At 73.6% G+C, this 57671-nt stretch carries 41 protein-coding genes (2 of these 41 running past the window's edge); 13 read left to right on the top strand and 28 right to left on the bottom strand.

Features of this window, described 5'->3' with window-relative positions:
* Together NAEX_RS36135 and NAEX_RS36130 are read right to left on the bottom strand one after the other, a co-directional pair.
* Window positions 1–257: the 5' end (the start) of an ADYC domain-containing protein gene (locus tag NAEX_RS36135; RefSeq protein WP_096332022.1), read on the bottom strand. 715 nt of this gene lie to the left of the window's left edge; the window shows 257 of its 972 coding nt (coding positions 1–257); its start codon is at window positions 255–257; its stop codon lies beyond the left edge, outside the window.
* A 62-nt stretch (window positions 258–319) separates the two neighbouring features.
* On the bottom strand, window positions 320–2671 hold the full coding sequence (locus NAEX_RS36130) for a tetratricopeptide repeat-containing protein kinase family protein (protein WP_143140734.1): 2352 nt from the start codon (window positions 2669–2671) through the stop codon (window positions 320–322).
* 184 nt (window positions 2672–2855) lie between these two features.
* Between NAEX_RS36130 and NAEX_RS36125 the strand changes: the two genes are divergently transcribed.
* Window positions 2856–3647 carry a hypothetical protein gene (locus tag NAEX_RS36125; protein ID WP_143140733.1) on the top strand — a complete coding sequence of 264 codons (792 nt, stop codon included), beginning with the start codon at window positions 2856–2858 and terminating at the stop codon, window positions 3645–3647.
* Window positions 3648–3911: 264 nt separating this feature from the next.
* Here NAEX_RS36125 and NAEX_RS36120 read toward each other — a convergent pair whose 3' ends face one another.
* A complete protein-coding gene (locus tag NAEX_RS36120) occupies window positions 3912–5447 on the bottom strand; it encodes an OmpA family protein (protein ID WP_096332019.1) in 1536 nt (511 codons plus the stop codon).
* A 237-nt stretch (window positions 5448–5684) separates the two neighbouring features.
* Here NAEX_RS36120 and NAEX_RS36115 point away from each other — a divergent pair, with 237 nt between their 5' ends.
* The gene (locus NAEX_RS36115; RefSeq protein ID WP_096332018.1) at window positions 5685–6725 is read left to right on the top strand and encodes an SAVED domain-containing protein; all 1041 of its coding nucleotides are present in this window, start codon (window positions 5685–5687) and stop codon (window positions 6723–6725) included.
* A 22-nt stretch (window positions 6726–6747) separates the two neighbouring features.
* Here the strand turns inward: NAEX_RS36115 and NAEX_RS36110 are convergent, their stop codons facing one another.
* From NAEX_RS36110 to NAEX_RS36075, 8 genes are all read right to left on the bottom strand, one after another.
* Window positions 6748–8526, bottom strand: a complete 1779-nt coding sequence (locus tag NAEX_RS36110; protein WP_096332017.1) for a ThiF family adenylyltransferase — start codon at window positions 8524–8526, stop codon at window positions 6748–6750.
* Window positions 8526–9515, bottom strand: a complete 990-nt coding sequence (locus NAEX_RS36105) for a cyclic GMP-AMP synthase DncV-like nucleotidyltransferase (protein WP_096332016.1) — start codon at window positions 9513–9515, stop codon at window positions 8526–8528. Before NAEX_RS36105 ends, NAEX_RS36110 begins: the two co-directional genes overlap by 1 nt.
* Before the next feature lie 46 nt (window positions 9516–9561).
* Window positions 9562–9957 carry a hypothetical protein gene (locus NAEX_RS36100; RefSeq protein WP_143825694.1) on the bottom strand — a complete coding sequence of 132 codons (396 nt, stop codon included), beginning with the start codon at window positions 9955–9957 and terminating at the stop codon, window positions 9562–9564.
* 336 nt (window positions 9958–10293) lie between these two features.
* A complete protein-coding gene (locus NAEX_RS36095; protein ID WP_096332014.1) occupies window positions 10294–13782 on the bottom strand; it encodes a WD40 repeat domain-containing serine/threonine-protein kinase in 3489 nt (1162 codons plus the stop codon).
* Between the two features lie 11 nt (window positions 13783–13793).
* Window positions 13794–15920, bottom strand: a complete 2127-nt coding sequence (locus tag NAEX_RS54060) for a TlpA disulfide reductase family protein (protein ID WP_096332013.1) — start codon at window positions 15918–15920, stop codon at window positions 13794–13796.
* A gap of 14 nt (window positions 15921–15934) precedes the next feature.
* Entirely contained in the window at window positions 15935–18361 is a 2427-nt protein-coding gene (locus NAEX_RS36085) for a TlpA disulfide reductase family protein (protein WP_096332012.1), read from the bottom strand.
* Window positions 18362–18396: 35 nt separating this feature from the next.
* The gene (locus NAEX_RS36080; protein WP_170136293.1) at window positions 18397–19038 is read right to left on the bottom strand and encodes an RNA polymerase sigma factor; all 642 of its coding nucleotides are present in this window, start codon (window positions 19036–19038) and stop codon (window positions 18397–18399) included.
* A 113-nt stretch (window positions 19039–19151) separates the two neighbouring features.
* Window positions 19152–20660, bottom strand: a complete 1509-nt coding sequence (locus NAEX_RS36075; protein ID WP_096332010.1) for a M20/M25/M40 family metallo-hydrolase — start codon at window positions 20658–20660, stop codon at window positions 19152–19154.
* A gap of 269 nt (window positions 20661–20929) precedes the next feature.
* Here NAEX_RS36075 and NAEX_RS36070 point away from each other — a divergent pair, with 269 nt between their 5' ends.
* From NAEX_RS36070 to NAEX_RS36060, 3 genes are read left to right on the top strand one after another with little or no spacing between them, the layout of a single operon-like run.
* Entirely contained in the window at window positions 20930–22573 is a 1644-nt protein-coding gene (locus NAEX_RS36070; RefSeq protein ID WP_096332009.1) for a sensor histidine kinase, read from the top strand.
* Window positions 22570–26523 carry a PAS domain S-box protein gene (locus tag NAEX_RS36065; protein ID WP_096332008.1) on the top strand — a complete coding sequence of 1318 codons (3954 nt, stop codon included), beginning with the start codon at window positions 22570–22572 and terminating at the stop codon, window positions 26521–26523. The genes NAEX_RS36070 and NAEX_RS36065 overlap by 4 nt, the downstream gene beginning before the upstream one ends.
* A gap of 20 nt (window positions 26524–26543) precedes the next feature.
* Complete coding sequence (locus NAEX_RS36060; RefSeq protein WP_170136292.1) at window positions 26544–26921, top strand: response regulator transcription factor; 378 nt, start codon at window positions 26544–26546, stop codon at window positions 26919–26921.
* A gap of 9 nt (window positions 26922–26930) precedes the next feature.
* Here the strand turns inward: NAEX_RS36060 and NAEX_RS36055 are convergent, their stop codons facing one another.
* Window positions 26931–27842, bottom strand: coding sequence for a DMT family transporter (locus tag NAEX_RS36055; RefSeq protein ID WP_170136291.1), 912 nt, complete (start codon window positions 27840–27842; stop codon window positions 26931–26933).
* Window positions 27843–27955: 113 nt separating this feature from the next.
* Between NAEX_RS36055 and NAEX_RS36050 the strand changes: the two genes are divergently transcribed.
* Both NAEX_RS36050 and NAEX_RS36045 read left to right on the top strand, forming a co-directional pair.
* Window positions 27956–29596: a GAF domain-containing sensor histidine kinase gene (locus tag NAEX_RS36050; protein WP_096332005.1), complete on the top strand. Its 1641-nt coding sequence runs from the start codon at window positions 27956–27958 to the stop codon at window positions 29594–29596.
* 241 nt (window positions 29597–29837) lie between these two features.
* Complete coding sequence (locus tag NAEX_RS36045) at window positions 29838–30314, top strand: DUF1579 domain-containing protein (RefSeq protein ID WP_096332004.1); 477 nt, start codon at window positions 29838–29840, stop codon at window positions 30312–30314.
* Between the two features lie 555 nt (window positions 30315–30869).
* Here NAEX_RS36045 and NAEX_RS36035 read toward each other — a convergent pair.
* The 3 genes from NAEX_RS36035 to NAEX_RS36025 form a co-directional block, all read right to left on the bottom strand.
* Entirely contained in the window at window positions 30870–31649 is a 780-nt protein-coding gene (locus NAEX_RS36035; RefSeq protein ID WP_096332002.1) for a hypothetical protein, read from the bottom strand.
* Window positions 31650–31945: 296 nt separating this feature from the next.
* Window positions 31946–33778, bottom strand: a complete 1833-nt coding sequence (locus NAEX_RS36030; RefSeq protein WP_096332001.1) for a glycoside hydrolase family 15 protein — start codon at window positions 33776–33778, stop codon at window positions 31946–31948.
* A gap of 4 nt (window positions 33779–33782) precedes the next feature.
* Window positions 33783–34547, bottom strand: coding sequence for a glucose 1-dehydrogenase (locus tag NAEX_RS36025; protein WP_096332000.1), 765 nt, complete (start codon window positions 34545–34547; stop codon window positions 33783–33785).
* A 258-nt stretch (window positions 34548–34805) separates the two neighbouring features.
* Here NAEX_RS36025 and NAEX_RS36020 point away from each other — a divergent pair, with 258 nt between their 5' ends.
* Window positions 34806–35303 carry a gluconokinase gene (locus NAEX_RS36020; RefSeq protein WP_256254064.1) on the top strand — a complete coding sequence of 166 codons (498 nt, stop codon included), beginning with the start codon at window positions 34806–34808 and terminating at the stop codon, window positions 35301–35303.
* A gap of 42 nt (window positions 35304–35345) precedes the next feature.
* Here NAEX_RS36020 and NAEX_RS36015 read toward each other — a convergent pair whose 3' ends face one another.
* The 9 genes from NAEX_RS36015 to NAEX_RS54055 all read right to left on the bottom strand — a co-directional run bounded on the left by NAEX_RS36015 (window position 35346) and on the right by NAEX_RS54055 (window position 46692).
* Window positions 35346–36488 carry a hypothetical protein gene (locus NAEX_RS36015; RefSeq protein WP_096331998.1) on the bottom strand — a complete coding sequence of 381 codons (1143 nt, stop codon included), beginning with the start codon at window positions 36486–36488 and terminating at the stop codon, window positions 35346–35348.
* Window positions 36485–39460 (bottom strand): VCBS repeat-containing protein, encoded by a 2976-nt coding sequence (locus tag NAEX_RS36010; protein ID WP_143140730.1) that lies wholly within the window; start codon window positions 39458–39460, stop codon window positions 36485–36487. Before NAEX_RS36010 ends, NAEX_RS36015 begins: the two co-directional genes overlap by 4 nt.
* A 334-nt stretch (window positions 39461–39794) precedes the next feature.
* Window positions 39795–40181 carry a transposase gene (locus NAEX_RS36005; protein WP_096331996.1) on the bottom strand — a complete coding sequence of 129 codons (387 nt, stop codon included), beginning with the start codon at window positions 40179–40181 and terminating at the stop codon, window positions 39795–39797.
* Window positions 40073–40714 carry a helix-turn-helix domain-containing protein gene (locus NAEX_RS54775; RefSeq protein WP_096331995.1) on the bottom strand — a complete coding sequence of 214 codons (642 nt, stop codon included), beginning with the start codon at window positions 40712–40714 and terminating at the stop codon, window positions 40073–40075. Before NAEX_RS54775 ends, NAEX_RS36005 begins: the two co-directional genes overlap by 109 nt.
* 370 nt (window positions 40715–41084) lie before the next feature.
* Window positions 41085–42602, bottom strand: a complete 1518-nt coding sequence (locus tag NAEX_RS35995; RefSeq protein WP_096331994.1) for a transglutaminase domain-containing protein — start codon at window positions 42600–42602, stop codon at window positions 41085–41087.
* A 152-nt stretch (window positions 42603–42754) separates the two neighbouring features.
* Entirely contained in the window at window positions 42755–43246 is a 492-nt protein-coding gene (locus tag NAEX_RS35990; RefSeq protein WP_143140729.1) for a hypothetical protein, read from the bottom strand.
* Window positions 43247–43361: 115 nt separating this feature from the next.
* Window positions 43362–45461, bottom strand: a complete 2100-nt coding sequence (locus NAEX_RS35985) for a peptidylprolyl isomerase (protein ID WP_096331992.1) — start codon at window positions 45459–45461, stop codon at window positions 43362–43364.
* Window positions 45462–45476: 15 nt separating this feature from the next.
* Window positions 45477–46109 carry a hypothetical protein gene (locus NAEX_RS51285; RefSeq protein WP_170135319.1) on the bottom strand — a complete coding sequence of 211 codons (633 nt, stop codon included), beginning with the start codon at window positions 46107–46109 and terminating at the stop codon, window positions 45477–45479.
* A gap of 121 nt (window positions 46110–46230) precedes the next feature.
* A complete protein-coding gene (locus tag NAEX_RS54055; RefSeq protein WP_096331990.1) occupies window positions 46231–46692 on the bottom strand; it encodes a DUF4404 family protein in 462 nt (153 codons plus the stop codon).
* Here NAEX_RS54055 and NAEX_RS35970 point away from each other — a divergent pair.
* Complete coding sequence (locus NAEX_RS35970) at window positions 46627–48075, top strand: flavin monoamine oxidase family protein (RefSeq protein ID WP_096331989.1); 1449 nt, start codon at window positions 46627–46629, stop codon at window positions 48073–48075. The genes NAEX_RS54055 and NAEX_RS35970 overlap by 66 nt on opposite strands.
* A 508-nt stretch (window positions 48076–48583) precedes the next feature.
* A complete protein-coding gene (locus NAEX_RS35965) occupies window positions 48584–49810 on the top strand; it encodes an MFS transporter (RefSeq protein WP_096331988.1) in 1227 nt (408 codons plus the stop codon).
* Between the two features lie 12 nt (window positions 49811–49822).
* On the opposite strand, the gene NAEX_RS35960 is transcribed toward NAEX_RS35965, so the two are convergent.
* Both NAEX_RS35960 and NAEX_RS35955 read right to left on the bottom strand, forming a co-directional pair.
* The gene (locus NAEX_RS35960) at window positions 49823–51166 is read right to left on the bottom strand and encodes a DUF1552 domain-containing protein (RefSeq protein ID WP_170136289.1); all 1344 of its coding nucleotides are present in this window, start codon (window positions 51164–51166) and stop codon (window positions 49823–49825) included.
* Window positions 51167–51176: 10 nt separating this feature from the next.
* Entirely contained in the window at window positions 51177–52808 is a 1632-nt protein-coding gene (locus NAEX_RS35955) for a DUF1592 domain-containing protein (RefSeq protein ID WP_170136288.1), read from the bottom strand.
* Window positions 52809–53502: 694 nt separating this feature from the next.
* Here NAEX_RS35955 and NAEX_RS35950 point away from each other — a divergent pair.
* Window positions 53503–54246, top strand: a complete 744-nt coding sequence (locus tag NAEX_RS35950; RefSeq protein WP_096331985.1) for a hypothetical protein — start codon at window positions 53503–53505, stop codon at window positions 54244–54246.
* Window positions 54247–54586: 340 nt separating this feature from the next.
* Here the strand turns inward: NAEX_RS35950 and NAEX_RS35945 are convergent, their stop codons facing one another.
* Window positions 54587–55795 carry an ankyrin repeat domain-containing protein gene (locus NAEX_RS35945; protein ID WP_096331984.1) on the bottom strand — a complete coding sequence of 403 codons (1209 nt, stop codon included), beginning with the start codon at window positions 55793–55795 and terminating at the stop codon, window positions 54587–54589.
* A gap of 308 nt (window positions 55796–56103) precedes the next feature.
* Between NAEX_RS35945 and NAEX_RS35940 the strand changes: the two genes are divergently transcribed.
* The gene (locus NAEX_RS35940; protein ID WP_211302533.1) at window positions 56104–56469 is read left to right on the top strand and encodes a YciI family protein; all 366 of its coding nucleotides are present in this window, start codon (window positions 56104–56106) and stop codon (window positions 56467–56469) included.
* Between the two features lie 64 nt (window positions 56470–56533).
* Complete coding sequence (locus NAEX_RS35935; protein WP_096331982.1) at window positions 56534–56926, top strand: DoxX family protein; 393 nt, start codon at window positions 56534–56536, stop codon at window positions 56924–56926.
* A 3-nt stretch (window positions 56927–56929) separates the two neighbouring features.
* Here NAEX_RS35935 and NAEX_RS35930 read toward each other — a convergent pair whose 3' ends face one another.
* A protein-coding gene (locus NAEX_RS35930) for a serine/threonine-protein kinase (protein WP_096331981.1) crosses the window boundary here: on the bottom strand, window positions 56930–57671 show its final stretch. The gene runs 965 nt beyond the window's last position; 742 of the gene's 1707 nt are visible here — the last part of the coding sequence; its start codon lies off the right edge, out of view; it ends in the stop codon at window positions 56930–56932.

Genomic DNA, 57671 nt, shown 5'->3' with positions numbered 1-57671 from the left:
TCGAAGAACTGCCCATTCAGGTCGATCGCGCTGTACGACCCCATCGTCAAGATCGAGCCGTTGCCGGGGCAGATGCAGCCGGGCTGACAGCTCCCTGGCAAGCAGGTGCGGAACTCGACGGCGTCGGCGCCATTTGCGGACACGAGGTCGTCGCGGTCGCACGCGACGGCGAGGCCAAGGCCGACCGCGAGCGCGGACAGCCGCGCGGTAAAATCGGTGAGGTGAGCAAGGGAAGAGGTTCGGTCGAAGGAAGGCATCGTCAGCGCCGGTAGTGCCGCTCGGGCCCCGGAGGTTCACGCGGATCGCCGGTGCGAACGCGTCACCGCGCGACGACTTCGTGTGCGCGTCGCCACGCCTCGACCTCCGCCAGTTCGGCCGCCGTGTAGGGCGCGTAGGCGCGGAAGCTCGACGCGGCGGTCGCCGCCAGCTCCAGGGCCCGCGAGCGCTCGGCAGGTCGGTCCCACAGCGCCCTGGCGAGCGCGAAGCGCAGGGCGGTCAACCGCAGATCGTCGTCGACCTGCAGCGCGCCCGGCCGCGCGACGATCCCGCGGAAGATCGCGTCGGCCACGTCGACGGCCCCGGCCGCGAGCTCGAGGTGCGCGCGCGCGACCTCCGTGCGGACCACGCCGATCGCGTCGCCGCGCCGCACGGCGAGCGACCGCGCCGCGTCGGCGTGCGCCCGTGCGGCGGCGAAGCGCCCCTGCTCCTGATGGAGGCGGGCGACGAGCAGCCGCGGCCACACCAGCTCGGCCCCGTCCGGGAAGGCGCTCGCCAGCGCCTCGTAGTAGGCCTCGACGTACGGCTCCGCCCCCGCCCAGTCGCCCGCCTGAATGTACGTCGCGGCGATGTTGTTGAGGCCGAGCGCGACCTGCGGGTGGTGCGGTCCGAAGGCCGCGCGCAGCAGCGCCGTCGCCCGTTCGAAGTGGGCTCGCGCCGCCTCGAGCCGGCCCTGGGCGAGGAGCACCGAGCCGAGGTTGTTCAGCGAGTGGGCGTACTGCGGGTGGTCCGCGCCGAACACCTCGGCCTTGATCGCCAGCGCCCGCTCGAAGGCCCGCTGGGCCAGCTCGGGCCGTCCCTCGGCGGTGTACAGCGTGCCGAGGTTGTTGCGCAGCTCGCCCTCGATCCACCGCCCGTGCGGCCCGAGCCGGGCCGTCAGCGCCTCGACGAGCGCGACGTCGGCGTGCAGCTCCGGTCGCCGGGCCGGCACCGCCCGCAGCGCGTAGATCCGCCGCGCCAGCGCCTCCGCGGCGATGTCGTCGAGCCGCGTCGGCAGGGCCGCCCAGACCGCGTCGGACAGCGCCTCCGCGGCCTCGTCGACGCGCCACGCGTCGATCAGCATCCGCCCCTTCTGCAGCTTCGCCTCTGCCACCAGCGGCTCGTATCCCAGCGGCTGGGCCGCGGCCAGCACCGACTCGACCCGCGCCAGCCCGGCCGCCGACTGGCCCGCGTCCGCGAGCGCTTGCCCCCGCGCGAGCTGCTCGCGCAGCCGCTCCACCGCCTCCGCCCGCGCCGGATCGTCGGGCGGCGGGGCCGCGGCTCGCAGGGCCGCGACATCGGTGCAGGCGGCCACCGAGGGCAAGGCCTCGGCCGCCGCGCTCGCCTTGAGGGCCGTCGCCGCGTCGGCCTGGCCGAGCACGTCGACCAGCGCCGCCAGCGAGGCGCGGCGGCGGCCCAGGCAGGCCATCGACCGGTCGACCAGGCGCTCGGCGTCGCCGCGCTCGCCCGCAGCGCAGACCTCGGCGTACGCCCGGCTCCACCCGGCCGCATAGGCGTCGAGGCGCGCGCGGACCCGCGGCCACACCGCTTCGGCCGCCCCCGCGCCGCTGCCGAGCAGCGCGCGCCGGACCTCCTCCCGGCGCGCGTCGTCCCAGATCCCCACCAACGCCGTCGTCGCGGCGTCGCAGCGGCCCGAGTCGCTCGTCAGGTTCCGCGTCAGCCCGATCGCGCCGCCGGCGATCGCGGCGCCCAGGGCCGCCACCACGAGTCTCCGCCGTCGCGCCCGCGCGGCCCGCAGCGCCGCGAGCAGCGCTGCCATCGACCCCCACGGCGGCGCCGGCTCCTGCCCGCGCGCGGCGATCCGCCGCAGCCACCCCGGCGCCCGCACGCCGCCCAGCGCCTCCGCCAGCGCCGCGCACAGCCCTCGCACGTCGTCCGCCGGCGTCGCCACCCTGTCCGCCTCGTCCTCCGCGTCCTCGCGCAGCGCCGCGGCGCAGGCGAGCACCCGGACGCGCCCGGACGCGTCGACGACCGCGCTGTCGAGGCCGAACGCGCCGTGAATCAGGCCCACGGCATGCGCCGCCGCGAGCCCCTCGCCGGCCGCGACGAAGTGCTCGAGCACCGCTCGCCAGCGCGGCCGCGCCTGCGACGCTCGCCATGCTCGCAGCGTGTCGCCGCGGATCCACTCCATCACGACGAGCATCCGCCCGTCGGTCCGGACCACCTCGAAGATCCGCGCGACCCCGGGGTGCGCGAGCCCGGCCTGCGCCTGTACTTCGCGGAGCTGCGCCGGGCCGGCGAGTCTCGGCTCGCGCAACGCGACCTGCCGCCCGAGGGTCCGATCGAACGCGACGTCGACCGGCCCGACGTCGCCGATGACCAGCGGCCGCGGCGCGACGAAGCGAGCCGACACTGCGTCCTCGACCGGGGGCCCGGGGATGACCGCGTTCGCCATCACCGTGGCCATCGTACCGCGCGAGCCGCCGGCCCGACACGGGCGCGCGGATCCGGCCCGCGACCGGGCCGACGATTCGCGTGAACCTCCCCGGCGCGGCGGTCACGACCCGCGGTGAGACAGCGTGATGCGCCCCGGAGCCCCCGAGTGCGCATCGACGCGTCGCCCACCAGGAGTCGCGATCGTGATGAATGTCCATACGTTGATTCTCCCCGCATTCGCCGTCCTCGCCGCCTCGATGGCCGGCTGTGATCCCGCCGCGCCCGAGAGCGCCGAGCGCACCGAATGGCTGCAGCCGCTCGCCGACGAGGACGACGACTTCGTCGAGGCCGACAATCCGGTGATCGCGGCGATCGACAGCGACGCCCCGGGAAAGATCGAGTTCCTCGACGAGTCGGAGATCACCGGCGAACCCACGATCGGGGTGGTGGCGATCGGGCCCGAGGGTCGCCGCGCCCTGGCCCTGTTCGACGCCGCCGACGCGTCGCCGCTCGAGGTCTTCCTCGCGCTGTCCCCGACAGGGGCCGCGCCGCGGGCGCTGGTCGAGGACCACGCCCGCCTGGCCGCCGACGGGCGGGTGCCGACGGCCCCCCGCGAGCTGCAGCTCTGGCGCGAGATCGACGATTCGTCGGAGATGTGCCAGCTGCCGACCGAGTTCGAGGACTTCTGGGACGACTGGTCCAGCGGCTTCGGCAGCACCAACCAGACCACCTCCGGCTACTTCAACGGCGTCACCATCGAGAGCGGCAGCTCGAAGCAGCGCGCCCTGATCGCGTGCCTGATCAGCGGGACCGCCGCGACGACGATGCGCCTGCGGATGCAGATCGCAGCCGGCGTCTGGGGCTCGCCGTTTTACACCCTCAGCAACATTCAAAACAACTTCGGCCTCGCGTATCGCTCGACGAGCACCGCGGACGCCAAGTACCGCGAGGAGGTCGTCGGCGGCAATTACTACCACCTCGGCGCGAGCTGGTGACGGCCCGGCGGCCCGGCGGCTCCACAGGGGCAAGCGAGCGCTGCCTCGGCGGAGCGCCGGGGCCCGCTGCCGCCGCTCGTGGCGGCGCGCGGACGAGCGGCGAGCAACTCGTGTAGGGCGCCGAGAACCGCCCTACGCGCGCGAACCGGCGGGACCTGGACCCACCTGTCCTCCTGGACAGGTGCTTCAAATCCGCCCGTCCGCGCCGAATCATCGCAGTCGGTGCCTCTCGCGCCCGGCTTGCGACGGACGCTGCACGAGCAATCACTGCACCAGGATCATGAACTCGATCCGGCGATTTTTGGCCCGGCCCGCCGCCGTGCGGTTGGTGTCGAGCGGCTCGTCGGGGCCGGCGCCGCGCGTCGTCATGCGATCGGCGTCGATGCCGTGCTCGACGAGGTAGCGGCGCACCGCCTCCGCGCGGCGGCGCGACAGGTCGCGGTTGTAGGCCAGCCCGCCGGTGCTGTCGGTGTGGCCGGAGATCTCGATCTTCAGGCTGGTGTGCTCTGCCAGCACCCGCACCGCCCGGTCGAGCACCGGCCGCGAGCGCGGCTTGATCGTGTCCTTGTCGAGGTCGAAGTAGATCCCGCGGATCACGCCGATGATGGGCCGCACCGGGTCGAGGTCGTCGGGGCAGCCGTCGTCGTCCTTGAGGCCGTTGCGGGTCTCGGGCTCGTGGACGCACGGATCGACGTCGTCGAGGATCCCGTCGCCGTCGCTGTCGGGGATCGGGCACCCGTCCGGCGCGACCCCGGGGACGTCGGGGCAGCGGTCCTGGCTGTCCAAAAAGCCATCTCCGTCGCGGTCGCGCTCGGGGCACCCGTCCGGCGCGATCCCGGGGACGTCGGGGCAGAGGTCGCCGCTGTCCAAAAAGCCATCTCCGTCGCGATCGCGCTCGGGGCACCCGTCCGGCGCGATCCCGGGCTCGAACGGGCAAGCGTCGGCGCGGTCGAGGAAGCCGTCGCCGTCGCTGTCCTTCTCCGGGCGCTTCGCCGGCGACTCGCGCCCGAGCAGCGCCGACACGCCGAGCTGGATCTCCGGGTAACTGACCGCGCCCGCGTCGACCCGGCGCCGCGCCGCCACCACGTCGCGGACATCGAGCCGCAGCAGCGCGCGGTGCGACAGGAACAGCTTGACCCCGCCGCCGAAGTGGACCGACTGATCGATGTCGTGCCCGAGCGCGCCGGTGGTCCCGAGGCCGCCGCCGCCGACCAGCGCGAACGGGGCGACGCGCCAGAACGGCAGCTGCGCGATCAGGTTGCCGCGGAAATTGAAGAGGATCGCGCGGTCGCGCGGCTCGCCGTCGACGACGATCCGCGTCGGCATGGCCGCCGCCTCGACCTCGCCGCCGAGGAACGCCAGCGGGTAGAAGCCGACGCGCCCGCCGAACTGCGGCGCCGCCGCGCGGTACGGCTCGAAGAACACGCTGTCGGGGTCGCCGTCCTGCAGCGACGCCAGCTGGCGGTGCGGGTCGAACAGCTCGTGCGCGCTGCCGCCGGTGAGAAAAACTCCCGCGAAGGCGCCGAGCTCGAAGGTGTTGCGCTCGGGCCGGCAGCGGCGGATCCACGCCACCTCGCGCGCGTCCTGGCAGCGGGCGGCGGTCGTCGCGGTCGAGCCCGTGCCCGGCGCCGCCGCGGTCGTGGACGCCACCGCAGGCGCCGGCGCGGGGCCTTCGGAGGTGACCTGTCCCGAAGGACCGGTGCGCGAGGGGGCCTGAGCGACGGCGCTCGCCGGCAGCGCGGCGAGCAGCGCGGCGGCGAACGGAGCGAGGGAGCGGCGCGGGACGAGGGCGGAGGTCATGGCGGCCGGTGAAGTACCGACCTCCGGCGAGTCGATCGGCCGCGTCGCGGCGATCGTTCGTCGGCGATGAATTCGCGCCCGGCAGCAGACCCTCCTGCACCGTGCCGCACGGGTCGTGGCCGTCGCTCCAGACCCCACGAGTGCGGCCACGGCCCGCGCTGCTGCCGGGCTGACGGGCGTTTACGGCCGCCCGCTCCGCGCGCTACCCTCGCCTCCCCCTTCACGAACCTCGACCTCATGGCGCTCATCGACCTCGTGAAGCTGCTGGAGAGCCTGTTCCAGCCCGACGGGCTGCAGCGATTCGTTCACCTCGAACTCGACGCCGCCCAGGTCGTGCATGAGGTCAATTTCGAGGCGGCGCCGGAGCGGGTCTTCTACAAGGTCGCCGTGGCCCTGCAGCAGGCCGGGTACATCGATGCGGACTTCTTCGCCCGGCTCCGGGCCGCGCGCCCGCGCCGGGCGAGCGACATCGACGCCGTCGCCGTCCTCTTCGCCGCTGCGGTCGGCCAGAGGACGCATGTCATCACCCTCGAGGCCGCGATCGCCGGCCCGATCTCGGCGATCGACGAGGAGCAGGTGCGCGCGGCGCTCGGCGCCGCGACTCCGCTCAGCCGGCTGAGGCTGGACCTCCACGACCTCGACCCCCGGGCCGGCGATCCATCGACCTGGTCGAAAGGCCATCTGCGGATCTGCCACGGAGTTCAGCAGCACCTCCGTGACGTCGTGCTCCCCTCGGGCGCTTGCCACCTGTCGCTGTTCGGCCTGGCCCCGATCCCGTGGCTGGTCGCGCTCGGGCACGCCGTGTCGGAGACGATCGACGCCCGCGTGTTTCAGCGCCTCCGCGCGCCCGCGGGCTGGAGCTGGCAGCCCGACGCGCCCGGGCTGGATCGCTGGTTCGTGGTCGCCGATCCCGCAGCTCCGCCGGCGCGCGACGTCGCCGTGCTCGTGTCGGCCAGCGCTCGCGTCCAGCGCGAGCGCGTCGACGCCGTGCTGCGGCCTGCCGGGCGCGCGACCTACGAGATCACGCTCGCCGAGCCGCGGCTCGACGCCGTGCGCAGCGAGGCCCAGCTCGAGGAGTTCGCCCGCCACTACCGCGCGGTGCTCGGGCAGATCGAGCAGCGCCACCCCGCGCTCGAGCGGCTCCACATCTTCGCGGCGGCGCCCGTGGCGGTGGCGATCGAGTGCGGCCGGCGGATCCTCCACAACGCGGCCCCGATGATCGTCACCTATGATTTCGCCGGCGGGCGATACAGCGAGGCGCTCGAGCTCCGGCCGTGATCGTTTCACAGTCAGTCCCTGCTCATCGGCCGCCGCACACCTTGCAACCCGCGGCCACGACGTCGGCCCCGCCTCGCTCGAGGGCGCTCGCCTCCATCTCGTAGCGAGGCGACGTGCGCAGCCCCGCCGCGTGAAACGCCGCGCCGTCGCCCTTCCACGAGCGCAGCAGCGTCTCGCGCAGGCGCCCGCCGAGCACCTCGACCGCGAGGCGCCCCGCGAGCTCCGCCGTCCGCAGCGCGTCGAGCGAGCTGTACGGCGTGAACGCGTTGCCGCAGCCTGCGAGCTCGCGGGTGAAGACCTGGCCGGCGGCCGCGAACGCGGCGCGGTTCGTCAACACGGGCGAGGCGTCGAGCGGGTGCGGCGTGAACAGACAGTCGAGGCAGCCCGGCGAGGATCGCTGGACCACCAGCGCGTGGCCGCCGATCCCCAGCGGCTCGAGCCACGTGAACAGCAGCGGCGGTCGGTGCTCCAGCCGGTGGAGCCGCTCGTTCAGCCCGCGATCGACGTTGGGATCGCCGGTCGCCGAGAGGACGAGGTCGTACCGGGTGACGTCGATCGCTCCCTGATCGAGCGCGTCCTCGATCGACGCCGCGAGCCCCGACACCTCGACGCCCCGATAGCGCTGCTGGATCTCCGCCGCGAGCTGCAGCGATTTGGCCGGCAATACGAACAGCGACGGCGCCCCGAGCACGTGCCGATACGCGTTCTCGGGGCGCAGGACGTCCGGATCGACCAGCGTCAGGTGCCCGACCCCGCAGCGCACCAGCTCGCCCGCGAGGTGCCCGCCGATGGCCCCGCAGCCGACGAGCAGCACCCGCTTGGCCCGCAGCGGGGGTTCACCGCCCCCGCGCGGGACCAGGTAGCCCGGATCGCGCCGCTCGACGCGAAATTGTGTCATCGTCGCGCTGCCGGTCGCTCGCGCCAGCGGATGGGCCCCGCGGATGTCGTCGTACCGGATACCGACGAGGTGGTCCCCGCCGCGCGGCCGGGGCACGCGCAGGATCACGAACGTCGACCTCGTCTTGAGGCCACGCGTGAGCTGCTCGAGGCGCCGCCTTTGCCCGTCCGACAGGTTGTGGCGGATGAGCTGCGCGACCTGGGCCCTCGTCCACGGCCCGAGCGGGAACGGGTCGGGCGGCCGCGGGACGTCTTCCAGCGGAATGTACAGACCTGGGGTCACCGTATCGTCGAACCATGCTTCGAGCGGCGCCATGACCTCCGGGACTCGCAAGGGCATCGGCGCGACGAGCAGCTCGCGCGCCTGCGCCCGATCGCGGACGAACGCGAACGTCCCGGCCCATGGCAGCACGAAGCGCAGGATCGGCTGGATCTGCGCGTCGGCGGCGAAGAAGCCGAGCCCTTCCGCAGCGCCGGGCCAGTAGAGCGCCAGCTCCTCGATGAAGTCGGCCCGATTCTCGCCGGTGAGCCCGCGACGGATCGTCTCGACCGCGCGAGCCAGCGCCTCGCGGGCGACCGCGACGGGCTGGTAGCGATCGAGCAGCACCCCCTCGTACTCCTGATAGCAGACGTGCCCGTGCTGAAACACGTGCGGGATCCGCCCGTGCAAGCGGGCGTCGAGGACGAACACCGTCGGCAGTCGACCCGGGAACCGCGGCGTGAGCCCGAGCCGCAGCGCGAGCGCGTGCCCGTCGACGTGCGCCACGCCCTCGATCGCCGCCACGACGCCGTGGAGCCGCGCCCACGGTTCGAGCAGCGCGTCCGCCGGGGTCACGCAGCCCTGTTCGAGCAGGCCTGCGGCACAGAGCAGCTCCGCCGTCGCGGTGAGGTCGTCGGCGTGCATCACCCGGCCGATCCCGACGACACGATCGCCCCGATCCGGCGCGCGGTCGGCGACGAGGTCACCGCGGGGAAGTCCTCGCCGAAGAATTCCCGCAGCGTGCGGCTCGCGGATCCCTCGTCGGCGTCGGCGAGCGCGCGCCGCAGCCCCTCGTCGAGCTCCCCGAGCTTGGCCACGAAGATGCTCATCTCCTGCTCGCTCATCCGCCGGAACAGATCGTCGTGGGGCGGCACCGGCAGCTTGACGACCAGCCGCGGGGTCGCGTGCGCCAGCATCGCCCACACCAGCCCGGACAGCGCCTTGAGATCGTCGTGGTGGACCCGATTGGCCACACCGTCGCGCTCCCTGGCCGGCGTGAACCACTGCAGCGCGGCCGCGGTCAGCCCGATCCCCTTCGGCGCCGCGTTGCCCTGCGCGGGGAAGTTCGAGTCTTTCCACCGCTTCAGGTAGCGGATCACCCGGCGACACTGCTCGCGATCGTCGGCCGCGAACGTCGTGTCCAGCGCGGCGCCGAGCGCCAGCGGATCGGTGAAGCGCCACTCTTTCAAGGGAGCGGCGTCGCCGACCTTCCCGACGGCGAGGTGGAGCATCCCCTCCGTCTCCGCCGGCACGTAGACGTTGAGGTCGACGTGGTAGAGCGGCTCGTTGCGGCGCTGGTAGTACACGGTCACGCACGGGCGCCGGAGCTCGACCTTGTACCCGGACAGCGCGTCGACCACCCGCTGCTTCAGCGCCACGGGATCGGGCCACTCGCTCCTCGTCGTATTGAAGCGCAGGCCGACGTCGATGTCGTAGTCGCCGTTCACCGGCTTGACGCCGGTCCGCAGCTCGTAGCTCCCCTGATTGAAGTGACTGAAGCTGGGGCCGCCCATGCGCTCGCGGATCCGGTCGATCACCGCGTCGCGCCGCTCCCTCAACCTGGCCTCCTCGTTGTCCCAGCCGAGCCGGATCGCGTCGTTGAACTTGTTGAACTCGGTCTGCAGGATCGTCATGACTTTCTCCCTGGTCCGTCGTGGTGCCCCGCGCGGCTCCCGACGATCACCGCGGCGGCCGCGACGAGCGCTTGTGTTGCGTCACGGCGAAGCGCCGCGCATCCGGAGAGCGCGGCGACGAGCGGCGGGCGAATGGAGCGAGCGAGGTCATGGGGTAGTGTCCTCCGACCCGCCGGCCGTTCGCGTCGGCGCGCCGCGACCCGTCCTCGCCGCGACCGCCACGGGCCCGCCTCGACTCCGCCGCTCCCGGACCGTGGGGCACGGCCCAGACGGCCACCACGGCGCCATCGATGCGGCGCCGGGGCCTCGCCGCGTGTTCGTCCGCCGCGTCCGCGCGCCGTCCGACCTCGACGCCGCGGTGCTCGCCCTGTTCCAGGCGAGGATCGCCGCGACCGGCACCCCGCAGGACGTGCGGTTCGTCGCCGGTGAGGCGCTCGTCCACGCCGCCATCGTGCCATGGCACCCGGACCACGATCACCGCGCCGCGATCGCGCGACCGCGACGCGCCCGAGTGACGTCTCGTGCATCACCGCCCGCGCTCGCGCGCGCCGTCATCCTCGATCCCCTGCGGGCCGGCGTCGATCGTTCCGCGCGCCGATGCAGGCTCCTCGCGCGTCGCCGCCGCTCGCTCCTGCCGTCGCGCGTCTGTTCACCACGCGCGCCGAGGTCGGCGGCGCTTCCGTCCCTGACGACCTCGGCGCCGCCCTGCAACCCTCCTCTCCCGCGACCGCGGGCCCGGCGGCGCCTCGATTTCCTGCATGTCTCGCGAGACATGTCCTCACGAGCATGTCTTCGCGTACGCCCGATCGCCGAAGTGGTGGCTCCACTCCGCCGGCGTCAGGTCGCGCCCGGCGCGGGCGCAGGCCTCGGCGACGCGGCCGTCGAGCGTCGCCGGGAACACGCGGGCCAGGCCGTCCGCGCCGGCGGTGACGACCAGGCGGCCGTCGGGCGAGAACGCCCCGGTCCACAGCGTGTGGTCGGGCTCGCCGGGGCCTGCGGCGGGCGTGTGCGGCAGGCGCAGCGACGTGAACCCTGCGCTGCTGCGCGACCACAGGCGCGCCGTGCCGTCGGCCGACGCGGTGAGGATCGCGTCCCCGTCGGGGCTGTACGCCGCGACCCATACCGCGTCGGTGTGCCCGCGCAGCGACGTCGGCTCGCCGCCGTCGAGCGGCCACTCGCACGCGGTCCCGTCGGTCGACGCGGTCAGGGCCGCGCGGCCGTCGGGGCGCAGCTGGATCTGCCCGATCGAGCCCGCGTGGCCGCGCAGCTCGATCGGCGCCGCCTCGGGGCGGGCCAGCGACCACACCCGCGCCACCGCGTCGTCGCCGGCGCTGGCCAGGCGGCTGCCGTCGCCGCTGGCCGCCAGGGCGCGGACCGGCCCGGCGTGGCCCTGCAAGCTGGCCTTGCGGACAGGCGATCCGGGCAGCGGCGTCACCCGCACGGGCCCGTCGTCGCCGGCGCTGGCGATGGCTGTCCCATCGGCCATGAACTGAAGGACACGCACCGCCCCCGCGTGGGCCGCCACCTCCTCGAGGCTCGGCGGGCCGACCGCGGGGAAGCGGACCAGGTGGACGCGGCCGTCCTCGCCGGCGACCGCCGCGACGTCGCCGGCGGGGCTCCAGCGGGCGTCGAGGAACGCCGCCCCGCGGGCCGCGGTGAGGCTGGCTGAAGGGACAGGTTCGGCGCCGGTCAGCGCCCACAGGCGCAGCCGGCCGTCGCTGCCGACCGACAGCAGGCGGGCCCCGTCGGGGCTGGGCGCCAGCGCGACCGAGCCGCCCTCGCGGTGGCCGCCGAGGCGCGCCGAGGGCCGGCCGTCGCGCGGCCACACCCGCGCCGACCCGTCGAGGCCGGCGGTCACGACCGTGCGGCCGTCGGCGAGGAACGCCGCCTGTTCGACCCCGGCCGCGTGCCCGCGCAGCAGCCATGGGTCGTCGGCGATCGACCAGCGGCGCGCGCTGCCGTCGACCGAGGCCGACAGCACGCGGGCGCCGTCGTGCGAGAAGCGGGCCGCGACCACGCTGCCGGCGTGGCCGCGCAGGCGCAGCGGCGGGCCGCGGACGTCGAGCTGCCACAGCCACACCTCGCCGCCCGCGGGTGTCCCGAGGAGCAGGTTGCGGTCGGGCCCGATCTGGACCCCGAGCAGCGCCTCCTCGTGGCCCTGCAGCTCGATCCGCTCGCTGCTGCCGTCGCGCTCCCACACCCGCGCGCTGCCGTCGCGCGAGACCGTCACCACCTGCTGCCCGCCGGCCAGGAACGCCGCCGCGTAGACCTCGTCGGTGTGCCCCGAGAGCCGCTGCGCCGGGCCGCCGTCGACCGGCACGATCGCCGCCGTGTGGTCGGCGCGGCCGACCACGACCTCCGCCCCGTCGGCCCGCCACTCGGCGGCCAGGAGCCCCGTCGCCCCGCGGGCCGCCGGCGCCGGCAGCCTGAGCGTGCGCCCCGGGCCGCCGGCCTCGGGCCACAGCCGCAGCGACCCGTCGGCCGCGAGCGTCAGCAGGCTCGCGCCGTCGGGGCTCCACAGCGCGCGGCGCTGCTCCTCGCCCGGCGCGCCGATCGCCTGCGGCGGCTGCTGCGGGCGCAGCACGTGCACGCTCGCCCCGTCGCGCAGCACCAGCGCCCCGCGGGCGCCCCACGCCAGGTCGCGCGGGTCGGCCGGCGACATGTCCCAACAGACAGGTTCTTCCAGCCGGCCGGCGGGCGCCAGCGCGTGGACGCACGGCGGCCCGCCGGCGCGCGCGACCGCCAGCGCCGCCCCCGCGGGCGCGAACGCCAGGCCGCGGACGCTACCTGTCCCGAGGGCCATGTCCACCGGGGCCCGCGGCGCGCCGGTCGACCACAGCGCGACCGCCCCCTCGCGCTCGCCGGTGGCCAGCCAGCGGCCGTCGCGGCTCTCGGCCAGGGCGTCGACCACCGCCGCGCCTGGCCTGGCGAACAGGTCGCTGCGCGGCCCGTCGAGCGCGTCGAGCAGCGCCTGCTCGACCTCGAGCGGCGGCGCCTCGCCGCGCTCGCGGGCGGTCGACACCGCCGCCACCGCCAGGAGCAGCCGCAGGGCCGGGTCGTCGCCGGCGTGCTGGGCCGCGGCCGCGGCCAGGCGGCGCGCCTCCCCGGCGGCCTGGGTGCGCTCGAGGTCGGCCGCGGTCGCGGCGGCCCGCGCCCGCTCCTCCTCGACGTCGCGGGCGTGGCGCTGCTCGAGCCGCTGCCACGCCCACGCCCCGCCGCCGACCAGCGCCGCCAGCAGCGCCAGCGCCAGCGCGAGCTGCCGGCGCAGGCGGGTCGGGTCGCGGCCCAGCGCCGCCAGCAGCGCCTCCATGCTCGGCCAGCGCGCGGCCGGGTCGGCCTGCAGCCCGCGGTCGACCACCCGCTGCAGCCACGCCGGCACCTCGCGCGGGCCGCGGGCGATCGCCCCGGCCACGATCGCCGCGTGCACGTCCTCGCGGCGCTCGCCGGCGAACGGCCGCGCCCCGTGCAGCGCCTCGTGCAGCGCCACGCAGAAGCAGAACACGTCGCTGCGCGCGTCGGCCTCGCCGCCCGCGTGCTGCTCGGGCGCCATGTAGGCCGGCGTGCCGACCACCGCGCCCGGAGCCGTCAGCTCGGCCGGCTCGACGCGCAGACCTGCCCGAGGGGTCATGCCCATTCGGACCTGTTCTTTTGGACCTTCCCCTTCGGACCTGTTCTCTGCGCCATCCGGCGGCCGGGCCCGGGCCAGCCCGAAGTCGACCACGCGCGGCCGGCCGTCGTCGCCGACCAGCACGTTCTCGGGCTTGAAGTCGCGGTGGACCAGGCCGACCGCGTGGGCCGCCGCCAGGCCGCGCCCGGCCTGCACGTACATCGCCAGCGTCTCGCGCCAGGTCCGCGGCGCGCGCTGCTGCCAGGCGCGCAGGGTCTCGCCCTGGACGAACTCCATGGCGATGTAGACCTGCCCGCGGGCCTCCCCGACCTCGTAGACCTGGACCACGTTCGGGTGCGACAGCCTGGCCAGCGCCTGCGCCTCGCGCTTGCTGCGGGCCGCGGCCGCCGGGTCGTGGTGGCCGGCGTGGACCAGCTTGAGCGCGATCCGGCGGTCGAGCTGCTCGTCGTAGGCGGCGAACACCACGCCCATGCCGCCGGCGCCGACGCGGCGCAGCACCGCGAACCGGCCGACCCGCTCCGACTCGTTCGGCGGCCCGAACAACCTGGCCTTCAGGTCAGCCCGGGCCAGCGCGTGTGCCAGCCGCTCCGGGTCGATCCGGAGCGGCGTGTTGCGGACGCTCCGCGGGTCGTCGGACATCCTCCGCGAGTCTAACCCGCGACCGCGCCGCCCGGGACGCGCGGCCCCGCGCGTCCCCGCAGCGCCTCCAGGCGCCAGTCGAACTCCTCGCGCAGGTGGCGGACCAGCCGCGTCGGCGGGGCGAAGCGCAGGCGGCCGTCCTGGTCCAAGAACCAGGTGGTCGGGAAGCTGTCGACGCCGACGCGCCCGCTGTACCCCGGGTCCATCAGCACCTCGAAGCCGATCCCGCGCTCGCGGGTCCAGGCGGCGACCTCGCTGGCCGTGCCGCCGAAGTGCAGACTGACGACCGCGACGTCGGGCTCGCCGGCGTGCGCGGCCGCGAACTCGGCGAACGCCGGCAGCTCCTGCAGGCAGCCCGTGCAGGTGTTGAACCAGAAGTGCAGCACGACGATCCGCCCGCGCAGCGACGACAGGGTCAGCTCGCCGTCGCCGTTGGCCCGCGCCAGCCTGAAGTCCGGCAGCGCCCGCGCGTCCGCGGTCCAGCCCGCCAGCACCTCCGCCTTTCGCCGCGCGCGGTCGGCCGCCAGCAGGCCCTCCAGGTGGGCTGAAAACCCGCGCAGACCGCCGGTGCGCCGGCGGTAGGCGTCCTCCAGCGCGCGCCGGCAGCGCTCGCCCTGGTCCCCGGGCAGGCCTGTCCCTTCCGCCAGGTACGTGTCGGCCGCCGCATCGTCGCCGCGGCGCCGCGCCAGCTCGGCGAGGTAGAGCTGCAGCTCGCCGTAGGGCGTGACCGCCAGCGCCTCGGCTCGCCCCAGAGCGGCGCTCGCCTCCTCGATCCGACCTGTCTTCAAGTACAGGCCGCCGAGGATCGTCTGCGTCACCAGCGCGTAGTCGCGGCGGACCATCTCCGCGGTCGTCGAGCCGACGGCGCTCCAGGCCGCCGCGAACGCCTCGGCCCCCGCCTGCCCCGCCTGCGCCAGCGCCTCCGCCCGCTCGAACTCCTTCGTGCGTTCCACCAGCGCCCGCGCGGCCTCGATCGACGAGTCGAGCAGCCACCGCCGGTGCGCCATCATCTCCTCGACCGCCGCGACGATCGCCCCCGCCTCCGCGGTCGGGTCGGCGACCACCGCCTCGAATTGCCAGCGGGCCGCGTTCTCGCGCCGCCACAGGCTGTGGTGCTGCGGCCGCGCCAGGTAGGCGGCGAGCATCGTCCGCCGCAGCGACAGCGCGTCCGGGTCGGCGCTCGCGGCGGCCCCCCTGGCGGGCTCGAGCCGGCGGTAGAGCACCGCCTCGGCCTCCGGCGAGTCGGGGAACCCGGCCAGGATCGCCGCCTCGATCGGCCCCGCGCGTCCGGCCTGGCCGAGAGCCCGCAGGCTCTCGGCCGCGGCCAGCAGCACCGCCGGTCGGTCGGCGAAGGCCTGCCGCGTCGCCTCGATGTCCTCGACCACCGCCTCGGGGTCCGCCTTGGCCTGCCCGGCCTGCAGCGTCCACCGCTGGCGCAGCAGCCCGGGTGCCTGCGGCGCGCGGCGCAGCCCCGCCTCGGCCCACGCGAGCGCCTCGACCGGCCGCTCGAGCTCCGGCAAGCGCCGCGCCATCAGCTCCGCCACCGCGGCGAACTCCGGGTCGTCCTCCGGCACCGCGTGCGCCACCGCCAGCGCCTCCGGCAGCCGCGACGGCTTCCCGCGCGCCGCGAGCAGCAGCGCCGTCACCCGCGCCACCGCCGGCGCGCCCGGCTCGGCGGCGACGAACGCCCGCAGGTCGCCCGCGCGCAGGGCCATCAGCGCCCACGCCCGCGCCCGCACCGCGTCGTCGCGCTCGGGCAGGCGCTCCAGCAGCGCCGCCGACCGCAGCAGCGCCTGCGGCTCGAGCAGCGGCGACTCGCCGATCCACGCCAGCACCCGCGCCAGCTCGGCGTGCGGGTCGTCTGGCCGTTCGGACAGCCACGCTGCGACCTGCGCCTCGGCCTCGGCGTGGCGCCCGGCCGCCGCCACGCAGGCGATCCACCACGCCCGCAGGCGACCGCGGTCCGGGTGCGCCCGCACCAGCGCCCCGCCCGCGTCGGCGCAGCCCTCGGCGTCGAGCCCCACCAGCCGGTCGCGCAGCTCATCCGCCGCGCGCTCCGCCGGGTCGACGGCCGGGGCCGCCGGCCGCTCGTACGGGCGAGCCCGTCGCGCGTCGCAAGCGGCTGTCGCCACGGACATGGTCAAAAAGACAGCTAAATGTCGACCCACGCCTGCCTCCTGGGCCTCGCCCCGCCCGAGCCCGGGCGCGGCGCGAAACACCTCGCCGCGACCGTGGCGAATGAACGGACCGCCGCGCAGATCCCCTCGCACCCGGCCGCGCCCCGCGGCCGAGCGGACCGCGGGCTCGGCCCGTCACGACCTGGACCTGTCGCGAAAGACATGCCATGCGGAGCCGACGCCGCCGCCCGGCGACCTCCTGCTCGGCCCGGCCGTCGCATCTGCCTCAAGAGACATGCCCCCAAAGACACAACCGACCTCACCCCGCGCGCTTGCCCGCGCCCGCGCGCAGCGCCTCGACCCGCCAGGCGAACTCGAGCGGCAGGTCGGGCCCGGCGCCCTGCGCCTCGTAGGCGATCGGGCCCTGGCGATCGAGGAACCACGTGGTCGGGAAGGCCCACGGCTGGGCGCGCTCGCAGTAGCCGTCGCTCATCGCCACCGGGAAGCGCTGCGGGTGCTCGCGCAGCCACGCCGTGACCTCGTCGGCGGCGCCGATCGCGTGGACCGTCAGCAGCTCGAGGTCGCGCTGGCCGGGCGTGCGCGTCGACGAACTGCTGCCAGCGCGGCAGCTCCTCGACGCACGGCCCGCAGGCGGTGAACCAGAAGTGCAGCACCGTCAGCTTGCCGCGCGCCGACTCGCTGCTGACCGCCTGGCCGTCGAGCGTCGTGAAGCGGAACTCCGGCGCCGGCCTCGGCTCGGCGGCGATCGCCGCGAACACCTGCTGCCGCCGCTCCGCCCGCACGCGCGCCAGCAGCTTCGCCGCGTGGGCGTCGAGGCCGCGCTGGCTGCCGTGGGTCCGCAGCCAGGCCGCCGCCAGCGCCCGCCGGCAGGCGTCGTCGCCGACGTCGCCGTCCTGCGCGTCGCTGCAGGCGACCAGCAAGCGATCGGCCTCGGCCGCGTCGCCGCGCAGCCGCACCAGCTCGGCCTGCGCGAGCGTGTGGTCGTCGCCCTGGCTGCCGCGCTTCGTCGCCGCGGCCAGCGCCGCCTCGGCGTCGGCGACCCGCCGCTCGCTCAGCCGCACCCGCGCCAGCAGGTCGTACAGCTCGCCCTCGATCCAGCCCTGATACCCGTCGAAGGAGTGACCGCGCGCGCGCGCCACCTCGACCTCGTCGGCGACCGCGGCGAGCCCCTCGCGCACCAGCGCCTCCGCCCGCGCCGGCTCGCCCCCGCGATCGATCAGCGCCCGCGCGGCCGCGCTGAAGAACCGCAGCTGCTCCCTGTGCAAGAGCGGCCGCGCGGCCTCGACCGCCGCCACCACCGCGGCCGGCGGCGCCGCCGGGTCGGCCACCGCCGCCTCGAACCGGCGCAGCGCCGCCGCCTCGCGCAGCAGCGGATCGTGGTGACGCGGCCGGGCCAAAAACGCGGCGTCCGCGGCCCCCTGCGCGGCCAGCTGCGCCGGCGACGGCTTCGCGGTCGAGTACGGATCGTCGCCGGTGAGCGCCCGGTCGCGGGCCGCGACCAGCGCCTCGGCCGCCGGCGAATCGGCGAACTCGCGGAGGAGCCGCGCCTCCAGCGGCTCGGCCAGCCCGGGCTCGCCGAGCTGGCGGTAGGTCCGGGCGGCGGCGAGCAGCACGGCCGGCCGCGCGCCCGCGCGGGCCAGCGTCGCCGCGATGTCCTCGAGGACCGCTCGCTTGTTGGCCGCTGGCTCGGCCGGTTGCAGCTGGAGCAGCCACCAGCGGCGCGCGCGGAGCTGCAGCGAGTCGGGCGCGCGCTGAAGCCCGCGGTCGACCCACGCCAGCGCCTCGACCAGCTTCATCGCTCGCTCGAGCCCGGCGCCGACGAGCGCCGCCGCCGTCACGAACTCCGGGTCGGTGGCCGCGATCTCGTGGGCGTCGGCCAGCGCCTGCGGCACCAGCGTCGCGTCGCCGCGGGCCTTCTCCAGCCGCGCCACCGCCCGCGCCCACGGCGGCGCGTCCGGGTGAACGGCCACCAGCGCCGCCAGCTCGTCGCCGTGGTGCCAGCGGGCCAGCGCCGCGGCGCGCAGCCGCACCGCGTCGGGGTGCCCGGCCATGGCCTCGACCAGCGCCGCCGTGTCCGCCAGGGAGGCGGGCCGCGCCGGCTCCGACTCCTCGAGCCACACCGCCAGGCGGGCCCACCGGGCCCACGCGTCATCTGGCCTTTCGGCCAGCCACCGATCGACCTGCGCCGCCGCCTCGCCGTTGCGACCGGTCCGGGCCACGCACGCCAGCCACCAGGCGCGCAGCCGACCGCTGCCCGGGTGTTGCCGCACCTGCGCCTCGCCCTCGGCGGCGCAGCGGTCGGCGTCGTCGGCGGCCAGCAGCGCGCGCAGCGAGTCGGCCGCGACCTCGGCCGGGTTGGGCGCCGTCGCCTCGCGCTGCGCGACAGCCCGCGGCGCCCGCGGCGAGCAGCCGACCAGCGCCAGCGCCAGCGCTCCCCACATGACCCTTCGAACAGGTGACCACCGCGCCATCGCCTCTACTCCCAGCCCTGTTGCCGCCGCAGCTCGCGGGCCCAAACCTCGAGCTGCTCCGGCGAGACGTCGACGGTCGGGGCCGCGGGCGCGGCCGCCAGCAGGGCCGCCACGCGCTCGCGCAAGCGCTGGCGCCCGCGGGCGATCCGGCCGCGCACGGTGCCCTCCGGCACCCCGAGCAGCGCGGCCGCCTCGCTGCCCGACAGCCCCTCGAAGTACATCAGCTCGAGCACGATCTGGTCCTCGACCGCGATCTCCCGCAGCGCCTGGACCAGGCACCGCGCCTCGCGTCGGTGCGCCACGATCGAGCTCAACGACGCGCCCTCGCAGTCCTGCACGCACACCGCCGCGAAGTCGAGCGCCTCGCTCTTGCGCTTGTAGCGGCCGCGGATGTACTTGCGCAGCACGTTGCCGGCGATCGCGTAGAGGAACTGGCGCGCCCCCGCCTCGCCGCGCCAGCGGTCCTTGCCTGCCGTGCAGCCGAGGAACGTCTGGCCGACCAGCTCGGCGACGTCGTCCTCGCAGCACGCCTTGTTGCGGAAGAAGCGGGTGATCGCGGCGAAGTGGCGGTCGACGAACGCCTCGCCGGCCGCGGCGTCGCCGGCCTGCCACGCGCCCAGGAGCTCGCCGTCGTCACGCACCGCCACCGGCAGCACTCTACCTCACGGCTCGCCCCCCGTCGACCAGGGACAGGGCCGCCGGCGCAGCCCGACCGGCGGCTGTACCTTCTGCCATGTCTCTTGAGACATGTCGCGGCCCCTCACTCGCGCGCGACCCGGGGGAACGCGGCCGGGCTGCGGTAGCCGTCGCGGTCGTACGCGCGCACCGCGAACAGCCAGTCGTCCTTGCTGAACGGCAGCGTCGCCTCCGTGACCGCCCCGACGTCCTGCGCGTGCTCCCAGCCCGGCGCCGAGGTGGCGCGCCGCAGCACCTCGTAGCCGGCGACGTCGGGCTCGGGGCTGGCGGTCCAGCGCAGGGTCGTGTCGCCGGTCAGCTCGGTCGCCATCAGCTTCGGGTCGCCGGGCGGCGACGGGGCGTCGGCCAGGTGGGCCAGCGCGGCCGCGTTGACGCGGGCGACGTCGGCCAGGTAGGCCGCGTCGACGTGCGCCGGCAGGTCGCCGTAGGCCCGGCCGGCCTCGGTGCGCACGTCCTGGTGCTGGCGGTCGTAGTTCTCGGCCACCTCGGTGAAGCGCACGGCCGCGAAGCCCTGCTCGTTGAAGGCCGTGTGGTCGCCGCCGCGCAGGAAGCGATCTGGCCGAAAGACCAGGCGCGGCCGCACCGCCAGCCCGTGCAGCGCCGCCACGTCGGCGACCACCCGCGCGAGCTGCCGCGACGGCGCGTCGGCGAACGCCCCGGTCTGGCGCGCCAGCTGCCACGCCGCCAAATCGGCGGTCACCGGCACGCCCTCCGAGAACAGCCGGATCTCCGCGCGGTGACTGCCCCCGCGCGGGTCGCTCGGGTCACCGACGATGTCGTTGCTCAGCGCTCCGGCGATCTCGAGCCCCGCCGCCCTGGCCGCCTCCGCGTGGCGACGCGCGCCGAGGAGCCCCTGCTCCTCGCCCGCGGTGGCCATGAACACCAGCGTCGCGTCGAAGCTGCGGGTCGCCATCACCCGCGCCAGCTCGAGCACCAGCGCCGTGCCCGAGCCGTCGTCGTTGGCCCCGGGCGCCTCGGCCGTCGCGTCCATCACGTCGCTGGCGCGCGAGTCGTAGTGCGCGAGCACGTAGTAGCGCCGCCGCCGGGCCTCCGGCATCGACCCGGGCAGCACCGCGACCACGTTGACCACCTCGACCTCGCGATCGACGCGCTTGCCGTCGGGCGCCACGCGGTGGACGTCGAACGCGGCCGTCATCGCCAGCTCGCCGGTGCGGCCGCTCGCCTCGGCGGCCCGCTGCAGCTCGGCCAGCAGCCAGCGCCGCGCCGCCCCGATCCCGCGCGTCTCCGAGGCCGTGTCCGACAGCGTGTGCCGCGTGCCGAACCCCGCCAGGCGATCGACGTCGGCCCGCAGGCGGGTCGGGTCGATGTCGGCCAGCAGCTTCGTCACCGACGCAGGCGCGGGCCCGGGCAGCGCCGCCCCCGACGCCGACGCGGGGCCCGGCGCCGCCTTCTCGCTCGCCGCCGCGGCGCCTCGCGCCTCGTCGCTCGCGGCTTCGGCCGGCCGCGGGCTCGAGCTCGGGGGAGCTGCGGCCGGCTCGCCGGTTCCGGCGGGCGGTCCGCCGCAGGCCAGCAGCGCCGCCGCGGACATGAAGAGGAACGGACGCAGCGTCACCGCCCCACCTTAGCGGAGCCCGGCGCCCGCGTCGCCGCGTCGCGACGCCGGGGCCGATCGGGCGGCGCGCGCCGGCGCGGGGGCGGCCCGCCACGACCTGTCCTTTGGGACTCGTGACGGACGCCGCGAACGCGGCGCGCGGTCCGTTCGCCCCGCCGCTGCCGACGCCGGCCGGCGGCCGCGGCGCGACCGACCGCCGCCCGCTCGCGCCCGGGGGCGAGGCTTGAAAAGGGTCCGATCGGTTCTATGCCCCCCTCCGAAAAGGAAGGATGGCCAGCGAGCGTCGCTACATCGGAGAGCTCCTCGCCGCGTCCGGCGCCTTCGTCGGTGATCACGACGACCTCGTCGAGTGCCTCGAGCAGAGCGCCGTGGGGATCCACGTCGTCGACCGCACCGGCGCGATCGTATGGGTCAACCCCGCCTTGTGCGCCGCGCTCGGCCGCGACCCCGACGACTGCGTCGGCCGGCACGCCGCCGAGCTGCACGTCGACCCGGATGTCTTTACGGACATCTGGTCGCGGCTCGGCAAAGGCGAGCGGGTGCGCGGGCGGCGGGCCCGCCTGCGCGAGCTCGCCGTGCGGCGGGTGCTCGCCGGCGAGGTCGTGCGCGAGCTCGAGGCCCACGTGCGGCGCGACGACGGCGCCCTGTTCGCGGTCACCGTCACCGCCTGCCCCGTCCACGACCCCACCGGCGAGGTCTCGGCGATCTCCGTCATCCTCCACGACGTCACCGAGCTCAAGGACATCGAGCAGGCGCTGCGGCTCAGCGAGAGCCGGTTCCGCAGCCTGGTCGAGGCGACCGCGCAGATCGTGTGGTCGACCGATCCCGAGGGTGCGGCCTTCGAGGACTCGGCCTCGTGGCGCGCCTTCACCGGCCTTACCTTCGAGGAGACGCGCGGCTCCGGCTGGCTCGCCGCCGTCCACCCTGAGGACCGCGGCCGCGTGCGCGAGACCTGGCGGCGGATCTGCAGCGGGCGCGTGCCCGGCACCATGGAGTACCGCCTGCGCCGCGCCGACGGCACCTACGCCGACACCGAGGTGCGCGCCGTGCCGATGCTCGGCCAGGACGGCGAGGTCCGCGAGTGGGTCGGCGTCTGCGTCGACGTCAGCGACAAGCGGCGCGTCGCCGAGCAGCGCGAGGCGCTGGTGGCCGACCTGCGGCGGGCCATGCATTACCAGGAGATGTTCATGGCCGTGCTCGGCCACGACCTGCGCAGCCCGCTGTCGGCGATCCTCATGGCCACCAGCCTCGGCCTGCGGCGCTGCCCCGACGAGCGCCTGCGCCGCGTCCTGCAGCAGATCGCCAGCAGCGGCCAGCGCATGCTGCGGATGATCGAGCAGCTGCTCGACGTCACCCGGATCCGGGCCGCCGGCGGGCTCGAGATCCGGCCGACGCACGCCGACCTGGCGGCGATCTGCCGCACCATCATCGACGAGCAGCAGCAGGCCAACCCCGAGGCGCGCATCGTCCTCGACGTGCGCGGGGAGACCCGCGGCACCTGGGACGTCGACCGCCTGTCGCAGATGGCCTCGAACCTGATCGGCAACGCGATCCAGCACGCCGAGGGGGCGCCGGTGGCGACCGCCCAGGTCGACGGGCGCGACCCGGCCGTCGTCCGCTTCGTCGTCCACAACCGCGGCGTGATCGCGCCCGAGATGCTCGGCGCGATCTTCGACCCGTTTCAGCGCGCCGCCAAGGGCGGGGCCAAGACCGCCGGGCTCGGGCTCGGCCTCTACATCACGGAGCAGATCGCGCTCGCCCACGGCGGCTCCGTCGCGGTCGAGTCGACACGCACCGGCGGCACCTACTTCCGCGTCGAGCTGCCGCGGCACCCCGAGCCGGCGACCTTGTCGCCGCCGGGCGCCCGCGACCAGGACGGCGTGCCGCTGCTGCGAGGAGACGTGGTCGGATGAGCGGCGGCGCCTCTCCCGGCTCGCACGCGCAGGGGGACGGCGGCGGGCCGCCGCTGCAGATGCTCGTCGGCCTCGCCCGCGCGATCGCCCAGGCGCGCACCGACCCGGCCGCGATCGTCGAGGTCACCACGCGCACCCTCGTCAAGGACTTCGTCGACGGCAGCGCCGCCCACCTCAAGGCCGACTTCAACGTCCGCGCCTACGCCCACCGCGACATCCTCGCCGAGGAGTTCCTGCGCGAGAGCTTCGCCGGCATGCCGCTCGAGCTGCTGCCGGCCGGGCGGGTGATCGCCAGCGGCCGCCCGGTGTTCCACGCCCACCTGCCGACCGACTTCGCCGACGACCTGCCGCCCGAGCTGCGCGCGTACGTGCGGCGGTTCGCCATCGCCAGCGTCATCATCGTCCCGATCCGGGCCGACGACGCCGTCGTCGGCGCGCTGTCGATGTGGCGCGACGACCGGCGGCGGCCGTTCTGCGACGACGACCTCAACACCGCCCACGTGTGCGCCGAGCACGTCGGCCTCGCGCTCGAGCACGCGATCGCCTTCCGCGCCCTGCAGGACCGCGAGACCCGCTTCGAGCTGGCGGCGCGGGCCACCCAGGAGGTGCTGTGGGACTGGGACATCGCCACGGGCCGGGTGTTCTGGGGCGACGCGATCTACGACGCGCTCGGCTGGCGGCGGGACCAGGTGCGACCGACCTTCAGCTGGTGGGCGGACAACATCCACGAGGCCGAGCGCGAGCGGGTCCTGGCCGAGGTCGAGCGGGCGATCCGCGACAACCCGGACCGCGTGCGCTGGCGGCTCGAGTACCGGTTCCGCCGCGGCGACGGCGGCTTCGCCCACATCATCGACCGCGGCTTCGTCCAGCGCGACGAGGACGGCCGGCTGCGGCGGCTCGTCGGCTCGATGCAGGACGTCAGCGAGCGCGTCGAGGTCAGCGAGCGGCTGAAGCGGCGCGAGGAGAGCTACCGCGCCTTCGTCGCCGGCAGCGGCGAGGCCATCTGGTGCCTCGAGGGCGACGACCCGGTGCCGACCGACCTCCCGCCCGACGAGCAGATCGACCTGTGGTACGAGCGCTGGCGGCTCGGCGAGTGCAACGACGCGATGGCGCGCATGTACGGCTACGAGCGGGCCGACGAGCTGCGCGGGGCGCCGATCGACCTGCTGTTTCCGCGCGACGACCCGCGCCTGCGCGAGTTCTACCGCGCCTTCATCGCCGGTGGTTACCGCCTCGTCGACGTCGAGGATGCCGATCACGCCGGCGGTCAGCGGCGCTTCCTCAGCTCGCTCGTCGGCACCGTCGAGGACGGCCGGCTGCGCCGCGCCTGGGGCACCCGGCGCGAGGTCACCGACCTGGCGCGCCAGGCCGCCGCGCTGGCCCGCTACCAATTGATGTCGCAGCACGGGCGCGACATCTTCCTGTTCGTCCGCGGCGACGACGGCCGCATCATCGAGGCCAACGACGCCGCCGTGGCCGCCTACGGCTATTCGCGCGACGAGCTGCTGCGCCTGCGGCTCGCCGACCTGCGGGCCGAGGGCGCCCCGCGCGAGGACGCCGACGGCGGCCTCACCGAGACGACGCACCGGCGCAAGGACGGCACCACCTTCCCGGTCGAGGTCAGCTCGCGCGGCGCCGACGTCCACGGCGAGCGGGTCCTGCTCAGCGTCGTCCGCGACATCACCGAGCGCCGGCGGACCGAGGCGGCCGCCCACCACGCCAGCGCCATCTTGCAGGCCGTGTGCGACAACACCCCGGACCTCGTGTTCGCCAAGGACGTCCAGGGGCGGATGGTGTTCGCCAACCCGGCCGCCATCGACGCCATCGGCAAGCCGGCCGAGGCGGTGCTGGGCCGGCGCGACGCCGAGTTCATGGACTTCGGCGTCGGCCAGCACATCAGCGACAACGACCAGCGGGTGCTGGCCAGCGGGCGCTCCGACTTCTTCGAGGAGCGCGGCCCCGACGGCCGGATCTTCCTGTCCTCGAAGACACCTTATCGCGACGCCACCGGCGCCATCGTCGGCCTGATCGGCATCTCGATGGACATCACCGACCGCAAGCAGGCCGAGGTGCGCCTGCGCAAGACCCAGGAGGCGCTGTCGTTGGTCCTGCGGGCCGGCCACATGGGCACCTGGATGCTCGACCCCGGCACCGACGCCGCCTGGCTGTCGCGCGAGCTCGAGGACATCCTCGGCCTCACGGCCGGCGCCGCGGGCGAGAGCAGCCTCTACGCCGCCGTCCACCCCGACGACCGCGCTTACCTGCGCGCCGAGATCGAGGCTGCCGTGGCGGACCGGCGCGACTACCGGATCGAGTTCCGCTTCGTCCGCGCCGACACCGGCGCGGTCGGCTGGATGGAAGGTCGCGGCCGCGCCGTGTACGACGAGTCTGGCCGTACGACCATGATCTATGGGATAGGTATCGACGTCACCCAGCGCAAACAGGCCGAGCTCGACCTGCGGGAGAGCGAGCAGCTGTTCGCCCGGGCCTTCGGCAAGAACCCCAACCCGATGACGGTCAACGAGCTCCCCGGCGGCGAGTACCTCGAGGTCAACGAGGCCGCGATCAAGGCCCACGGCTTCCCGCGCGAGGAGATGCTGGGCAAGACCCCGCTGCAGCTCGGCGTGCTCGTCGACGCCGAGGACGTCGAGCGCTTCAACCGCCTGCTGGCCCGCCGGGCCCCGGTGCGCGACCTCGAGCTGCGGCTGCGCAGCAAGGCCGGGCGGGTCCACAGCGTGCTGATGTCGGCCGAGCTGATCGAGTACCGCAAGCGGCCGTGCGTGCTCACCGTGGCCGTCGACGTCAGCGCCCGGAAGCGGGCCGAGTGGGCTCTGCTCGAGAGCGAGGAGCGCTTCCGGCAGATCGCCGCCACCATCGACGAGGCGTTCTGGTTGATGGAGTTCTCGCCGTACTGGCGCTTCGTCTACGTCAGCCCCGGGTGGGAGCACGCGTGGCGCCGCTCGCCCGAGGAGCTGTACGGCGACCCGACCCTGTGGACCCGCGCGATCCACCCCGACGACCGCGCCGCCGCCGAGGACTCGCAGCGCGACCTCGTCACCGGCGCGGTCGACTCGCGCGACCTCGAGTACCGGGTGGTCCGGCCCGACGGCGCCGTGCAGTGGATCCGCGACCGCGGCACCCTGATCCGCGACGCCGCCGGGCGCCCGTGGCGGGCCGCCGGCATCGCCGAGGACATCACCGAGCGCAAGCTGGCCGAGCGCGAGCGCGAGCGGCTGGTGTCCGACCTGCAGGTCGCGATCGCCGTGCGGGACGACTTCCTCTCGGTCGCCTCGCACGAGCTGCGGACCCCGCTGACCGCGCTCGGCTTCCACCTCGAGCACCTGGTGCGGCTGGTCGACCGCGGCGAGCACGACTCGGGCGTGCTCGCGCGCAAGGTCGACGGCGCGATCCGGCAGATCGAGCGCGTCACCGCGTTGGTCGACAGCCTGATCCACGTCAGCCGCATGAGCCTCGGCCGGCTCTCGCTCGAGCTGACGGAGTTCGACCTCGTCGGCCTCGTGCGCGATTTGGTCGCGCGGGCCGAGCCCGACGCCCAGCGGGCCCGCTGCGAGATCCGCGTCGACGCCCCGCCCGAATTGCGCGGCGCCTGGGACCGCAAGCAGCTCGACCAGGCGCTGCACAACCTCCTGGCCAACGCCCTCAAGTACGGCGCCGGCCGCCCGGTCGACGTGCGCGTGTTCGAGTGCGGGCCCGAGGTCGCCATCGAGGTGCAGGACCGCGGGATCGGCATCGCCGAGGAGGACCGGCCGCGGATCTTCGACCGCTTCGAGCGCGCCGTCTCGTCGGCGCACTACGGCGGGTTCGGCCTCGGCCTCTACATCGCCCGGCGGATCGTCGAGGCGCACGGCGGCGTCCTCGACGTCACCAGCACCCCGGGCCAGGGCTCGACCTTTCGCCTGCAGCTCCCGCGTCAGGCGGCGCAACCATGAACGTGGAGAACGAGGGACCGATGAACCGCGCACCGATCATCCTCATCGTCGAAGACGACCGCGACATCCGCGACGTGCTCGCCGAGATCCTCGCCGAGGAGGGCTACCAGGTCCTGGTCGCCGAGGACGGCGCCGACGGCCTGCGGCGGCTCGCCGAGGGGCCGCAGCCCGACCTCATCCTCCTCGACCTCATGATGCCGCGCATGGACGGCTATCAGTTCCGCGAGGAGCAGCGGAAAAACCCGGTCTGGAGCGGCATCCCGCTGGTGCTGCTGACCGCCGGCGTCGAGACCTCCGACAAGATCACCGCCCTGGGCGCGCTCGACGTCGTGCGCAAGCCGGTCAAGATCGACTTTTTGCTCGAGCTGATCGGCGCCGTCGTCCGCCGCGCCGCGTGAGCCCGGCGGTCACGCGCGCGACGGGATCCGCCTGCGGTCGGTCGCCAGCCAGCCCGCGCTGACCGCCAGGATCGCCGCCCCGCACCAGGCGACGAGGTCGACCTCCTCCTGGAACCACCAGATCCCGGCGAGCATCGCCAGCAGCACCTGCACGTAGCCCAGCGCCGTCGCCCGGCCGGCCCGCACCAGGTGGAGGCCGACGGTCATGCTCTGCTGATGAAGAAACGTGCAGACCCCGATCGCCAGAAGGATGGTCCACTCGAGCGCGTCGGGCGTCACCCACGTCGTCGCCGCCCACGGGGCCGACAGGATCGCGGCCACCAGCGCGTTGTAGAAGACCACCCGCACCGGGTGCTCCGTCGATCGCAGCTCGCGGATCATCACGTACACCCCGGCCGAGATGACCGCGCCGAGCACCGCGATCGCCAGGGCGAACGGGTCGGCGCTGTCCGCCCCGGCCCCGAACAGCGACTCCGGCTGGGTCACCAGCACCACGCCGACGAAGCACCCGACGATGAAGGCCGTCTCGCGGCGGTCGAGCGCCTCGCCGAGCACCACCGTCGCCAGCAGCAGCGTGAACACCGGGTGGATGTAATGAATGACGATCGCGTCGGCGATCGGCAGGTGCATCAGCGCATAGAAATAACAGACCAGGGCGACGAAGCCGAACAGCCCGCGCAGCGCCAGCATCGCGCGCCGCGTGCCCCATACGGGGATGTCACCACGCGCGAGCGTCCCCCGGGCGAAAGCGACCGTCACCAGGCTGCGGACGAGGATCACCTGGGGGAGCGGAACGCGCGCGCCGACGAGCTTGGCCAGCACGCTGAGTCCGCTGAAGAGAATCGCGGCGGTGACGAGGTGGATCACGCCCCGCTGCGTGGCCGCCGCGTCCGCGTCTTGCGGGATCTCGACGACACCCACGGGACCCTGACTGTACCATGGGCGCCCGACGTTCGCATGAACCTCGCAGTCCACCGCGCCGCCGGCGTGATCGCGCTTGGTGGTGACGACGAGCCCACCCCGGAGCGCGCGGCTTGAGTCGCTCTCGCTTCGCCATCGACGCCGCGAATCGACACCTCATCGAGCTGTTGACGGGCATCTCGTCGGGCATCGCGTCGGTCCACGACCTCGACGGCTTCGCGCAGGAGATCGAGCGCGCGCTCGACGAGCTGTGCGACGCCGAGTACATCGCGCTGTACCTGTGGGACTTCGAGGCCGGGCGCCTGCGGACCTTCGCGGGCCGCGGCTTCTCGCCGGCCGAGCGCGCCGAGGCGGAGCGGACCGCGTGGGATCGACACCCGGGCAGCGTGTTCCGCGAGCCGCGGCTGCTGCACGTCCCCGACGTCCTGCTCGACCAAAACCAGCAGACCCAGAACAGCGCGCGCAGCTTCGTCGTGCGCGCGCGCCTGTTCATGCCGGTGATGTGCCGCGACGAGGTGCTCGGCGTGATCGGCCTCGCCTCCGGCACGCCCAACCGCTTCACCGACGGCGACATCGCCGTGCTCGGCTTCATCAGCAAGCTCACCGGCGTGGTCTACCGCCAGCTGCTCGACCGCATCGAGCGCCAGCGGGCCGAGACCTCGCTGGCGACCACCGCCCGGCGCCTGCAGCTCGTCGTCGACGCCCTGCCGATCGCCCTGCTCAGCCTCGACCCGGCGACGCGCCGGATCTCCCTCGCCGAGGGCGCCGGCCTGCGCCAGCTCGGCCTCGACCCCGCCGCCTGCCTCGGCGCCTGCGCCGACCAGGCGCTCGCCGGCTTCCCCGCCCTCCGCGACGCCGTCCAGCGGGCCGCGTCCGGCGACGCCGTCAGCGAGCAGCTCGCCATGGGCGACCGCTTCATCTCGTTCCAGGCGGCCGCCCACCGCGGCGGCGAGCTGACCGTCCTGCTGTTCGACGTCACCGACCTGCGGCGCGCCCTCGACGAGCTCAAGCTCGCCAACAGCGAGCTCGAGCAGGCGCGCGACCAGGCGCTCGAGGCGACGCGGGCCAAGAGCTCGTTCCTCGCGGCGATGAGCCACGAGCTGCGCACCCCGCTCAACGCGATCATCGGCTACACCGAGCTGCTGCTCGAGGAGCACGCCGAGGTGGCGACGGGGGGCTTCGCCGCCGACCTCGAGCGGGTCGCCGCCTCGGCGCGGCACCTGCTCGGGCTCATCAGCGACGTCCTCGACCTGTCGAAGATCGAGGCCGGCAAGTTCGCGCTGCACCCGGAGGACATCGACCTCGGCGCGCTGCTCACCAGCATCGACGCCGCCTGTCGCCCGGGCCAGCAGCGCCGCGGCAACCGCTTCGTCCTCGACGTCCCCGACCCGCTGCCGGCCCTGCGCGCCGACGCCACCGCGCTGCGCGGGATCCTGATCAACCTCCTCGGCAACGCCCACAAGTTCACCCAGCAGGGCACCGTGACCCTGCGGATCCGCGAGCACGTCGAGGACGGCGCCCGCCGCGTCGTGTTCGTCGTCGCGGACACCGGCATCGGCATGAGCGAGCCCCAGCTGCGCAAGATCTTCGACAACTTCACCCAGGCCGACGCCTCGATCTCCCGCCGCTTCGGCGGAACCGGCCTCGGCCTCGCCATCACCCTCAACTTCGTCCAGCTCATGGGCGGCGACATCACCGTCACCAGCCAGCCCGGCGCCGGCTCGACGTTCACGTTCTGGCTGCCGGGCGAGTGATTCCTCCTTTGAAAGGACATGCCTCTTTAGGCATGTCCTTTCACGCATGCCCTTTCGAGCAGGGCCGAGGAGACAGGCTACTTCCGCGGCTCCGCCGTGTCGCTCTGCGGCCCCATCGGATGGCGGGCTCCGCGCCGCGACGGTCCGTGTACGCCTGCGCAGTCTCCGTTTGCACAGCCGCCCGAATTTGCCCAAAGTCCCGGCGCGACCACCGCACGGGGCTCGCGACAAGGAGTCGACCATGAAGTTCGAACCGCAGAAGCAACACCAGTGGCTGCAACAGCTCGTCGGCGAGTGGACCTACGAGACCGAGGCCTCGACCGACCCCGGCCCCGGGGGGGCCGGCCGCGGCCGCGAGACCGTGCGCGCGCTCGGGCCCCTGTGGATCGTGGCCGAGGGACGGGGCCCGATGCCCGAGGGCGGCGAGGGGCTCACGCTGATGACGCTCGGCTACGACCCGCAGCAGGAGCGCTTCGTCGGCTCCTGGGTCGGTTCGATGATGCCGATGATCTGGGTCTACGAGGGCTCGCTCGAGGCTGGCGGGCGGATCCTCAACCTCGACAGCGAGGGCCCGGCGATGTCGGGCGTGGGTTGCGGGAAGTACCGCGACGTCATCGAGATCGTGAGCGACGATCACCGCATCTTCTCGGGCAACGCGCTGCAGCCCGACGGCTCGTGGCGCCCGCTCATGCGCACGCACTACCGCCGCGTCCGCTAGCGGATCAAGGGGCCCCGGTGGAGCAACCGGGCAAGCAGCTCTCGGCTCCGCGCATTCCGCCCCTGGGCGAAGCAGCAGCACCGATCCGCCGCCTCTTCGAGCGGGCACACCTCGCCCCCCGTCGGGGTCGTGGTCTCGCCCGAGCTCGTGGTCTCGCCCGAGCTCGTGGTCGTGGTGTCCGCATTGGCGTCGCTCTCGCCGTCGCCCGGGTCACCTCTCGGCTGGGTGCAGGCCTCCGCGCCGAGCAACAGCGCGGACAGGATCAGGAAGCCAGGAGGGTGTAGGCAGGTCTCATGGTCAGGTCATCCGTAGGTCCGAATATTACGCGTGATTCCTGGATCACCGCAAACATCGCGGTGCTTTTGCCTCCTCCGCCCTCGCGCTGCCCGGCGGCCGGGGGACCGGCGCGCAGACGCGGGCTCCTGACGAGCATCGCCGGCCGAGCGTGCTGCGATCGCAGGGGGTCATCCCTCCCCGCAGCGCGCTCCGGCATCGACCCGCCATCACCTCCCGAGGCTTTGGGGCTGCCTGTGACGAAGGTCGAATGCACCTCGACTACGGGGCCATGCCGCCCAGTCGGTAGCTCCCGGACGCCCCGGAGCCGAAAGCCGCCTGCGCACGGTACTGTCCGCTCTGGCTCGTGACGTAGAACACGCTGCGGTTGCCCACGTTGACGAAATCGTTGTCCGCGATGAGAACGGTTCCCGAAGTCTGATCATAAAGATAATGGGACAGGCTGTACAGCGCGTTCGGGGTCACGGAGTAGTTGCAGAGGTGCGTGATGAAATTGCTGGTCGTCTTCGTGGGCGTGCTCGTGTTCGACGTCGACCCGCTGTAGTACCAGTGCCACGTCCACCCTCGCGTGGTCCATTCATTGTCGAACCAGGCCCCGTCGTCCGCCTGCGCGCAGCTGGTCCCGTACTCGGTCTGCGAGACGCTCCGGAACGAGAAGTTCGGCGCGCTCAGCTGTCGGGGCCGCTCGGAGGTCTGCGCGGCGTGCTGCAGCACGAGCTCCTCCGGCGCGTCGCCGTCGGGCTCGAGCGCCAGGAACATCTCCAGCGGCGTCGCCTCGAACTCGACCGCGAAGTAGCCGATGTACGACGGCTTGTCGAAGGGCCCCTCCTCTGCCACCACCACCGCCCCGTTCGCCGCTCGCGTGAATCGAATCGCGGCGCCCTCCAGCTCGATCTCCGCCAGAGTCTCGACATCGCCGTCCTCGGCGGCAGCGCCGTCGAGCGCCGTCTCGTTCGATTCGGCGTCGTCGCAGGCGCTCGCCCCGAGGACGAGGACCGCACCGAGCAGCGCACCAAGATGAATGTTCAGGTTCGTTTGCATGGATTTATCCGTGGTTTGGGTGCATCGGCGGCCCCAGGCGGAGCATCCGCGCGCGGCTCGTCGATGCGTCGATCGCCGGGCGCAGTCATCAGCAATCGACGTGCCGGGAGATGTCGTGGAATTCCGTGAGCCGGCGCCGGCGTACCGGCGCGCGGCCGCAGGTCAGCCCCAGGGCGGCCCCATGGGGCCGCCCCTCGTGGTGAAGCGGCGGCTCGCCCGGCGTCGGAGGTCGGGATCGGCGATGTGTAGCTCGGGGCCGCCGGACCTGCGGCCGCGGCGAATCGCGTCACCGCGCCTCACCCGAGCGCGCGCTCGAGGTTGAACGCCGCGCTGATCAGCGACAGGTGGGTGAACGCCTGCGGGAAGTTGCCGAGGGCCTCGCCGTGTTCGCCGGTCTCCTCGGAGTACAGCCCGAGGTGGTTGCCGTAGGCGATCATGCGCTCGAACAGCAGGCGGGCCTCCTCGAGCAGGGCCGGGTCGGCGCGGCCGGCCCGGGTCAGCGCCTCGACCAGCCAGAACGAGCACATGTTGAACGTGCCCTCGCGGCCCGGCAGGCCGTCGGGCAGCTGCTCCGGGTGGTAGCGATACACCAGGCCGTCGGACACCAGCCCGCCCTGGTCGGGCCGGCGGCGGATCGCCGCCAGCGTCTTCAGCATGCGCGGGTCGTCGGGGCCGAGGAAGAACACCAGCGGCATCAGCAGCGCCGACGCGTCGAGCGAGCGCTCGCCGAACGCGGCCACGAACGACTGCTCCTCGTCGCTCCAGCCGCGGCGGAAGATGGCCTCGTAGATCGCGTCGCGGGCGCGGTACCACTGCTCGCGCGGGGCCGGGAACGAGCGCTTGTAGGCCAGGCGCAGCGCCCGGTCGAGCGCCACCCAGCACATCACCTTCGAGTTGACGTTGTGGCGCATCCCGCTGCGCGGCTCCCAGATCCCGTGGTCCGGCAGGTCCCAGCTCTCCGCGACGTAGTCGACGATCCGGCGCAGGTGCGTCCACGCGTCGTAGGAGATCGGGCGGCTGTGCTTGTTCGACAGGTAGACGGCGTCGAGCAGCTCGCCGTAGATGTCGAGCTGGAACTGGCTGTGGGCCGCGTTGCCGACCCGCACCGGCCGCGCGCCGCGGTAGCCGGCCAGGTGCGGCAGCTCGAACTCGTCGATGCACGTCTCGCCCTCGACGGTGTAGAGGAGCCGCAGCGGCGCCCCGTCCTCGCCCGGCGGCTCGTGGTAGCGGCGGTCGAGCCAGCTCATGAACGCGTCGGCCTCCTGCGTGAAGCCGATCCGCAGAAACCCGTAGATCGTGAACGCGGCGTCGCGCATCCACGTGTAGCGGTAGTCCCAGTTGCGCACCCCACCTGGCTCTTCGGGCAGCCCGAGGGTCGGCGCCGCGACGATCGCCCCGGTCGGCTCGTACGTCAGCAGCTTGAGCGTCAGCGCCGAGCGGTGGACCGTCTCGCGCCAGCGGCCGCGGTAGGAGCAGCGCGACAGCCACTTCCGCCAGTACGCCACCGTCCAGCGGAACAGGGTCTCCGCCTCGTCGGGGTCGGGCCCGCGCGGGCAGTGGTTCTCCCCCCCGCCGCGGAACACGAACACCGCGTGCTCGCCGTGGCGCAGGCGGAAGCGGGCCTGCACCGCGCCGCGCTCGCCGATCTTCAGCGGCACGCTGGCCGACAGCGACATCGTCAGCCCCGGCGCGCGGAACACCGCCCCGTGCTGGCCGAGCTCGACCTCGTGGGGTGCCCGCGCGTAGTCGAAGGCCGGGCGACAGTCGGCGTTCAGCCACACCTCGCCGCGGACCGCTCGCACGCGCCGCACGATCTGGTGGTGCCAGCCGTGGTCGAGGTCGTCGCCGACCGGCATGAAGTCCTCGATCTCCACCACCCCGCCCTCGCAGAAGAACCGCGTGATCAGGATGTTGGTGTCGGGCCAGTAGAACTGCTTGGACGGCGCCGCCTGGTCCTCGGCCCAGATCCGGAACGCGCCGCCCTTCTCGTCGTCGAGCAGCGACGCGAACACGCTCGGCGAGTCGAACCGCGGGTGGCAAAACCAGTCGATCGCGCCGTCGGTGCCGACCAGCGCGACCGTCCGCATGTTGCCGATGATCCCGTGGTCGTGGATCGGCAGATACCCCATCGCCTCACTCCTCGTGGAACCAGGTCATCCCGCCGTCGACGAAGTACGTCGAGCCGGTCACGTACGCCGCGTCGTCCGAAGCGAGCAGCACCGCGATGCCGGCGACGTCGGCCGGCGTGCCGATCCGCTTCAGGGGGATCCGCGCCAGCAGCCCGGCGCGGGCCCGCGGGTCCTCGGTGACGTCGCGGTTGATGTCGGTCGCGATCGCGCCGGGGGCGATCGCGTTGACCGTGATCCCGAGCCCACCGAGCTCGGCCGCGAGGTCGCGCGTGAGCATCCGGATCGCGCCCTTGGCCGCGCAGTAGGTCGCGTGGCCGGGGAACGACAGCTCCTCGTGCACCGAGCTGATGTTGATGACGCGGCCGCCCCGCTCGCCCCCCAGCCAGCGGCGCACCACCGCCTGGGTGGTGAAGAACGTGCCCTTGAGGTTGGTGCCGAGCACCTTGTCGAAGTCGGCCTCGGTCACCTCGACGAACGGCGCCTTGATCTCCATCCCGGCGTTGTTGACGAGGATGTCGAGCGGCCCGAGCGCCTGCCACGCCTCGGCGACCAACTTCTCGCAGTCGCCCGTGCTTCCGACGTCGGCCTGCACCACCACGACGCGGCGCCCCTCGGCCCGGATCGCGCCGGCCACCGCCTCGGCCGCCTCGGCGCTGCCGTGGTAGTTGACGGCGACGTCGGCGCCCTCGCGCGCGAAGCGGAGGGCGATCTCGCGGCCGATGCCGCGGCTCGAGCCCGTGACCAGGGCCGTCTTCCCTTTCAGTCGCATGCGACCTCCCGATGCGCGGCGGGGCAGCCGGACGACGCTCGCCGGCGGCGGGCCTCGTGCGGTGCGTCCTCGCTCCTGCGCATCGCCCATGTGTGACGCACGCTCGCGGCGGGGCACGGCAAAAAGCCAGTCTTCGCCGAAACGACGCGGCCTCGTCCCGGCCACGCGGCGGAGGCTGGCGATCCGCGGAGTTGACGCGGCCCGCTCGGCCGCCCCGAGGCCTCGATCGCCCGCGCTCGGGTTGACGCGGCCTCGCCGGTGCGCTTGGCTCACCGCGTGGTGATCGTCGTCATGGGCGTGTCCGGGGCCGGCAAGACCACCATCGGTCAGCGCCTCGCCGCCGCGCTCGGCGCCCGCTTCGTCGACGCCGACGAATTTCACCCGCCCGCCAACCGGGCCAAGATGGCGGCCGGCACCCCGCTCGACGACGCCGACCGCGTCCCGTGGCTGCACATCCTGTCGGCCGAGATCGACGGATGGTTGCATCACGAGGGCGACGTCGTGCTCGCCTGCTCCGCGCTGCGGGCGGTCCACCGCGCCATGCTGCGCCGCGATCCGGCCCAGGTCGTGTTCGTGTACCTGCAGATCGACCCCGAGGTCGCCCGCGCCCGCCTGCTCGCCCGCCCGCACCACTTCTTCAAGGCCGACCTGCTGGACAGCCAGATCTCGGCGCTCGAGCCGCCGGACGACGCGCTCACCGTCGACGCCGCCCAGCCGGTCGACGCGGTCGTCAATGACATCCTCGCGCGGCTGTGACCGGGCGCGTGCGCCCTGGGCCGTCGAGCGTCGCGTCGCTCGCTACGGAGCACATCCTGAAGTCTCGGCGTTGTCCGCGAACTCGATGCGCACCCCGGAGAGTCCCGGCCGATCCTCGCTCCGGACCAGGGACACGTAGTGAGGTCCGGCCGAGAGATGCACGACCTCGGTCTGACCGTGCTCGACGATCCAGTACTTGTCGGGTGAGCAGCCCACGGTGCAGCCACCAATCTCGACGTACGCACGCTCGGCGGGATCGCCGAATGTGTAAATGCGATAGTCCCCGTCGGCGGGGACATCGATCACTCTTACTGTCCACATCTCCCCTGCTCGCGGGCCCATCACGTCGGTAAGGCCACAATCGATTAATGCGTGCGCCTGCCAGGCGCATCCGCTCCACGCGCTCGGCGCGAGCGAGCATTCCATCACCGGCCAGCGGAACTCGCGGTTCGGGCACTCGGGATACGCCTCGTAGTCCGCGACGAGCTCGTCCATCGTGAAGCCGGTCGCGCGCTCGAGCGCGGCCTGGAACGCTTCAGCCGATTCGCCCGGGTCCGCCGACCTGTACACATCGAGCGCCACCGATGGACCGTGGACATCCAGCACGTACGCGAAAAAATGGCCCGCGCGCGCGTAGAGGCTCGCCAATTCGTCCGCATCGCTCCAGTCGCGCGCGATGGCCTCCAGCAGGCCAATCTCGGACGACAACGGGAGCACGCCGCCATGCCGGTCGCGGAACACTTCGGCGAGGCCCTCGCCCACGAAGCGCCGGGCGGGCCCGTGCGCAAGGTTGAGCACCGGGTGCACGAGCTCGTGCAAGTCGACGAGAAACTGATCGAGCAGGATGCCGTCCCGGTAGCACCCCTTCGCCTCCCCGCACGGCCATTGGGCGAAGAAGTCGTCCGAGAGCGCGTAGTACGTGAACCGCCGGCCGTCGCGCGGCTGCCCGAACAACTCCTGCAGACGATCCACGAAGCCGGCCTGGAAATCGAGCGTACCACCGCAGATCGGCCCCTCGACGTCGGTCGCGAAGCTGAAGTCCGCGTTGTCCCAGGACGGCTCGGGCAGCGACTCCAGCCAGGACTCGCTGCAACCTTGGACGCCTTGCCCGCCGAGGGCCATGGCTAGCCCCAACGCTCCCCACGTGCGCATGCGGGGGGAAATCACGGACGAGGGCTGGATCATCGCCAATACACCTCCGAGTCGCCGAGGGCAACCAAGCTCTTCACGCCGGGAGCGCAGCGCGACGCCCCCCAGACTGCCCGCACCGGTCGTGGAAACTCCAGCTCCCCGTCTCGCGCGAAGCCGCCGGCACCATCGCCCCGCCACAACAAGAGTCGCACCGAGCGCTCGTCGAGCACCGCGAGATCGAGGTTGGCGTCGCAATCCACATCCATAACAACGAACGAGCCCGCTCGACCGCCCTCCGCGGGCAGGGCCAGCTCGGCGAGCGGAGGCCCGGACGGCCGGGACAGCGCGAGGACTCGCAGCATTTGGCCGTCGAGGGTGATGAGCTCGGAAGAGCCGTCGTTGTCGAAGTCGCCGACCTCCAGGCGTAAAAAAGCCGGACCATCGAGCGACATGACCTGGGGGGCCGTGTGCTCGCCGAGCGAAGCCGGGCTGAGCAGCGCGATGCTCCGCTCGCTCGGGTCCGCGACCAGGAGCGTGTCCTCCCCTGAACGCGACACGATTCGCAGCAGACGAGGCACGATCGCCGTCTCGGTCGCCTCGATGGGGATGGTCGTGTGATTGACCGGGTCGACGCGATAGCGCCGGACCTCGCGCACTTCTGCGTCGCCGGTGATGAGAAACAGCCCCGACGGGCTGTTCCAGGCGGCCATCGCGTCCCCGCGGTGCGCGAACGAGCCGAGCGAGACCGGCGCAGCTCGCGGCGCAACGAGCACCAAAGATCGGTCGTCACACACGACGAGCGCTGTCGCCGGCTCGACGAGCGCAGCGCTCTCCGCCGGGCACGGTACGGTCAACCCGTCCAGGCGGGCGTCAGCCGCCGTTAAGATCGTGCTCGTGCCCTCCCCCGCGAGCAAGACACCGCTGGCTCCACCGGCCACAGACGGCGCGGGTAGCACCTGCGGCGGGACGCCTGCGACCTCGGGCCAGACCGACAGCGTCCGCCTGGCCACCGGCGCCGGACGTTCGGCTGCTGGTCGAAGCTCGGTGAAGAGGCCGCTCTTTACGAGGAAACCGCGCCATTCCTCGCCGGCGACCAGCGGGATGACGGTCGAGACGTTCTTTCCGATGTATTCGTTGCGGTAATGGGCGATGCGGTCGGCCGTGGGTTCGAACATGCTGAGCGCGTCGACCGCGTCGATACCCGCGGTGAATCGAAAATGAGCGACGAGATCGTGGCGCTCGGGGCCGCGAACGCTCCACAGCCCGATGCACGCGCCGCCGACGAATCCCAGCTCACCGTCGTGAGCCACCGGAGTCGGCTCGAGCGGCTCGATCGTCACGGCGACGACGTCCGTCGGGCTGGACGACCACCGGCCGATGGAAGGAAGGTGCTCTTTGGAGCCGTCCAGGCAGAAGGCGAAGTCGCTCGAGCCCTCCGCACCCGCGGCCGTCAGTTCGGCGACGTGCGCGGGCAGTTCGCTCCGACCGCCGAGCTTCCACCCCTCGCTGTCGGCCACGACGCGCTCGAGGAACGCAGAGGCCCCGTCGGCACCGGTCGACGCGAATACGAGCTCGGCCGATCGGGCGGACGCCGGGCGACCCCCCGCGCCGGGAAGCGGCTGCGAGGCCCACTCGACTCCGTCGAACCGCCAGAGCTCGCGCGGCGCGCCCGTGACATCCCGACGTGTGACGACGAGCTCGTCACGTCCGTCCCCCTCGACATCGCCCACACGAAGCTCGGCGCCGGCGGCCCACAGGCCATACGTGCCCACGTGAACGAAGGTGCCGTCTCCACCGCCGGTCAGGGCGAGGAGGCGAGACTCGCCGTCCACGGCCAGCAGATCGACATGCGCGTCGAGATCGAAGCGAGCGGGGTAAACCGCGACGATGCCGGCGTCGAGCTCGAGATCGATCGGGACCCTTGCGGCCCATGAATCCGGTGACAGCGCCGGAAAGACGACGAGTCCGTCGTCGTGACGAGCGATGATGTCCAGCAGCCCGCTCTCGGTGGTGTCCGCCGCGAGCAGGGGATACGCAGTCTCCAGCGCTTGCAAGAACGTCGCGTCCCCGAGGGCGAGCGCGTCTGGCCTGTCGAGGAGCCAGGCGACGCGCCCCGCGTCCTTGGCGACGACTACGAGCGAGCCGTCGCCCGACGCCGGGCGTGCCAGGCTCGACGCGTGCTCCGCGGTGAAACCCAGGACGGTCGCGGGCCCGTCGAGCGGTGCCTCGACGAGCCCGAAGTCCTCGACGAGCAGGACAGGTCGCTCAGGACTCGTCTCGCGCGCCCAGGGCATCGCGTCGAGGACCCGACCCGGCGAGTCGAGCGCGACCGCGGGGGTCGAGAAGGCGCCCCCGGCGAGGCCGCGGAAGACGTGAGCCGTTCCGGTGGCATCGTCGACGAGCAACAGGTCGGCGTAGGCATCGTCGTCGAACCTCCCGAGTTGCAGCCGGCTGACCGCGAGCGACATAGCGGTGCTATGGCGGACGGCCCACGTGCCTCCCTCGTACGACAAGGTGTCGATGCGTCGCATCGCGGGGTTCGACGCGACGAGCTCTTGCACCCCGTCGAGGTCGAGATCCGTCGCCACCATCGTCGCCACTCCCGGCTGCAGCGCCGGGACCTCGGAGACGACAGCCGGACCCTCCGCCGTCCACTCGATCACCCATAGCGAGGACTTGTGGCTGGAGGCGACGAGGAGCCGAGCGCCGCCCTCCGGGGAGTACCAGGCCGTTAGCGCGCCGGGTCCGCCCGCGAGAATGACCTCTCGGACCTCCCCCAGCGCGCCATCCTGGCCGCCGCGAGCGACGACGACGCGCTCGCCGTGGCTATCGCTCACGGCGAAGTCATGCACGCCGTCGCCGTCCAGATCCTCGAAGAGGATGTCGCGCGGGGCCGCGTTGAGCCCGAGCCACGAAAGCGAAGGGCTCGCGCCCACCTCGTCGGTGCGGAGGTGCATGAGGGCCCCGCCGCGCATGTCGAGCCCGACGCTGCTTGCCGGCGAGTCGGCCAGGAATAGCCGGTCCACGACCGGGCGCAGCGGAGCCGACGCGAGAGGCGGGCACTCGGGCCCCTCCAGGCAGAACGCGGGTTCGGCGGCAGAGCCCCCGCACCCCAGCACGAACGTCGCTAGCAGGCCAGCGAACTCCGCACGCGCGCAAGACCCCCCTCCTAAAGGGATCCGAAGGCGGCGCGTTCTAACCTGCAGCGGGCTCATGGCACGGCAGTGTACGATGCCACGTCCGTGCGCGCCTCGGGGCCAAACCCGTCCCGCTTCTCAAGGCCGCGATCCGCGCCGTTGCGGGTCTTGTCACCCCAGCCGACGCGGCTGGATGGTTCAAGCATTGCGGCGTCAGCACGCCTCAAGTCGCATGAAACATGCTGTCAGGGCGGACGCGAGATGCGCAGAGAGCGGCCTTGATTTTGGACCAGGCGAGCTCGATGGGATTGAGGTCGGGCGAGTACGGCGGCTGATAGACGACCTTCGCTCCGCGCGCCTCGATACGCTCGCGGACGCCTGTCGCGTGATGCGCCCCGGGGTTGTCCATCACCACGATGTCGCCCGGGCGCAGCTTCGGCGCGAGATGCTCGTCGATGAATTCGAGGAAGACTTTGGCCGTCGTGCCACACTCGACAGCCATCATCGCCTCGATGCCGTCGATGGAGAGCGCCCCGAGCATCGTCGTCGCGCGGCCGCGGTTGCGGGGTACGACGCCGTGGACGCGCTTCCCTCGGCGGCGCCCACGCACGAGTGCGGGTCATCGAGATGTGCGAGCCCGACTCGTCGAGGAAGATCAGGCGCTCGGGATCGCAGGACTGCATCTGCGCGACGAAAGCGTTGCGCATCGCCACGACCTCGGCCGTGCATCGCTCCCGAGCCACCAGCGATTTTTTTCCTCGTGAAGCCGAGACGCTGAAGCTCGCGGCACATCGTCGCACGGCTGATCTGGACGCCCGCCCGGATCTGCAGCGCGATGCACAGCTCTGCAAGAGTCGCGTCTGGCCGCGCTCGCACCAGCTCGACGAGCAACTCTTGCTCCTGGGCCGTGATCCGTCGCGCGACTCCGCCGCCATGCGGCTTGGGCTCGACCGACCCCGTCTCTCGCGCGAGACGAAGCGTTCGATCCACGGTCGCTCGTCCCACGCTGAAGCGCTCGGCGAGCTGCTCGTAAGTCAGCCCTTCCTGTGCGCGGGCCTCGACAATGCGGATTCGAAGTCGACAGAGATTGCGGTGGGCATGTTCAGGAAGAGCACACGAGCGTTCTCGCGCAAGCCGGCTCATCCGTGTCCAGAGGGAGCTTGATCCAGTCGCAGAGGATCAAGACGTCATGAACTTGCTGTGAGAGCGAGCAAGTCTCGCCGGGGATTACAGGCGCACACTGAGGCATCGCCCCGATGGCGCGGGTCCTGACGCAATCGCCGCGCCTCGCCCACCATGTACGTGCGATTGTACGGGTCGATCGCACGCCCGGGTCGACTGGATTGTCGGCCCTGTCTGAAGCTCCGCGGGGCCGACCGGGCTGTGCATGCAAGTCGCGGGGGTGCTGCGATCGAGGTCCCGGCCGCGGCCACGCGAAACCCGCTCCGCACCGCGTGGCCGGCCCGCGGCCCCAGCACTCGGCCGCTCCGGTACGAGGCATCGGTCCCGAGATCTACCCCGACGCGTGCACCTGCAGCTCGCCCACGCCCTGGTACGTCCCGTAGAGCGTCGGCGAGGTGTAGATCCGGACCGCGTAGGTCCCCTTCGCCAGCGGCCCGCACGACACTGCGACCGAGCGGGTCCCGGTGAGCTCGCACTCGATCGCCGCGGCGCTGTCCTCGGGGACAGCCTTGACGATCAGGTGGCGGCCGCGCGGGTTGTCGAGGCTCAGCGCGAACGCGCTCTGCACGGTGACCTGCGAGCGGCGGGGCTCGACCAGCTGCAGCCCGTCGGCGAAGAACTTGGGCCGCATCATCGGCTGGCGGGCGAACTCGCCGCGGGTGAGCGGCTGCTCGCGCAGCTGCCAGGCCGGCTCCTCGGGGAAGTGCGTCACCCCGATCAGCGCCGGCGGCACGAACAGGTAGTCGGTGCGGTACTCGCGGACGAACGCGCCGTCCTTGAGGTGCCCGGAGTCCCAGGTGGCGTCGATCAGGTACCAGCGGCCGTCGATGCGCGCGGCGTTCCACGCGTGCGACTCGCCCTCGACCTCGCGCGACAGCCCGCGCGCGTCGCCGACGACGACCACGACCTCGTCGCCGGTGACCGCCGCGATCGCCCGCATCAGGTTGGCGTAGCCGGCGCAGACGGCCAGGCGCGAGGCGAACACCGCCTCGGCGCGCTGGTCGGGGTAGACGGCGCGGTTCAGGTACGACGCCGCGTCGTAGGCGAGGTGGGTGGCGACGAAGTCGTGAATTGCCTTGATCCGGCGCGCCGGATCGGGCTCCTGGGCGGCGAGGTGGCGGCCGACGGCGTCGATGCTGACGCGCGCCTCGTCGGGCATCGCCAGCACCGCCGGGTGGACCTCGGCGGGCGATGGCCAGGTCGGCCCGCTCGCCGGCGGCTCGCTCGCGGGCGCGGGCGTCGGCTCGGCGCTCTGCTCGGGCGCCGGCGACGGCTGCGGCGGCCGCTCCCACGGGTCGCTCCAGGCGTCGTCTCGGGGCATCGGCTGCGGCGCCGGGGCCTCGGCGGGCTTGGTCTCGATCAGCTCCGCGTACTGGTTGTCGTGCGCCGCCTCGTACAGCCACTGCAGCCCGTCGGCGGCCTGCAGCAGCCCGGCGCGCGCGCGGTCGGCCAGCGGGTGCTCGGCGCCCTCGAGGAACCAATCGCCGCGCGTCGAGATCGCCGTGAACACCGCCTCGGGCCGCGACCACAGCAGCGCGGTCAAGACCGCCAGGTTGATCGCCAGCGTGCGCAGGACGACGCGGTCCCACGTCGTCAGCACCCGCCGGTCGCGCTTCGACGCCCGCCGCCGGCGCAGCAGCTCGGACAACATGTCCCATGCGACAGGTACGATCGGGAACAGCAGCAGCCCCGCCACGCACACCAGCCACACCGGCCCGTTGCGGTAGGCCGCCAGCGACGACGCCACCCACACCCCGAGGGCCGGCGCCACCACCACCAGGGCCGCCCAGATCGCGCGAAATATCCAGAATAACAACGTTCCGAGCCAGCTCAGCCGCGCACGCGTCATCCCGGGCCAGCCTAGCACGGGCGAACCGGGCGCGCCGTGGTCGGGCCCGCCGGCGGCGCCGCGGGGCGCAGGCGCAAACCTTCCATCTCGGCCCCTCCTCGCGTCGCGCACACAGCCGCCGAGCCCGCCCCGCCCGGCCGGCGTGCGCGGCGTCAGGGCTTCGGCTCGATGTGGAACACGAGCTCGGCGCCGTCCGTGCGGCCCAGCGCGTCGCGCACGGTCAACGGAACCACCCAGTCGCCGGGCGCGGTGAAGTCGACGGCGACCAGCCACTTGAAGCCGTCGGGCGTGACGGGCCAGGTCTTGGCGGTCAGGTCGGTGATGGCCTCGTCGCTGACGTGCCAGGGCGGCTCGAGCGTCAGGGTGAACGGAGGCTGCGGCACGTCGCCGTTGAAGTGCGGGTCGTCGGGCACGGGATCGGGCCCGACCTCGACGACGGCCGCGAGCGCGGTCGGCCCCATGAACCGGGGCCACGCGCGGCCCTCGGCGGCGCGGAAGGAGAGCGAGAACTGCCCGTGGTCGGTGGCGATCGGCGTGTCGGCGTCGACGTACGGATTGGGGTCCTCCTCGGGCGTACACGCGGCCACGGCCAGGGCCGCGGCGACGACGCTACTGCTGAGCGCGGTATGAACACAGGGCACCATGGTGCACCTCCCGAGGAGTCATTACGCCTGCGTGTCGGCCGGGCAACCGCAACGCGTGCGAACGATCGGGTCACCGCGCGCAACGATTGCTCGCGCGCCGCTCGCACGACCTGCCTCATCGGCCAGGTGATGCCGGCGCGATCACGACCTCGGCCCGGAGGATGCGGTCGCCGACCACCAGCGCGAGCGCTGCGGGCAAGCCGTCGCGGACCTCGCCGACGTGCGTGTAACGGCCGTCGAGGTGGGGGGCGCGGGCGTGCATGATGAAGAATTGACTGCCGCCGGTGTCCTTGCCGGCGTCGGCGATCCCCACGGCGCCCCGCGCGAATGGAGCCTCGCCTGGCTCCGAGGGCAGGGTGAATCCTGGACCGCCCCAGCCGGTGCCGCCGGGATCGCCGCCCTGGACCACGTAGCCGGGGACGACGCGGTGGAACGTCAGGCCGTCGTAGAAGCCGCGCTGCGTCAACGCGACGATCGCGGCCACGTGCCACGGCGCGGCCGTCGGCGCGAGGGCGACGTCGATACGGCCGCGCTCGGTGTGCAGCCGCCACAGCAGTTCGTGCCCGAGGACGGCCTCGGGATCGTGCGGCGGCGCGGCGATCGGCGCGGCGGGTCCGGTGACGCCCGGATCTTCGCCGCTCGCCGCCTTCACACAGGCGCGGGCCGCCGCGCGCACGCTCGCGTTGGCGTCGCCGAGAGCGGCGCGACAGACCGCGAGCCCGCGCGCCCCGCCCACCTCCGCCAGCGCGCCCGCCATCCCCGCGAACAGCTCGGCGTCGCGTTCGGCCCCCGCTCGTTCGAGCAGCGCGTCGACGATCGCCGGCGGCGGCTCCGGCGGCGCGTCGCCGGCGAAGCGCCCCTGCACCGCCTCCGCCGCGGTCCCGGCGACCGCCGGTGAGCTGTCGCGAAGGCCAGCCGCGATCAGGCCGCCGACGTCGCGCTCGAGCCACAGCTCGGCCGCCGCCGCCAGCGCGGCCGCTCGCACGCGCGCGTCGTCGTGGCCGGCCAGCGCCGTCAACCGGGCCGCGCGCGCCTCCGCCGGCCCGCCGAGGCCCTGCCCGATCAGCCCTGTCTCGAAGGTCAGCCGATCGATCTCCGCCGCCGCCCCGGCCGCCTCGGCGCAGCGCAGCGGCGGCCGCCACTCGCCCGCGCGGGCCGCCAGCGCCCCCAGCCCGCAGGCCAGGCGCGCCCGCACCCGCCTCGCCTCCGGCCGCGCCGCCGCCAGCCGGGCCTCGGCGAGCGCGTGGGCCTCGGCGGCCCCCGGCGGCGCCTCCTTGCCGGCTGTCAGAACGGACATGGCCTCGAGGACAGGGTGTCCGGGACCTGTCCCATCGACAATGTCGGCGTCGAGCTCGGCGCGCAGCCAGTCCCACAGCGCCGCGGTCGCGGCGGGGTCGGCCAGCTCGCCGAGGCCGCGCACCGCCGCCACCCGCACCCACGGGTCGGGGTCGCCGAGGCCGGCGCGCATCGTCGCCAGCGCCTCGGGCGGCTTGCGCCGGGCCAGGCCCTTCAGCGCCAGCGCCCGCGCCTCGGGGTCGGCCGCCGCGGTCGCGCGCAGCAGCGCCGCCTCGCCGGCGTCGTGGCCGGCCGCGTGCGCGTGGGCCAGCCCGTAGACGGCGGCGTAGATCGACCGCGGCTCGCGCTCGCCCGCCATCGCCACCAGCCCGTCGCGGGCCGCGTCGCCGAGCGGCAGCTCGCGGCGGCCGAGGATCCCCAGCACGATGGCCGCCGCCTCGCGCACCTCGGGCGCCTCGCCCGGTCCCAGCGCCGCGGCCAGCCGCGCGCTCGCGGCCGGACCGCCGAGGCGCCGCGTCGCCGTCACGATCGCCAGCCGCTCGCGCGGCGACGCCTGCGGCCAGCGCTGCCACACCGCCGCCTCGAAGCCCGCGACCTCGGACCCGAGCGCGCCGGCGACGTCGAGCGCCTGCATGGCCGCCACGCGCGCGGCCTCGTCGGGGCTCGCCAGCAGCTCGCCGAGCCGCGCCAGCGCCACGGCGTCGCCGATCCGCCCGAGCCCGCGGATCGCCGCCGCGGACGTCGCCGGCCCGGTGGTCAGCTTCACCAGCTCGCTCGAGCCGGCCTCGCGGCGCGCCTCGGCGCGGGCGATCGAAAGGCCCGGATGAACCTCGCCGCCCGGGGGCGCCGGCGGCCGCGCGCACGCGACCAGCAGCGACGACCAGGCGGCGAGGACACGGACGGGGCGCGGCACTTCCATGGCCGAGCGGTCAGGTCACAGGCACTGCTGCTCGCACTCTTGCTGGGCGCACATGAACAGCCCGACGATCTGCGGGTTCTGCTGCGGGTTGACCATGCACATCTGGCCGCACTGCTGCGGGTTGCCCATGGCCGCGCACTCGAAGAAGCACGAGCAGTCCTCGTCCTCGGCGCAAGCGACCTGCTGGTCGCAGCAGCCGTCCTTGAGGCAGGCGGTGCACTCGTCGTCGTTCGGGTCCGCCGCGCACACGTCGGGCTCGCCCGTGGTCGTCGTCGTCGTGTCGGCGGTGGTCTCACCGGTGGTGGTGGTCGTCTCACCGGTGGTGGTGGTCGTCGTCCCCGGCTCGGTGGTCGTGAGCGGCTCGCCGGTCGTGGTGGTGGTCGTCGTCCCCGGCTCGGTGGTCGTCGGCGCGACGGTGGTCCCGGTCTCGCTGACCGTGCCGTCGGTGGTGTCGGGCGTGGTCGTCGTCGTACCCGTGGTGGTGGTGTCGGTGTCGGTGCCGGTGCCGGTGTCGGTGCCGGTGCCGGTCTCGGTGCCCGTGCCGGTCTCGGTGGCCGTCGCCTCTTCCTTGCCGTTGCAACCCGGCAGCGCGAGCAGGATCAAGGACAGACAGGCGGTCGCACGCAGGAAAGACAAGTCATGACGCATGATCAAACTCCTGGTTAGGCAAGTCGAACCGTCACCTTACTGCACGGCGCTCGCGGCGACCAGGCCTGCGTACGACGAGAAGTCCTCAAGGACATGTCCATTGCGCCAGGAACGAGAGACCTCAGATCCCCATGCGCGAGAGCGCATCGACGACGCTCTCGATCGCGGTCGCGACCTGCGGGTGATCGGCCTCGAATTGCCGCGCCGACGCGCGCAGCAGGTCGACCGTCTCGACGTCGGCGATCGCCGCGCGGGGCTGCGTCGTCGGGTCGCCGCCGTGTTGCGCCGCGAGCCGGTCGGCGATCTCGCGCAGCGTCTGCGTCAACATCCCCCGCACCTCGGGATCGGCGGTCGACACCGTCTCGAGTTCATGATGCAAATGTGTAAGCGTTTGGCGCAGTTGGTCCGTGTTGCTCACAGGGGATTCATAGAGGATCTTGGCCGGCTGACAAGCGGGCCCGGCTCGGCGGCGCGGCGACTTCCAGCGGCGGGGTGACCGGCGTACAGTCCCCGCTCGATGCAGCAGCCAAGGATCAGTCGTCGGCGTCTGGCCGGCCTCTTCGTCTGGGCCGGCGCGGCCCATGCCCTCCCCGCCTGCGGTCAAGCCGCCGCCGCCGAGAAGCGCGTGCTCGTGCTCGGAGCGGGTCTCGCCGGCCTCTCTGCGGCCTGGGAGCTACAGCAGCTCGGCTACGAGGTCACCGTGATCGAGGGGCGCGACCGCGTGGGCGGCCGCGTGTGGACCCTGCGCGAGGGCCTCGAGCAGGGCCAGTTCGCCGAGATCGGCGCGGTGCGGATCCCCGACGTCCACGAGCGCACCCTCGATTACTGCGAGATGCTGGGCCTCGAGCTCGACGAGTACAAGGACGGCGAGCCGCTCTACTACGTCGACGGCAAGCGGTTCAAGCACGTCGAAGGCGAGCCGTGGCCGCTCGAGGGCCTGAACGACGACGAGCTCGCGCTGGGCCTCGGCGACTACTGGAGCCGCGAGATCGCGGCGACCTTCGCCGAGTTCGGCGACCCGCGCATGAACGGCTTCCCCAAGCCCGGCATCGTCGAGAAGTACGACGGCATGGTCTACGCCGACTTCCTGCGCATGCGCGGGACCAGCGAGACCTACCTGAAGCTCTACGCCGCCGACAACGGCTCCGAGATCAGCACCATCGGCACCCTGGCGTGGATGGGCGCCGAGGTGGCCGACCAGGCGTGGGGGAAGACCTATCACATCCGCGGCGGCAACGACCAGCTGCCCAACGGGCTGGCCGAGAAGGTGGGGCTCGACAACATCCTGCTGAGCAGCAAGGTCACCAAGATCGAGCACGACGACGCCGGCGTGACGGTGACGTTCAGCGGGCCCGACGGCGAGACGTCGCTGTCCGCCGACTACCTGGTGTGTACGCTGCCCTTCACCACCCTGCGCGACGTCGCCATCGAGCCCGAGTTTTCGCCCGAGAAGATGAAGGCGATCAAGGAGCTGTTCCTGATGAACGCCGGCCGCGGCTACATCCAGACGCGCACGCGCTTCTGGGAGCAGGAGGGCATCGGCGGCCTCAAGATCGCCAAGACCGACGGCCCGGCCGAGCGGATCTGGAACCTCAGCGACGTCCAGCCCGCGGGCACCACCATGGGCGTGATCCAGTCGTACACGCAGAACCACAACGCCGACGCCTACTGCGCGGTCGCCCCCGAGGAGCGCGAGGAGTTCTGCCTCGCCGCCGTGGAGCAGTTCTTCCCCGAGATCCGCGCCGAGAAGGTCGCCTTCTTCCACTTCTGCTGGTCCGACGACCCGTGGTCCAGGGGCGCGTGGACCGACATCCTGCCCGACCAGTGGTGGATCGTCGCCGCCACCCGCAAGCCCGAGGGGCGGGTCGTGTTCGCCGGCGAGCACACCTCGGTGTGGGCCGGCTGGATGCAGGGCGCGATCGAGTCCGGCCAGCGCGCGGCCGACGAGATCGCGGCCATGGGCTGAGACCTTCATTCAAGGGCATGTCCGTTCCGACATGCCACAAGGGATAGGCGCCGAAGGACATGCTCTCGCGGGCATGTCCTTCGGCGCATGCAACGACGGACCCGCGGCCTGCGCCGCTGCACGGCGCTGCGGCTGCGAGCGGCGCCTCGACGCTCCTGGCGTGTGCGCGGCGCCAGCCGCTCGCGCGGACCGCGTCGCGGCGCTCGCGCGGCGGCTCGTCTCCCAGGCTCGTCACGAGGACCCTGTGCGGGCACCGCACTCCCACGCTCGTGGCGCCCCGCCGGCGCGCGCTCGGGCGGCGCGACGGACAGCTGTCCCCGCCCCGCGCGCGCCCTCATGGCGTCCTCTTCGAGGCCCCCGTGCTCGGGGCGCACGGGTAAGTCGCCGCGACGTCGCCGGGGAGCGCCGTCTCCGCGCGCCGGCCTCCTCACCTCGCCGCGGCGGCGCCGCCGGCTTTCTCGCGTGCGTGCGAGGGCCGCTCGGCCGATCATCGCTCCGCGACCGCGCCATGACGGCCCCCGCGTCCACCCCGATCTTCGCCAACCGCGACGTCGCGCTCTACTGGTGCGTGCGCCTGTGCTCGATGATGGCCTTCCAAATGCTGGCCGTCGCCGTCGGCTGGCAGGTCTACGAGCTCACCGACAGCGCCCTCGCGCTCGGCTACGTCGGCCTGGCGGGGTTTTTGCCGGCGGTGCTGCTGGTGCTGGTCGCCGGCCAGGTCGCCGACCGGTTCGACCGCCGGCGCGTGGTCCAGGCCGGGCACGTGCTCGAGGGCCTGGTGGCGCTGGCGCTCGCGCTCGGCTGCTTTCAGGGCTGGCTCGACGTCACCGGGATCTTCGTCGGCGTGTTCGTGCTCGGGGTCGGCAAGTCGTTCGCCGCCCCGTCGCTGTCCGCCCTGCTGCCCGCCCTGGTCACGCCCGCCGAGCTGCCGCAGGCGGTCAGCGTCACCAGCGCGGCGATGCAGTCGGCGGTCATCCTCGGGCCCGCGCTCGGCGGCTTCATCTACCTCGCCGGGCCGGGGGCGGTGTACGCCGTCGGCGGGCTGTTGTTCGCCGCCTCGGTCACGCTGCTGGGCCTGATCCGCCGCCCCCCGGCGCCGGCGCTCCCGCTCACCGACGACCGCGAGGCGAGCTCGGTGTTCGCCGGCATCCGCTACATCCGCAGCCAGCCGGTGGTGCTCGGCGCCATCTCGCTCGACCTGTTCGCCGTGCTGCTCGGCGGGGCCACGGCGATCTTGCCGATCATCGCCCGCGACCTCGTGCACACCGGCCCGATCGGCCTCGGCTTCATGCGCTCGGCCCCGGCCGCGGGGGCGCTGGCGATCTCGTTCTGGCTGGCGCGCCGCCCGATCGAGCGCCAGGCCGGCCGGGTGATGTTCGCCGGGGTGGCGGTGTTCGGCCTGGCGACGATCGTCCTCGGCCTGTCGACCTCGTTCGCGCTGTCGATGCTCGCGCTGCTGGTGCTCGGCGCGGCCGACATGCTGAGCGTGGTCATCCGCGCCTCGCTGGTCCAGCTCGAGACGCCCGACGCGTACCGCGGCCGCGTCAACGCGGTGAACTACCTGTTCATCGGCGCCTCCAATCAATTGGGCGAGTTCCGCTCGGGCGTCACCGCGGCGTGGATGGGCCTGGTGCCGTCGATCGTGTTCGGCGGCGTCGGCACGCTGGTGTGCGTGCTGCTGTGGATGAAGTGGTTCCCGGCGCTGGCCGAGCGCGACCGCCTGACGGGCGGCTGATGCGGCGACGCCTCAGCCCTGAAACGCCGGGCCGGCGATCTCGCGCAGCGGCGTGGTCGACATCGGCGCGCCGGCGCCGACCGACTCGGCCGTCGGGTCGAACGCCCGCAGGCACGTCAGCAGCACGTCGGACATGTTGCCGTCGCTGTACGGGTACGGCGTCACCTGGTAGTGGATGCCAGGATGAATCAGCTGCTCGCGGCCGTGGCCGGCGAGCAGGATCGGCTGGCGGGCGATGCTGTGCGAGATGCCCTCGGAGCAATCGCTGCTGCAGTAGATGATCGAGGTGTCGAGCAGGTTCTTGCCGTCGACGTCCTGCCAGGCCTTGAACTTGCGCAGCAGGTCGGCGAAGCGCTCCATGATGTACACCACCCCGTCGTGGACCAGCTCCTGCGCGCCCGCGTCGTGGGTGTGGAAGTGGTGGCCGGCCGTCTGCCCGATCTCCGCGAACACCGTCTCGGCGGCGCCGCCGATGAACAGACAGCTCGCCACGCGGGTGATGTCGCAGGCGAACGCGTACACCAGCAGGTCGCTCATCACGTCGTTGACGGCGGTGATCGGCTCGATCCCGTCGACGTCGACGTTGGCCTCGGCCGGCACGCCCGGCAGGCTGCACAGCGGGGCCGCGGCGGTGATCTTCTTCTCCAGCGCGGCGACGCCGTCGAGGTGGGCGTCGAGGCGCTGGTTGTCGCGCTTGCCGAGGCGGCGGCGCAGGCGGGCCACGTCGTCGCGGACCGCGTCGAGGATGCTGGTCCGCAGCGCGCGGTCGTCCGGCCGCGGCACGAACGCGCCGAACAGCTCGGTCCACACCTCCTGCGGGTTGAACTTCGGGTACTGCGGCTCGTTCGGGCCCTTGTGCGACAGGGCGAACATCGTCGTGCCGGAGTCCATGATGCTGACGTGCTTGGAGATCCCGAGGTGGACCGACGCGATCGGGGTCTTGTCGCCGATCGCCTGGGCGATCCGCTGATCGATCGTCGGCCCGCCCGCCTTCGAGAACAGGCCGTCGATCTCGACCATGGTGTAGCCGTTGAAGGCCGTCATGCCCTCGTGGTGGGTGATGATCTGCTCGCAGCGGTTCTGCAGGCCGGTCAGCACCGACACGTACTCGCGCACGTCGGCCAGCGGCGCCAGCTGCTCGCTCAGCGGGTAGCCGGGGCCGGTGGCGACCGGCTCGAAGCGCGGCAGCAGCACGCCGTTGCCGAAGAACCACGTCATGAAGCGGGTCGGCAGCGGGGTCTCGTCGGCGAGCGCGGTGCCGTGATCGTTGAGCATGGCCTCGAGCAGCGGCAGGGCGACCACGGCCTGGGCCGCGCCGCGCAGGAAGGTGCGACGAGCGAGGGGACGACAGGGCATGACGAGGCTCCTAGCGGGGGGCAGCGACGGCGCGGAACAGCGGGCTGGCGACGAGGTCGACGAGCAGGCCCTGGACCCGGTGGCCGCCGGCGACGAACCTGTCCTGGAGGACATCCAGCGCCGGCAGCTCGCCGAAGGTCTCGAGGTGGCCGAGGCCGCCGCGCACGAAGTTCTTGATCACGCAGGCCGCGGTCCGCGGGTCGGCGGCCAGGGCGGCCGCCAGCTCGCGCGCGCCGGTGAACTCGCCGAGGTCGTCGGTCGCGGCGGCGGCGTCGATCGGCAGGCCGTTGTCGGCGGTGCGGTAGCGGCCGAGCGCGTCGTAGTGCTCGAGCGTGAGGCCGAGCGGGTCCATGACGCGGTGACAGCCGGCGCAGCCGTCGTCGCTCATGTGCTGCTGCAGCTTGTCCCGCATCGTCTGCGGCTTGCCGGGGTCGTCGGGCGGCAGGTGGGTGTCGACCCCGGGCGGCGGCGGCAGGATGATGTCGCACAACAGGCGGGTGCGAATGAACTGACCGCGGCGGGTCGGCGAGGTCATCGCCGGGTGGGCGAAGCGGGCCAAGAAGCTGGCCTGACCGAGCAAGCCGGCCCGCCCCTGCTCCTCCGGCAGGGCCACCGCGTGAAAGCCCGGCCCGTCCGGCGCCGGCACCCCGTACAGCCCGGCCAGCGCGGCGTCGACGAAGGTGTACTCGCTGTCGAGGAGCCCGCGGACGTCGCCGTCCTGCTCCCATACGATCTCGTCGATCAATTGCAGGGTCTCCTGCGCCATCGATTCGGCCAGCGCCGGCGAGAACTGCGGGAACAACTCGGCGCTCTTGGCGATCGTCGGCAGGTCGCGCAGCAGGAACAGCTCGCTGTAGAAGGACGCAAGCGTCGCCCGGGCCTCCGGGCGCCCGAGCATCGCCGTCGCCGCGGCCCGCACCTGCGCCTCGGTCTCCAGCTCCCCCGCCTCGGCGGCGGCCAGCAGCTCGGCGTCCGGCGTGCGCCCGAGCAGGAAGAAAGACATGCGCGCCGCCAGCTCGAGCCCCGTGAGCCGCCGCCGCGCCGGCGCGTCGGGGTCGGGCTCGCCGAGCTCGATCATGTACAGGAAGTGCGGCGATTGCAGCAGCGCCATCAATTCGTATTCGAGGCCGACGGCGAACGAATCGCCCCAGGCGCGCGCGTCCTCGGCGATCCGCACCAGCGTCGCGACCTCGTCGCCCGCCAGCGGCCGGCGCCACGCCAATCGCCCGAAGTCGGCGGCCACGCTGGCGTAGCAGCTCGAATCGGGGGTGGCCGCGGTCACGCACGGCGCGAAGGTCGCGAGCCGCTCGCGGTGGGCCACCGCGGCCGTCGCCACCACGCGCGCCGACGTCTCGCATTGCTCGATCGCGCTCGCCTGCAGCGCCAGCTCCGCCGCGCCGATGGCCGCGAATCCGTGCAGCGGATAGTCCTCGGGCGGCGCGGCCGCGGCCGCCGCCTGGTCTCCGAGCAGGTAGCGGATCGAGCCGACGTACTGGTGGCGCAGCAGGCGACGCAGGCCGCCCGGGACCGGCTCGAATCGTGAATCGTCGGTGTCACCGTCGCTGCCGGCGATCGGCAGGTCGGTGCTCGTCGCTTCGTCGCCGCTCGAGTCCGTGACCTCATTCGCCGGACACGCGAGCAAGGTGAGACACGATGCGACAGTGATCGCCCTGGGGATCGACCGCGTCATCGAGTTCCCTATGAACGAACTTGGTTGACGGAGCGACGCGAACGGTCGACCGGATCACGCCGCTCCCGGCGCGATAGGAGGGTCCGATCTGCGACTTCGTCGGTGCGCCTCGCCTGGCGGTCGCAACGCCGTGCGCGGCGCGTGGGTCGACGATCGCGACGCGTGAAGCCTCGCCGCATCGGCGGACGCCGCTGGCCACCTGCGCCGCCGCACCGCGGAGGCTCGCGAAACGCCAGACGACGGCGCCGCGCCCGACCTCGCCGAAGTCCCCGCGCGCGCTCGCGGGCCGCCGCCGGCGACGCCGCGTGCCTGCCGATTGCGATGATTGTCGGTGCGCCGTGAATCACCGCCCTGGCTGCGCGAGCTCGACGCGGCACCAGCCGCCGCGCCCGACCGCGCCGAAGCCCCCGCGCACGCTCGCGGACCGCCGCCGTCGACGCCGCGTGCCTGCCGACTGTGGTGATTGTGGGTGCGCCGTGAATCACCGCCCTGGCTGCGCGAGCTCGACGCGGCGCGAGCGGCCGGTCCTCGGCGCGCGGCTCGTGGCGCACGCCCGCGCGCGTACACGCGGGGCAAAGGCGGCCTCGCGCGCACGCCCGCGTCGACGTCAGCGGCGCGCGCCCGCTATCCTCGCGGTGGTCCCCGCATGCCCTTCCCCCGTCGCGCGCTCTCCAGCCAGGCCCTCGCCGCGCTCGCCACCGCCGGCCTGGCGCAGCTGCTGGGGTCGCGCGACGTCGTGGCCGGCGCGGTGCGGCCGGCGCTCGGCGCCTGGCTCGAGCGTCTGACCGAGATGACCCGGGCGCTGCGCGGCCGGCAGCTCGGCGAGCGCGAGTTCCAGGGGCTGCTCGACGACCTGTGCGGCCGCGTCGACCTCGTGGACCTGTACGCCGCCGTCGACCTCGACGCGCTCGCGGCCCGGACCTCCCTGCCGGCGACGGGCGCCCGCAGCGTCGACGTCGACCTCGCCGCGCTGGTCGGCGCCCCGCGCCTCGGCTTCGGCGCGCGCGTGTTCGGCTGCCGCCGCGGCCGCGCGATCGTCCCGCACGGACACGAGGATCTGTGTACCGCCTTCATCGTGCTCGCGGGCCGCTGGCGCGGCCGCCACTACGACCGCGCCGAGACGCACGCCGATCACTACGTGATCCGCCCGACGATCGACCGCGCGTTCGGGCCCGGCGATCACTCGTCCGTGTCGGACCACCGCGACAACGTCCACTGGTTCCAGGCCGAGACCGACGGCGCGTTCGTGTTCAACGTCCACGTCGCCTGCCCCGGGCGCAGCGGGGGCGCGCGGGTGTACCTCGACCCCGACGGCGAACGGTTGGCCGGCGGGGCGATCCGGGCGCCCAAGCTGAGCCGGGCCGCCTGCGTCGCCAAGTACGGCGGCTGAGCAGGCAGCGCGGCTCGCTCGACATGTCCAGGAGGACATGTCCGACATGCCATGCTCCATCGGCCTCGTCGCGCCGCGTCGACGGGCGGCGGAGCGCATGAAGCGGAAGGTCGAGGCCGCGGTCGCAGCCGGGCCCGCGCGCGAGCGCCACGGCTCGGCTCGGCGTGAGGACCCCATCGAGGCCGCAACGCCCGGCGAAGGTCCCCGTCGAGAACGAGCGCGGACCCTCGTCGCCGCAGGGGGCGACGAGCCGGCCGCGGCGAACCGCAACGGATACGTCGCTTTCGCACATGCACGAAAGGGGCACGCCCTCAAGGACATGCCCTCTCGACCATGTCTCTTAAAACATGCCCTGCGCGCCAGCCTGCAGCAGCGCGGCGACCTCGTCCTGCCCGTTGAACTCGGCCCACTGCAGCGGCGTCGCCCCGTAGACCGCCTCCTGGGCGGCGACGTCGGCGCCGTGGGCCAGCAGCGCCCGCACCACCGCGACGTGGCCGTTGCCGGCGGCCACGTGCAGCGGCGTCGGCAGCCCGGGGCCGGCGAGGCCGTCCACCGCGGCGCCGGCGGCCAGCAGCGCCAGGGCGGCGGCCGCGTGGCCCTCGCGGGCGGCCAGGTGCAGCGCGGTCACCTCGGCCGGCGTCTCGCCGAGCAACCGCCGCGTGCGGGCGTCGACCGCGGCCCCGCCGCGCAGCAGCGGCCCCAACGCCTCGACGCGCCCGTTCTTGGCCGCCAGCGCCAGCCACGCGGCCAGCAGGGCCGGCGGCTGCGGCTCGTCGCGCAGGCGCTGCTCCATCGTCGCCAGGTCGCCGGTGATCAGCGCCGTCGCCACGTCGTCGCGCGCCCCGAGCCCGCGCAGGAGCTCGACCTGGGCCGCGTCGCCGCGGGCCAGCGCCAGCGCCAGCGGCGTGAGGCCGTCGTCGGTGTGCGCGTGGACGTCGGCGCCGAGCTCGACCAGCAGCGCGAGCGAGTTCTTGAGCCCGCGCGCGACCGCGAGGTGCAGCGCCGTCATGCTGGCCGACACGAAGCCCATCCGCTGCGCCACCGCCCCGGGGTCGGCCGCCGCGACCGCCCGCACCGCCTCGAGGCCGGAGGGCAGCGCGGTGAAGATGTCTTCGCGGGCCCCGGCGGCCCGCAACAGGCGCGCCACCGCCGGGCGGTCCTGGTGGCCCTGCGGGGCCCAGCGCACCACCAGCGCCCAGCCCAGCGGCGTGAGGGCGAACCATTGATCGCGCGGCTCGAGCGCGGCGCCGTGGGCCAGGAGCAGCTCGGCCACCGCGGGCACGCCCATCTCGGCCGCCCAGTGCAGCGCCGTGGTGTCGCTGGCCGCCTCGCGCGCGTGGACGTCGGCGCCGGCCTGCAGCAGCGCGGCGACCACCGGCAGCTGCCCGCGGTGGGCGGCGAAGATCAGCGGCGTGCTGCCCAGCGCCGGGTCACGCGCGTGGGCCAGCGCCGGCTCGGCCTGCACCTGCGCGACCGCGGCGTCGAGCTCGCCGCGCTGGATGGCCTCGAACAGCGCGGACCCGGGTGACTCCTCGTGGCTGGCGGTCATGACCGGCGGAGGATCGCCCGGTTCACCGGCCCCGACAAGCCGCGGTCCCGCGCACGACCTGGTCTTCGGGACAGCCTCGCGCGCAGCGCCGGCGATCCCCCGGCGCCCCCCGATCGCCCGGACGCTCCCCGCGAGCCCGCGAGCGCCCGGTTTTTTCAGTCATCCCGGCGACTTATGAAATTATCAAAATCTCCTGCGCGGCCTTGTCGATCCGGGCCGGCCTCGTTCGACGTGGTCATGAAGGCCGGCCGCGGCGACGCGACAGGGGCGGCGCCGCCGGCCGCGAGAGGTGACGACTCATGCGATTCATGATGATGGTCAAGGCCGACGAGAGCTACGAGCGAGGCTGCCCGCCGAACCCCGCGCTGGTGGAGGAGATGGGCAAGTTCATCGAGGAGACGATGCGGGCCGGCGTGCTGCTCGACACCGGCGGCCTCGCGCCGACGGCGATGGGCACCGAGATCCGGGCCGCGGACGGCAAGTTGACCGTGACCGACGGCCCGTTCACCGAGGCCAAGGAGATCATCGGCGGCTTCGCCATCGTGCAGACCCGATCCAAGGAGGAGGCGGTCGAGCTCGGGCGGCGATTCATGCAGCTCCACACCCGCGTGCTCGGCGACGCCTACACCGGCGAGTGCGAGATCCGGCCGATGTTCGGGCCGGACGGCGCCTGATCGCCGACTGCCATCATTCACCCTCCCCTCTTTTTCAGACCCCCCACATTTCCGGAGGCAGATCATGGAGACCTCGTCCGCCAAGAAGCGCGCCCGCGCCGGCGCCATCGTCAGCGCCCTGCCGGTGCTGTTCCTCCTCGCCGACGCCCTCGGCAAGTTCTTCCAGCCCGAGCCGGTGGTGACCGCCTCGGCCGAGCTCGGCTTTCCGCCCGACACCCTGTTCGCCCTCGGCGCGCTCGAGGCCGCGTGCGCGCTCCTGTTCGCCCTGCCGCGCACGGCGCTGCTCGGCGCGGTGCTCCTCACCGGCTATCTCGGCGGCGCGGTGGCCGCTCACGTGATCCACGGCTCGTCCTACGGGTTCACGATCGGGTTCGGCGTGATCGTGTGGCTCGGCATGCTGCTGCGCGACGATCGCCTGCGGGCCCTGTTCCCGCTCCGCCACCCGCGCTCGCTGTGAGCGTCACGGCTTGGGCGCCACGCACAGCGGGCGCGCGGCCTTGGTGGTCAGGCGCACCGACGTCTGGTTGCCCTTCGGCAGCCACACCACCAGCGCGCGGCCGCGGTGGGCCGCGGTGGTCCAGTAGCCGCCCGGCTTGATGCCCGCGACCTTGGCGAAGCTCTTGGCCTCGGCCGGGTTGGCGAGCTTCCAGCGGGCGATGCCGAGGTACTTGTTCTTGTCGAGGGCCGCGCAGTACTCCTTGGCCCAGTGCTGGTTGCCGGTCTTGCCGAGGGCCGCCGGCGTCACCAGGTCGCCGGCGGTGATCAGCGGCGGCGGCTGGCTCGGGGCCGGCGGCGGCGGCTCGCTCGGGGCCGGCGGCGGCGTCTCGGGCGTCGGGGTCGCGGTCGTGCTCGCGGGCGCCGGCTCCTCGCCGGTGGTCGCGGCTGGCTCTTCGACCCTGTTCTCGGGGACAGGTGGCGGCACCACCACCGGCTGCGGCGGCGGGGTCGGCACGGCGCCGGCGCCGGCGGTCGGCCCGGGCGCGGCCGCCGGCGCCGGATCGACGGTGCGCAGCGCCTCGGACACGATCGTCGGCAGCTCGATCGGCGGCGCGTCGGGGCGGCCGGCGTACCACCACACCGCGACCGCGGCGGCGCCGAGCACCAAGAGGCCCATCAGACGCGCCGGCCAGCGCGGCGGCGATGTCGGCGGCGGCGGCAGCGGCAGCGCGACCGTCGGCGCGAACACGGCCGCGTGGGTGGTG

The organism is Nannocystis exedens, assembly GCF_002343915.1.
Classification (GTDB): domain Bacteria; phylum Myxococcota_A; class Polyangia; order Nannocystales; family Nannocystaceae; genus Nannocystis; species Nannocystis exedens.
Note: the sequence above shows the minus strand (reverse complement) of the source record. Positions and strands in the feature narration are given on the sequence as shown.

Coding starts and splice junctions, on each gene's coding strand:
- NAEX_RS36130 (WP_143140734.1), bottom strand. CDS start 2,671: ATGGCGAACGCGGTCATCCCCGGGCCCCCGGTCGAGGACGCAGTGTCG.
- NAEX_RS36120 (WP_096332019.1), bottom strand. CDS start 5,447: ATGACCTCCGCCCTCGTCCCGCGCCGCTCCCTCGCTCCGTTCGCCGCC.
- NAEX_RS36115 (WP_096332018.1), top strand. CDS start 5,685: ATGGCGCTCATCGACCTCGTGAAGCTGCTGGAGAGCCTGTTCCAGCCC.
- NAEX_RS36110 (WP_096332017.1), bottom strand. CDS start 8,526: ATGCACGCCGACGACCTCACCGCGACGGCGGAGCTGCTCTGTGCCGCA.
- NAEX_RS36105 (WP_096332016.1), bottom strand. CDS start 9,515: ATGACGATCCTGCAGACCGAGTTCAACAAGTTCAACGACGCGATCCGG.
- NAEX_RS36095 (WP_096332014.1), bottom strand. CDS start 13,782: ATGTCCGACGACCCGCGGAGCGTCCGCAACACGCCGCTCCGGATCGAC.
- NAEX_RS54060 (WP_096332013.1), bottom strand. CDS start 15,920: ATGTCCGTGGCGACAGCCGCTTGCGACGCGCGACGGGCTCGCCCGTAC.
- NAEX_RS36085 (WP_096332012.1), bottom strand. CDS start 18,361: ATGTGGGGAGCGCTGGCGCTGGCGCTGGTCGGCTGCTCGCCGCGGGCG.
- NAEX_RS36070 (WP_096332009.1), top strand. CDS start 20,930: ATGGCCAGCGAGCGTCGCTACATCGGAGAGCTCCTCGCCGCGTCCGGC.
- NAEX_RS36065 (WP_096332008.1), top strand. CDS start 22,570: ATGAGCGGCGGCGCCTCTCCCGGCTCGCACGCGCAGGGGGACGGCGGC.
- NAEX_RS36060 (WP_170136292.1), top strand. CDS start 26,544: ATGAACCGCGCACCGATCATCCTCATCGTCGAAGACGACCGCGACATC.
- NAEX_RS36045 (WP_096332004.1), top strand. CDS start 29,838: ATGAAGTTCGAACCGCAGAAGCAACACCAGTGGCTGCAACAGCTCGTC.
- NAEX_RS36035 (WP_096332002.1), bottom strand. CDS start 31,649: ATGCAAACGAACCTGAACATTCATCTTGGTGCGCTGCTCGGTGCGGTC.
- NAEX_RS36030 (WP_096332001.1), bottom strand. CDS start 33,778: ATGGGGTATCTGCCGATCCACGACCACGGGATCATCGGCAACATGCGG.
- NAEX_RS36025 (WP_096332000.1), bottom strand. CDS start 34,547: ATGCGACTGAAAGGGAAGACGGCCCTGGTCACGGGCTCGAGCCGCGGC.
- NAEX_RS36015 (WP_096331998.1), bottom strand. CDS start 36,488: ATGATCCAGCCCTCGTCCGTGATTTCCCCCCGCATGCGCACGTGGGGA.
- NAEX_RS54775 (WP_096331995.1), bottom strand. CDS start 40,714: ATGAGCCGGCTTGCGCGAGAACGCTCGTGTGCTCTTCCTGAACATGCC.
- NAEX_RS35995 (WP_096331994.1), bottom strand. CDS start 42,602: ATGACGCGTGCGCGGCTGAGCTGGCTCGGAACGTTGTTATTCTGGATA.
- NAEX_RS35990 (WP_143140729.1), bottom strand. CDS start 43,246: ATGGTGCCCTGTGTTCATACCGCGCTCAGCAGTAGCGTCGTCGCCGCG.
- NAEX_RS35985 (WP_096331992.1), bottom strand. CDS start 45,461: ATGGAAGTGCCGCGCCCCGTCCGTGTCCTCGCCGCCTGGTCGTCGCTG.
- NAEX_RS51285 (WP_170135319.1), bottom strand. CDS start 46,109: ATGCGTCATGACTTGTCTTTCCTGCGTGCGACCGCCTGTCTGTCCTTG.
- NAEX_RS35970 (WP_096331989.1), top strand. CDS start 46,627: ATGCAGCAGCCAAGGATCAGTCGTCGGCGTCTGGCCGGCCTCTTCGTC.
- NAEX_RS54055 (WP_096331990.1), bottom strand. CDS start 46,692: ATGGGCCGCGCCGGCCCAGACGAAGAGGCCGGCCAGACGCCGACGACT.
- NAEX_RS35965 (WP_096331988.1), top strand. CDS start 48,584: ATGACGGCCCCCGCGTCCACCCCGATCTTCGCCAACCGCGACGTCGCG.
- NAEX_RS35960 (WP_170136289.1), bottom strand. CDS start 51,166: ATGCCCTGTCGTCCCCTCGCTCGTCGCACCTTCCTGCGCGGCGCGGCC.
- NAEX_RS35950 (WP_096331985.1), top strand. CDS start 53,503: ATGCCCTTCCCCCGTCGCGCGCTCTCCAGCCAGGCCCTCGCCGCGCTC.
- NAEX_RS35945 (WP_096331984.1), bottom strand. CDS start 55,795: ATGACCGCCAGCCACGAGGAGTCACCCGGGTCCGCGCTGTTCGAGGCC.
- NAEX_RS35940 (WP_211302533.1), top strand. CDS start 56,104: ATGATGATGGTCAAGGCCGACGAGAGCTACGAGCGAGGCTGCCCGCCG.
- NAEX_RS35935 (WP_096331982.1), top strand. CDS start 56,534: ATGGAGACCTCGTCCGCCAAGAAGCGCGCCCGCGCCGGCGCCATCGTC.